The organism is Lacibacter sp., assembly GCF_035299325.1.
Lineage (GTDB): Bacteria > Bacteroidota > Bacteroidia > Chitinophagales > Chitinophagaceae > Lacibacter.
Map to the genome: position 1 here is coordinate 1 of NZ_DATGWT010000040.1, position 57,671 is coordinate 57,671.

Sequence of the window (57,671 nt, forward strand, 5' to 3'; positions counted from 1 at the left end):
CAAATGAAAACAGCCATCCGTGATTTTGGTGCAAAGATCATTGGAGCAGATGTGGCATTATTTTATTACTCCGGACATGGTATGCAGGTAGATAATTTTAATTATATCATCCCTGTCGATTTCAGGTTGCAGACAAAAGCAGATATCAAAGAAGATTGTCCGAATATTAACTGGGTATTGAACAGGATGGAAAATGCAGCAACAAAATTGAACATTGTTATTCTTGATGCCTGCCGCAACAATCCATTTGATCGTGGTTCGTTTGGTGAAGATGATGCAAATGAAGGATTAGCTTCTATTACACCTCCTGATAATACCGTTATTTCTTTTGCAACAGATCCCGGCTCCGTAGCAAGTGATGGTGTTGCCGGCACCAATGGATTGTACACCGGTTCGTTGATCAAATACATTGCATCACCCAACATGCAACTGGAGAATGTGTTTAAATTAACCGGTCGTGAAGTGAGAGAAAAATCAAGTGGTAAACAAAAACCCTGGCTGAATACAAACTTCTACGACATTTTCTATTTTAAAATGCAGTAACTTTTTCGAAAGAATGTTTTCATGAGTGAGACAATACTCGATGCAGATTACTGGAGTAACCGTTATCAACAACAGCAAACAGGTTGGGATATTGGCTATGGCTCCACTCCTCTTGTTGAATACCTGCAATCACTAAAAGATAAAAGCATTTCTATCCTCATCCCAGGGTGTGGGAATGCGTATGAGGCTCAGTGGTTATTGCAACATGGTTTTACCAATGTAACTGTGTTGGATATTTCACCTGTTCTTACTGCTGCATTAGAAGAAAGATTTAAAGGACAGCCCATCAAGATTGTCACAGGTGACTTTTTTGAACACGAAGGACAGTATGATCTTATTCTTGAGCAAACCTTCTTCTGCGCACTCGATCCTTCATTCCGCAACAGGTATGTAGAACATATGCATCAACTGTTGAAACCCGGTGGCGTACTGGTTGGTGTTTTATTCAACAAAGAATTTGAAGGTGGACCTCCTTTTGGTGGCAGCAAAGAAGAATACGAACAGCTCTTCAGCAAACGTTTACACATAAAAAAAATGGAGCTGTGTTACAACTCCATTCCGCCACGTAAAGGCTCTGAATTATTTTTTAGTGCTGATGGTAATGTTTAACCTCACCTCTTCCCATTTCACGTAAGTAAGCCACGTGCGATGCAATAGCCATACGCATCTTGGGATATTCTATGTACTCCACATTAAATTCCTGGCAGGTTTGTTTAATGATGCGGCTGATAGCCGGATAATGTACATGCGAAATTTTTGGAAACAGGTGATGCTCAACCTGGAAATTCAATCCACCCACCAGCATAGAGATCAATTTATTTCTTGTAGCAAAATTTGCGGTGGTTTTCAACTGGTGAATAGCCCACTCATCCTGCAAACGACCATCTTCTTCACTTGGCATTGGGAAATGTGTATGCTCAACAGTATGTGCCAACTGAAACACAATACTGATCACCACACCTGCAAACAAAGTAGTTACAAGGAAACCAACCAACCAGGGAACAAACCCAGCAAAATAAATTGGTATACCAACAAAAATGATCAGGTGAACTAATTTGAACGACCAGAATACAACATGATCTTTCACTTCCATTTTCTTCAATGGCATGTTACCGATCTTTTTGCTGAAATATTTTTGGTAGTCCATTACAAATATCCAAAGGATGTAAAGCAACGCATATAAGAACCAGAAATAGTAATGCTGGTATTTATGCAGTTTGTATTTTTTCTGTGTGCTGCTCATACGCAACCACGGCTGAATATCGATATCATCATCAACCCCATCAATATTGGTATAAGCATGATGAATAATGTTGTGTTTGAAATTCCACATAAAGCTGCTGCCACCTAACATATTCAATGAAAAAGCAGCCATCATATTTACAACCTTGTTCGTGCTGAAACTTCCGTGTGCTCCATCGTGCATTACATTAAAACCAATTGCTGCGATCAATCCACCTAAAACAATTGATTCAGCTACACCAAGCCACCAAACCGGTGTAAAGAAAACAAGGTGAACATAAACAGCGATCAACGCAACACCAAAACCGATTGCTTTGAAATAGAGGCTGAAATTTCCTGTTGGCTTTTTTCGTTGTTCTTCGAAGTAAGAATTTACCCTTCTCTTTAGTTCTGTGTGGAAGGATTGTGCCTTAACGGCAAATTTAGGAGTGCTCATTGTACAAAAAAATAATTGCACGAAGGTAACGATTCTCGTCCTTTTAACCTCTAAACTGTTGAAGAATGACATAGGATTAACAGTAACATCTACAAACAAGCATTAGGTGCTCACCTGAATTAATGCATCGAACGTGTTGATACCTATGCGTTTCTCTGTAATAAACCCTTCGCCGTACTCAACACCAATACGTTTACCAAACATCTTATGTCGGCTGATGATTGTTTCAAAATAAGCCGGCGTGGATATATAGGTCTGTGGTTCATCAGCACCGGGATTAGGATTGTGAAACTGTGTACCGTATGCTTTGATGCTTTCAACTTTACGATCAAATACCGAACTGATGTCGAAAATAAAATCAGGTTCTGCATAACGATCCTGGATATAATGAAACACATACTTTGGTCGCCATGCCTGTTGTGCTTCACCATTAAAACTTGTTTCTATTTTGCGAAGACCGGATAAAAAACTTGCATCAGACACCAGTTTTGATGAACGGCCATGATCAGGATGACGATCGACCAATGCATTGCAAATAACAATTTCCGGTTGATACTGACGGATCTTTTGAATGATCTGCAGTTGATGGGCTTCATCATTTTGGAAAAAACCATCACGCATGCCCAGGTTTTCTCTTACATGTACACCCATGATCTTTGCTGCAATTGCCGCTTCTTCTTTTCTTGTTTCTGCTGTACCTCTGGTACCAAGCTCACCACGTGTAAGATCGATCACGCCAACTTTTTTACCGTTGTTAATTTCTACCATCAATGTTCCTGCACAACTTAATTCAACATCATCGGGGTGAACACCAAATGCGAGTATATCTAATTTCATCTAATAAAATTTTGGACTGTGAAAGTAGGAAATATGGCGACAAGTACATGAAGATGAAATGCAGTTAACAATCTGTTATGTGGATAACATAATGTCTATCTGCCTGCTGAAGTTTTAGCAGTTGTTGTAGTATATCCCGGCGCACCATAATACATCCTGTCAATTTCCAGCACAATATCTTCGATCTGTTTATCAAATTTATCATCGGTTGGATTCCAGCCCTGTTTTAAACTGGTGCCGGCAAAGAACATCAGTGTCTGGTAAAAACCTGCTGTAAAACCGCCTTTCATTTCATGTACAATTTCGTAACAGTTATTACCTGTCTGGCGGTTGATCAGTTTCATTAACACCTTGCCCTGGTAAATAGATAGATCGGTCACCTTATCGGTAAAGCTTGAACGCAATTCTTTTTCTCTCGACTTGATGTATTTCTTCCGGTCGGATTTTACTTTAATGTTTTCAAGATGCTTATTTACATCATTCATCACCACACCTGCTGAGCGTGCATAAGGATAGGTGAGATAAACAGCATTTCTTAATCTTGTCCAGTTGGCCCAATACTTTGCGGCTTCTTTAGGATTACCACCCCATACAAACACTTCACTTATTTCCCTGCCACCAATGATCTCGCCATTGATGACCATGGCCTTTACATAAATGGTATCATTTACGCCATATTCTGTTTTAATAATTTGTTTGGGAGAAGTTGAATCGGGATGCGGTGGTAATACTTCCTGCGCAAAAAGAGAGCCGCTGCTCAGGAGGAAGCATAAAAAGAGTACAGATAGATATGATATTCGCTTGCGGCTATTCATCGACCATGTAAATTAAGGAATCTCTCCTGTTTATACAACAGACAGGAAGAATGTAACCGATGCTGCCTTGTGAAGATTTTCTTAAAAAGGCTGATGGCTTTTCGCTTCTGGCTAAAAGCGAAAACGCTCATCTGTTTGTTACCGCACTATTATTCTCCACGGGAACACAGAAATCACAAAAGAAATCCGTTTTAACCCGTCTTATCTGCGTCATCAGTGACTCTATCAAACAGATTTCAGTTCAGCCTTCCTGTTTTTCTGAATATGGTTCCAGCTTGCCAGCAAAAAGCCAAAGGTCATCAACAAAATACCAAACCACAGCACATTAATGGCCGGGAACTGGTAAGCTTTGAGCGTTACATATTGCAATACAGAGTTACTTTCTTTCACCCCAAGTTTAATACCATCAGCTTCAGCTCCACTAAATGCCAATACGAGACTTTGCGAAATAACTGTATCAGCCACAGGCATAATATTGTTGCCACGCAGGATCAATAATGGTTCAGCACTGTAACGGCTGCTGTCTTTTGCATAAACCGTGATTGATGCCGCAAAAACTGAATCAGTTGGTTCGTAAGGAATATGCTTGCGTTTAATATCACGACCAACATTATCCAATACTAAAAATCCTTGTGAATAAAAGACAGTATCGCCTGGTTTGATCTTATGTTCTTTAAACGAAGACGTGTCTTTATTTTTATCGGGGTTGGGCAATGAGGTGATATAGGTAAACACATCTTTATGTAGATAGTGTTTGCTGTCAGGATTTGCCATGATGCCTTCGTTGCCTTTAAAGTTCACGAATGCATCAGGATATAAAGTAAAGCCTTCGTCTTTATTCTTATACTTGAAATGAATTTTGAAATATTGTTTGGGATCGGATGGATGCGTTGAATCGCCGAGATAAGTCACCATGTACTTACCCATATCTGTTGCAATACCTTTTACCAGCGTTAAGTTCTCAGCAGGGTTTTCTTTACTCTCTTCGCCGAAATTCACCATAATACCACTGGTATTCCAGCTGATCACTTCTTTCTTTGATGAAGAGATAAGTATTCCCAGCAAGGTCAACCCAAATCCAACGTGTGCAATAGATGCACCGGCTTTGATCATCTTCCCTTTAATGCCGGTAAAGATGTACATACCATTGGCAATAACGCCAAACACAGCAGCGAAAATGCTGAAATGGATTACCGTGAGATAACCGATGCCGTATTTGTTATAATTAATATCACCAAAAATGCTGATGCTTAACGAAGCGATCAATGCAATTAAAGCAGGGAGCCAGATCGATTTGATAAATGCAGATCCTGCCGTTTGCTTGTATTTTAAATATTGGCCGATGGCAGTAAGGATCGCAATGACGAATGAGAACAGGATGAGCACTTTGTTATAGGAGTACTCAATATCCTGCGCAGGCGCATACTTGGTGCCGAATATCTTATTGAATACAGGTAAAGATGTTTTACCGATGATAAAGAGCGCTGAGATAAAGAACAACAACGAACCAACAAACAACCAGAACTCTCTTGAGCTGAACGCTTCCTCTTTATAAACTGTTGGAATTTGTTTGTAACGAACTGCAAACAATGACAACGATGGAATCACAAAGATCAACAGGAATATCAGCAGTTGCGTATTCATACCAAGATCAGTAAAGGCATGTACACTTGTATCGCCTAAAATTCCGCTACGGGTTAAGAAGGTGGAATAGATGATGAACAGGAACTGCAGTATAAAAAATAAGAAGGTAGCTCGTAAAGAATGACCGGTGTGTTTATAAGCGATCAACGTATGGATACCACAAATGGCGATTAACCAAGGCACCAGCGATGCATTTTCTACAGGATCCCAGGCCCAGTAGCCACCAAAGGTTAAACTTTCGTAAGCCCATGCAGCTCCCATCATAATACCCAGCCCAAGAATACCTGCACTAAAGATGGCCCATGGACGGGCGGGCAGCACCCAGCCGCCAAAATCTTTTTTCCAAAGCCCGGCAACTGCAAATGCAAACGGTACAATCGTGCTGGCAAAACCGAGGAAGAGAACCGGAGGGTGAATCGTCATCCAATAGTTCTGTAACAAAGGATTCAATCCATTTCCATCACGGATAAAGCTCAGGTAATCGCTGCGTAAATGACCTTCTGAATCAAACCCGATCGGGAATTGTTCAGGGCTTAACATGCCTTGGTCACGCATCAACACAAAGGGATTACTACCTAGTTTAAAATCGAAGAAGTAAATACCTATCACCATGGTTGCCAATGCAAACTGCATAAAGCTAATGGTAACCATTACCGGCGCTTCCCATTTCTTTTCACGCAACATGATAATGCCACCTAACACACAATGCCAGAAACTCCAGAGCAGGAAGCTACCCTCCTGTCCTTCCCAGAAACAGGCAAGAATGTATTGCATGGGTAACTGATAGTTGCTATGCTGCCATGCATATTTGTATTCGAACCGATGATTAGATATAATAAAATAGAGAACTGCAAAAATGCCGATAATGGCGATGATCTCTGCAAGAAACGACACACGGGCAATCCGTTTCCAGCTCTGTTGTTCAGATGGTATTTGTGATTGTGTTGCTTTGAAGTAAGCAACGGTTGCCAATAATGAGGCGACAAATGAAAGAATAGCTAAAAAATTTCCGATCTGTCCGGGCAATAACTGTTCACCTATAAATGGCATGGTTCGGTAATTGGTTCAAAAAAACTATTTCGCAACGTGGAGTTATCTCAATTTTATCACTTAGCAACAGTACTGATCTTCGCTTTTTCGTCTTTGTACTTGCTGGGGCATTTAATAAGAATATCATCACATAAAAAAGCGCTGTCTGTCATCTTTCCTTTCAGCACCATACGTTCGCTACGTTCCATATCTGTTGGCGGTTTGCCCTTCATGTAAACAACTTTGGTAGATCCGCCCAAAGAATCAACCACATGAAAAGCAAGATAATTCGGATTTTTAAGTGCATCGTACTCGATCTCTTTGCCATTGGCTGTGTCAAGCTTGGCAATGAGGTGTAAGAACTTACCGGGCTTGGCCTTTGCAGAATCAATGGTATCGTAAGTTGAAAGGTCGCCCATGCTGCTGATAAGTATGCCTATAGCTACAGCAATCACGATTAAAATAAGGATATGTGAGGTCTTCATTCGATGCTTTTTTATTGCAGCCGCAAAGTTAGACCAAAAACAAGTCGCTTTTTGTGATGATAAGCATAAAACACAGATAATTGGATAGATGGCATAAATCCTTGCAGCAACTGTTGAGACAGTTGAGTCAACTGCAACTATTTTTTCGATTCCATTCCACAACAATCAGTTTAATACCCTTCCTTCACAACTTTCTTTTTTGTGCAAAACTTTCCATGCAACTCTTTCCTGTTGTTATAATGTCTATTACCTTTGCGAAGTTTTTCCAAATTGTAACCACATGGCCGATCTATCGGGGTTTGACCCCAACAGCGCAGGTAATCCCAATAATAATATTTTCGGGCTCCCATTTTCAGAAGAAGATGCAGATTTGATCATACTGCCTGTTCCCTGGGAAGTAACCGTAAGTTACAAAGCAGGCACAGCCCGTGCTCCGGAACATATTTTCCGTGCAAGTTTGCAAGTTGACCTGCTCGACAATGATACCAATGATGCATGGCGACGTGGAATTTACATGCGTGATGTTGACAGGGCCATTCTCCTTAAAAGCGATTATCTCCGTAAAGAAGCGGAACTATATATCAATTATATCTCACAAGGTGAAAATGTGAACGATAACAAGTTCATGTGCAAAACACTCAAGGAAGTAAACGCCGGTAGTGTGTTTCTGAATAACTGGGTGTATGAGCAAACAAAAGCTTTGCTTGATAAAGGGAAACTGGTTGCGTTGCTTGGCGGCGACCACAGCACTCCCCTCGGTTACTATAAAGCCATTGCTGAAAAGTATGGCGATTTTGGTATTCTGCAGATCGATGCGCATTTTGACCTGCGTGAATCATATGAGGGCTTTGTTTACTCCCATGCTTCCATTATGTACAATGCATTGAAAGAAATTCCCCAGATCAAGAAATTAGTACAGGTGGGCGTTCGTGATTTCGGCGACAATGAATGGAAGATCGTTTGCGAAAGCAACGCCCGCATTGTTCCTTATTTCGACAGGGACTTAAAAGAGCGTATGTATGAAGGACAAACCTGGAAACAGGTGGTTGATGAAATTATTGAACACCTGCCAGCCAATGTATATATAAGCTTTGATGCTGATGGACTTGATCCCAAACTTTGCCCACATACCGGCACTCCGGTAATGGGTGGCCTCGAAACAGAACAGGCTTTCTATTTATTCCGCAAGATCATTACCAGTGGTCGTAAACTTATCGGTTTTGATTTGAATGAAGTGGGTGTAAGCTCAAATGAATGGGATGAGAATGTTGGAGCCCGTGTGCTGTACAAACTCAGCAATATGCTGCTGGCATGTAATCCTAATTAAGCTGATTATAACAAATCAATAAGAGGTTCATTTTTCATGAGCCTCTTTTTTATGCTAACATGTGTAAGGAGAAAATCAGAACCTTATTGGGTATCCACTTAAAAAAAGAAAGCCAACCCTGAAAAGAGTCGGCCGTTGCTAACCTATGAAAAACACCTACGTGCAATATAGAATAAAAAACAATTCACCGTGTGGTTGAAAAAGACATTTTAAATTATGTCAGAAAAAAAATGACAAAACCGTAGCGGTTAAGGAAGTCAATAACTAAAACGAAAGAATGAAAAGACCATGTGAGAGATGTATGGGCAAAAAAATAGGCCGTCCCTGAAAAGAGTCGGCCGTTGCTAACCTATGAAAAACACCTATGACACAAAAGAACAGCAAAATCTGATACCATTTTGTAGTATAAAATATGATATTGGTAATATTTTCCAGTTTTTCACATCCTCGATACAGAATTGTGCAAAACCTAAAAGCCTGTAGTATTTCTTGCTTGGTCAGAAACAACTGCGTATGGTATGAGTTGTCACAAGAAGCAAAGTAGCTGAGCTTTATCTCTCGTGTTGCTTTCGCTACTACCCAGTAAACTATAGAAGATTCAGATATGGCTATCGAAGAACCCTTCAACTTCGGTTGATGATTACTGTTTGAAGGGTAACACACCTGCGTCATAGCAGCATATTTTCATTATGCTGTATCTTTAACTTGCCATGAACACATATCGTATTCCCATTTTCTTTGAACCATTTGAAAAACAAAAAAAAGCAGCCCGTCTTTTACATTTACTGGCTGGTTTCCTGATGATTGCCAATGCATGGGGCGAATTCAAAACCCCTACTCCGGGTTTGTTTTTTGTTGTGATACAAATTGCAGCGGCGTTGCTCATTATTCTGTATGCGTTTGTTGGAAAAAAATGGATAGCTGATCAATCAAGAAGTAATGGCATTTTTCGTTTAATTGGTGCTGCCGTTCTCTTTTATGCGGCCTGGCATTTCCTGCAGTTGAACGAAGGTATGAGAGCTGTTCTGCAGTTCTTTGCCGGTGGCGGTCTGTTGTTCCTCTTCTTTACCGAGCGAAAGATCTTTTCAACCTGCCATGTAATTATTGATGAAAAAGGGGTGCACACACCTGATAATCTCAAACAACGATTGATCGAGTGGAAGAATATCGATAACATGATCGTAAAGAATGATTTTGTATCTATCAACACTGTTCAGAACCAATTTATACAATATGAAACCGGTGCCGTGCTCAGCGAACTACAAATGGACGAGATGAATGCGTTTTGCAGAGAAAGGTTTACAAAAAGCAAGAACCCTTGAAACGTAGTTGCATTTTATCTATAACCAACTTACAGGTATTTTAAAATATCTTTGCTTTGTTGAAAAAAGCGATCTGCATATTATTTCTCGGAGCTTATCTCATATCCTCAACAGAACTACGGCAGCTGTTGAAGTTTCCTTTGCTCATTCAACACTACACCGAACATAAAGAACAAAACAAGAACCTCGGCCTGCTTCAGTTCCTCGCCATGCATTATAATGATGAGGATATTATTGATCTCGATTACAGTAAGGATCAGCAATTGCCATTCAAATCACAAGGCGGATATACCGGTGCTGTATTGAGTGTATTTGAACCTACTCCTTTTTATTTATTGATACCTAAAGTTGAGATCGCTTTGCCTGTAGCACATGCTATCAGCAACGAAAGTTTTATCAGCTCAACATTTCGATCTTCTATCTGGCAACCGCCCAAAGCCTGTTAAGCAATATCAATTTTTTTTCAGTAAGCTTTTCTTTCATTGAAAGGAAGTTATTGCTGTATTACTTATGATCTAAACAAAACAGGTAATGCTGAATGCCATTATACGGTTTTCCGTAAAAAACAAACTTATTATCGGGTTACTCATCATTGGTCTTATTGGTTATGGCAGTTATGAAATTACAAGACTGCCCATTGATGCTGTTCCGGATATTACCGATAACCAGGTGCAGGTAATTACTGTTGCGCCTTCGTATGGAGCAACAGATATTGAACGGCTCATCACTTTTCCTATTGAGCAGGTAAACAATAATATTCCCGGCTTAGTGGAGATCAGGAGTTTCTCCCGTTTTGGTTTATCACTTGTAACAATTGTGTTTGATGATAAAACCGATGTGTATTGGGCACGCCAACAGGTAGCCGAACGTTTGCAAAAAGTAAAAGATATTATTCCGAAAGAGATCGGCACACCTGAACTTGCGCCGGTAACAACGGGACTTGGTGAGATCTATCAATACGTTGTTCGTCCTGAAAAAGGTTACGAGAATAAATACGATGCAACGGAATTACGCACAATCCAGGATTGGATCGTTCGTCGTCAGTTGTTAGGTGTGCAGGGTGTTGCTGAAGTAAGCAGCTTTGGCGGAAAATTAAAACAGTACAGCATTGAAATTGATCCGGCAAAACTATTCTCGTATGGTATCACTATCAGTGATGTATTTACTGCACTCGAAAAAAATAACCAGAACACCGGTGGCGCTTATATTGAAAAAGGTGCAACGGTGCTGTATATACGAAGTGAAGGTCTTGCCGGAAGCCAGGAGGATATAGGTAACATCTCCATCAAACGCACAAACAGCGGTGCCCCTTTATTTATCCGTGATGTTGCAGAAGTGAAAATTGGCCATGCCACACGTTATGGTGCCATGACCTTTAATGATGAAGGCGAAGTGGCGGGTGCAGTTGTAATGATGTTGAAAGGTGCCAACAGCAGCGAGGTGATCAGGAATGTAAAAGACCGTATTGAACAAATACAAAAAACATTGCCCGAAGGTGTTAAGATTGAAGCATTTCTCGACCGCACAAAAATGGTAGGCCATGCAATAGGTACTGTGAAAACTAATTTGCTGGAAGGTGCATTGATTGTTGTATTTGTACTTGTGTTGTTTCTTGGAAATTTCAGAGCAGGTATTTTAGTAGCATCAGTTATTCCACTAGCGATGTTGTTTGCCATTATCATGATGAATATGTTTGGCGTGAGTGGTAACCTGATGAGTTTGGGGGCGCTTGATTTTGGATTGATTGTAGATGGCGCCGTGATCATTGTTGAAGCGGTGATGCATCAACTAAGTCATAGTAAAAAGTTCAACAGCACTTATCGTTTAACTGGTGAACAAATGGATGCTGAAGTAAATCAAAGTGCCAGTAAGATGATGAATAGTGCTGTGTTTGGACAGATCATCATCCTCGTCGTTTATCTCCCCATCTTCACGTTGCAGGGTATTGAAGGAAAAATGTTCAAACCAATGGCGCAAACAGTTGCGTTTGCATTGCTGGGTGCATTTATTCTTTCGCTTACATATATTCCCATGATGAGTGCATTGTTCCTCAGTAAGAAAATTCATCACAAACAAAACCTGTCAGATAAATTTATGATCTGGCTGGAACGCATCTATCAATCTGCATTGGATAAAGTGCTCAACTTTCCAAAGACTGTTATTGCAGCAGCGCTATTATTGTTTGCATCTTCAATCCTGATACTTCGTTCACTTGGCGGTGAATTTATTCCCGCTTTAGAGGAAGGCGATTTTGCTGTTGATACACGAGTGTTGACAGGAAGTAATTTGCAAACAACGATTGACTACACACAGAAAGCAGCCCATATTCTCAAAACAAGATTTCCTGAAGTGGAGAAAATTGTTACCAAGATTGGCAGTGGCGAAGTACCTACCGATCCGATGCCCATGGAAGCAAGTGACCTGATGGTGATCTTAAAAGACAAAGAAGAATGGACATCAGCAAAAACCTTTGATGAACTGGCTGAAAAAATGGGTGAAGCATTGAAGGATGTGCCCGGCATTACAACAGGTTTTCAATATCCTGTGCAAATGCGTTTTAATGAATTGATGACCGGCGCAAGACAGGATGTAGTGTGTAAAATTTTTGGTGAAGACCTTGATTCGTTGGCGCACTATGCACAAAAACTCGGCAAGATCATTAACACTGTTGAAGGAGCAAAGAGTTTGTATGTAGAAACTGTGAATGGTTTACCGCAGATCATTATTCAATACAACCGTGCAGCTATTGCACAGTATAATTTAAGTATTGCAGATATAAATAAGGTTGTTAATACTGCACTTGCCGGACAAAGTGCAGGCATGTTATTTGAAGGTGAAAAGCGTTTTGATATTGTGGTGCGTTTAAAAGGCGGTCAGAAAAAAGACGTAAAAGATATTCAGCAATTACTCATCCCTACTCCATCCGGTTCACAGATCCCGTTGTATCAACTGGCGAATGTAGAAATTAAAGAAGGTCCAAATCAGATCCAACGTGAAGATGCCAAACGACGGATTGTTGTTGGCTTCAACGTTCGTGGTCGTGATGTGCAAAGCATTGTGAACGAGTTACAGAAAAAAACGGAGCAGCAACTAAAACTGCCTGCAGGTTATTATGTAACCTACGGTGGTGCATTTGAAAATCTGAATGAAGCAAAACAGCGGTTGATGATCGCTGTACCAGTTTCGCTGCTGCTCATTTTCGTATTACTCTATTTTGCTTTTGGTTCTGTAAAGCAAGGCTTACTCATTTACTCAGCTATTCCATTATCTGCAATCGGCGGCATTCTATTTCTTGCGATGCGTGGTATGCCGTTCAGCATAAGTGCAGGTATTGGTTTTATTGCATTGTTTGGTGTGGCTGTTTTGAATGGCATAGTGCTGATCGCAGAATTTAATCGACTGCAAAAAGAAGGGTTGCATGATGTTCGACGGATAGTTCTAATGGGCACCAAGATCCGTTTACGTCCGGTGTTGATGACTGCATCCGTTGCATCGCTTGGCTTTTTACCAATGGCATTGAGCAATGGTGCAGGTGCAGAAGTGCAACGGCCATTGGCAACTGTTGTAATTGGAGGTTTGATCATTGCCACCTTCCTCACCTTATTTGTATTACCTGTGCTTTATATCATTTTTGAAAAAGGAATCAAGATGAAAAAGAAAAAGAACGGCCTGCCGCTAAGTATTTTGTTATTGCTGTTCTGCTTACAGGGAACAGCAACTGCACAAACGCCTATCAGCCTGCAGGCAGCAATTGATACCGCAGTAAAAAATAATTTACTGTTGAAGAATGAGCAATTAGTTGCACAATACAAACAGTTACTCATACCATCCGCTTCGGTTGTACCGCAAACAACTGTTCATGCTGAAGCTGGACAATTCAACAGCATTTACACCGATACAAGATTTGGATTATCACAAAGCTTTAGTTTTCCCAAAGTGTACAGCACACAAAAAGAATTGTTAAGGGAGGAATGGAAAAACAGTTCGCTTTCGACAGCCGTAAAAGAAAAAGAGCTGAAGCAACAGGTACAATCAGTTTTTTATCAGCTTGCATGGCTGCAGGAAAAAGAAAAACTGTTGCTGTATGCTGATAGTTTGTTCAACGATTTTTACAAACGAACTGAACTGCGTTTACAAAAAGGCGAAAGTAATATCCTTGAAAAAGCAACTACAGAAACACAGCTCGGGCAAATTAATATCCAACGTAAACAACTGCAACACGATAAAGCTGTATTGCAATTACAATTTCAGATACTGCTCAATACAACTACTGCTTTTATACCTGCGGTGCAAACATTAAAGATGCCCATTCAGTTAGCAATTGCCGAATTCAGTTCGCATCCATCGATCATACTTGCACAACAGCAGGAACGTATCGCCGATGCAACTATAAAAGCAGAACAATCGAAACTGTTACCTGAACTTTCACTTGGGGTATTCAGTACAAGCATTAAAGGCATTGGTGCCGATGATAAATATTACAGTAGTGCAAAACGTTTTCAATCGGTACAATTAGGAGTTGGCATTCCTGTTTTTGCCAGAGCACAAAAAGCAAAGATCAACAGTGCGCAGTTCAGTAAGCAGATTGCTGCTAATCAAACAGCCATCAGCCTGCAAACACTTTCAAGCAATTATCAGAAAACGCTTACATTGTATAAACAGCATAACGAAACTGTCACTTATTTTGAAAACACGGGATTGAAAAATGCTTCCCTTATCATTGAAACTGCAAACAAACAATTCAGCAGCGGTTTAATCAATTACCTCGAGTGGTTTATGCTGGTGAATCAGGCCACAGCTGTAAAGAATGATTATGTTGATGCAGTGCGCCATCTCAACGAAAGCATTATTCAACTCAACTATTACAACAACCAATAAACGAACGATCATGAAACATTCAATCCTGTCTATATCACTACTGTTGTTGTTTGCCTGCAGCAATAAAAATAAAACGGAAGGAACAGAAACTGCGGCAATAGAAGAAACAAGCGTCACACTCACCGATGCGCAACTAAAAAATGCAGCGCTTGAACTGGTGCAGGTGCAACAGCGTTCTGTCTCTTCTATTTTAAAACTCAACGGGCGCATTGATGTGCCGCCACAAAATATTGTTTCCATCAGTGTGCCGTTAGGTGGTTATCTGAAATCAACAAAGTTGTTGCCGGGTATGCATTTAAAGAAAGGTGAAGTGATCGCTATTATTGAAGATCAACAATACATTCAACTGCAACAGGATTACTTGACCGCTAAAGCAAGGATCGGTTTTACGGAGGCTGAATACCTGCGTCAAAAAGAGCTGAACGAAAGCAAAGCCAGCAGCGATAAAGTATATCAACAGGCCGAAGCAGAATTCAGAAGTCAGAAAATACTTATCAGTGCATTGGGAGAAAAACTGAAACTGGCCGGCATCAACACCAATCAACTTACAGAGCAAACGATCACCCGCAGTATTCAACTGCAGTCCCCTATTGATGGATATGTATCGAAAGTAAATGTGAACATCGGCAAGTATGTTGCACCTACTGATGTTTTATTTGAATTGATCAACCCAACTGATATACATCTTGCATTGACCGTATTTGAAAAGGATGTGAATAAACTTTTTATCGGGCAGAAACTTGTATCTTATACCAATAATGATCCGGGCATCAAACATCATGGTGATATCATCTTAATTGGAAAAGACCTGGGGCCCGACCGCAGCACAGAAGTGCATTGCCATTTTGATGACTATGATAAAACACTCATCCCCGGTACTTACATGAATGCTGACATTGAAGTAAAGAATACGGCAGCATGGGTTTTACCGGAAGAAGCGGTGGTACGTTTTGAAAACAAACAATACATCTTCGTTAAAAAAACAGATAAAACATTTGAGCTTCTGGAAATACAACCGGGCGTTACAGCAAACGGTTTCACTGAAATTCTGAACACAGAAAGCTTTCAGCAAAAACAAGTAGTGGGTAAAGGAGCTTATACCTTATTGATGAGCCTGAAGAATAAAACAGAAGATTAAGTAAACGAATTATTTAACAGCAGCATGCAAATTGAAAATGATTTGCGTGCTGCTGATGATGACAGACAAACTAATGTGACATAAGTCACATTGGTTTATTTCCTTTATATATTTTGTACCTTTATAAAAATCTAAACATACCGTGTACAATAAAAAATGTGTACCTGCGTATTAAGGATTGAAACACTCCCCACCAATTTCTATTTCTGTTTAAAGTCAATGCCAATGCAGTTTGCTGCCTGGTAATTGAAATTTTATTACGGTAACTATAAACCAAATAGCACATGAAAAAAACAATGCTCTTTGGGAGTAGTATTGTTGCGTTCTTTATTCTACTCTTAAATGCATGTAAGCATCAAATTCCGGTGCCGCCCGACAATGGTAATCCCGGTGGCGTTTCTGGTATACCCGGCACCGTTGGTCGTGTTTGCAGTAACGACTCAGTTTATTTTGCCAATGATATTTATCCGCTCATCAGCTCCACTTGTGCTATGGCAGGTTGCCACGATGCCATCACGCATAAAGAAGGGATCGATCTGTCAACTTACAACAATATCAAAAATTATATTGTTGCCGGAAATGCATCAGAAAGCAAGATTTACAAAACGATCATTAAAACAGATAATGAACGCATGCCCCCTCCTCCAATGCCCGTATGGACAACTGAACAGGTAGCAAAACTCCGCACATGGATCAACCAAGGTGCAAAAAACAACGCCTGCGACAGATGTGATACAACTGATTATAAATTCAGTACGGCGATCAAACCTTTAATTCAAAACAAATGCCAGGGCTGTCATAACCCTGCATTACTGGGTGGAGGAATTGATCTGTCAACTTATACAGCAATCAAGGCCGCAGGCACAAATGGCAAACTTTATGGCTCTGTAAACTGGTCTTCAGGATATATACCAATGCCACAAGGCGGATTGAAAATGCCGGAATGTGAAATAAAACAGATCAGAAAATGGATCGATGCAGGTATGCTCAACAACTAAACGAAACAGTATGAAGAGAATCATCATTTATATTTCAATCATCCTGAGCAGCTCCTGTTATTACGATGCTGCAGATCTTTTATATCCTGTCAGTGGCGTTTGTGATACCACAGCAACATCGTACTCGCAAAAAGTTGTGCCGTTACTGCAACAACATTGTTACAGTTGTCACCTGAATGCTTCAACCGGTGGTGGTATTATCATGGGCACTTATGCCGCCGACAAAGCACTTGCAACAAATGGAAAGCTTTATGGAAGCGTCAGCCACACGGCTGGCTTTTCAGCAATGCCGAAAGGCGCAGCGAAATTGACTAACTGCCAAATTGCAATTGTTAAACAATGGATCGATGCAGGAACACCTGCTAATTAATAAAGTCACTATGAAAAGGAAAACGATTTTCAGAAACAGTTTACTTCTTATTCTTATACTAGGATCAATTGCTGCTTATTTCGCTTACAGAGAATACAACCGAAAAGCAGAAAATGTCGACAAACTTGATGCAGTATTTGAACTAACATCTGATGCACTGATTCAGGAGTTTACGGAAAATGAAAAAGCAGCAACAGAAAAATATTCCGGCAAAGTGCTGCAGGTTGATGGGCTGTTGAAAACAATTGATGTGGATGACAGAGGATATATTACAGTTATATTAGGTAACAGTGCTTCTCCCTCATCAGTACGATGCAGCATTGATACTTTATTTCCGATTGAAAAAAACAACCTGCAAATCAACATTCCCATAACAGTTAAAGGTATTTGCACAGGTTTTAATGCAGATGAACTGGGGCTTGGTGCAGATGTGTTATTGAACAGGTGCATCATCATTCAAAAATAAACTACCAAATATTAAATCAGCAGATATGAAAAAGATAAGTTGGTTACTGATTATTTTATTGTTCGCAGGAACAGTTTCTGCACAGGACAAATATTTTACAAAAACCGGTAAGATCAATTTCGATGCTACTTCTCCCGGCTCTCCAGAACAGGTTGAAGGCATTCATAAAAGCACTTTATGTGTGCTTGATACCAAAACCGGTAATCTGCAATTCTCCGTTACCATGAAAGGGTTTGAATTTGAACGGGCATTAATGCAGGAACACTTCAATGAAAACTATATTGAAAGCGATCAATTCCCCAAATCAGAATTCAAAGGACAGATCAGCAACAACAGCAGCATCAGCTATGCTACAAACGGAGAGTATCCTGTTTCTGTAAAAGGAAAATTAACCATGCATGGAATTACAAAAGATGTTGAAGCAAATGGAAAACTTGTTGTTAAAAATGGTAAGATCGCTGCAACATCTGTCTTTACTGTTCAGCTTGCAGATTATAAAATAGCCATACCGGGTTTAGTTGCTGATAAAGTTTCTAAATCTGCAAAGATCGTTGTGAATTGTTTGCTTGATCCGCTACCTGCTAAATAAACACTTCATTCCAAAATCAGCATGAAAAAGAAAATACATTTCGCAGCCGCATTACTGATTCTGCTTTTTTCTTTCAAAGTAAAAGCGCAGGAAACCGAAGATCTTTTAAGTCTTGTTGATTCAGGAAGCACAAGTAATACCTATATTAAATCTGCCTTTAAATCAACAAGAGTTATCAATGGCCACTCGATGGAATTTCTTTCTCCCGGAACCATGGACTTCCGCATACTGCATCGCTTCGGTCAGCTTGATCAGGGTTATAAAAATTTCTTTGGTTTAGACCAGGCCAGTATGCGTATGGGATTTGATTTTGGCTTATATCGAAATCTTATGATCGGTGTGGGAAGGAGTACATTCAAAAAAGAACTTGATGGTTATTTCAAATATGCACCTGTTATGCAATCAACAGGAAATAACAGTTTTCCAATGACAATTGCCATTGCAGCAGGCATAACCATGAATACCTCTCCATGGGCCGATCCTACGATCAACAATTATTTTTCTTCCCGCCTCGCCTATTATTATCAACTGATACTTGGAAGAAAATTCTCTGAACGTTTTACGCTGCAATTAACGCCAACAATGGTTCATACAAATCTTGTTGTACTGCATACACAACCGAACGATGTATTTGCACTCGGTGCAGGTGCACGGTTGAAATTGACGAAACGTATTGCACTCACAGGTGATTATTTCCATTTGTTTAATGGTATTGAGCAGGCTGTTAATTATCACCCTTTGTCAATAGGAGTTGATATTGAAACCGGCGGCCACGTGTTCCAGCTTCACTTTTCCAATGCCACCGGCATGAATGAACGGGCCTTTATCAATGAAACAACAACACGTTGGGGCAAGGGTGAGATCAGGTTCGGTTTTAATTTATCGAGAGTGTTTCAGTTGAAAAAGAAACAAAAAACAGATAGCTGAAAGAACAAGCCGTAATTTTTTAAGAAAACTAAAACAGATTATTTTTCCGGCTTTATAAAAAAATCCGCACCGTTTGTGTGGATTTTTTTATGAACGGCATCTCACATCAAAACCTACTGCTATGGCATCACCACTTTCCGTTTCAATTGTGCATCCTGCTTACAGTAATCTGAAAAAAATCAGCCCCATTCTGCATTTTCTTGCCGGCACCGTCTTTATTGCAGCGGCCATTTATGAAATAAGGATGGACAACCGAATTACCGCTTTCTGTGAAATCATCATTGGCATCGATGTAATTGCGCTGGCATTTATGCGTGGTTTTGCCGAAGAATCAACCCGGCTTAATGCCATGTTCCGTCTTATTGAAGTAGTGGTATTTGGCGGTTTAGCTATTCTGGCGGGACTCGACCAAGCCTGGATCACGGCTGTGTTAATGACGCTGGCTACCGGCATGTACTATTATGTATTTCATTGCGAACGCAAGACCATCAACAGCGAACGGGTTGCAGTGCATCATTTGGGCGTCACTATCTCCAATTTCCCGAAGGATAAAGAACTGGATTGGGAACAAATTCAGCAGCTCGAAGCCCTGCCCCACAGCATTACCATACACACAACCCGAAATAAAACCCTTCGTTTTGAGTTCCAAAAAGCAATTGCTTTCGACGAACTGGAACAAATTCACGAATTTTGCTCTCATTATTTAAAAAGCGAGTAGTAAGTGGTGAATGGCGAGTGTTGTTCCTTCTACTCGCCACTAACAATTAACTACTGGCAATGGCCCTACAACATTCTCCTTATTTACTTTACTCCGACGGGAACGGAAATATTTTTGAAGACACTTCACTTTACGCAGTGGGTCGTGAAGCGTGGGATGCTTTTCCAATCGATCTTGATAACTGGATGGAACTGCCCGATGGTGGCAATCTCTACGAATTACCCGACCGCAAAGGCATTGGCATTGATGTTAAGACAGGTGAAATGCGTTTATGTGAAAAAGGTTGGGCCGTAGCTGCATTTATTCCTCCTGCACATACCAGTTTATTCATTGCTGCTTTTGAATGTGAGCCCGGTGCTGATACGCTCCCGCTTTTCTGTTATACAGCCGTTGGCTGGCATGATGATAAATTTTATGTACCAGCAATTCGCATTGAACAGGACATTCGCCAGGAATGTGCCGGTTATAATGATGAGAAAATTGAAACAGGTGCTGAGCATCTCATCAAAACATATCCGCACAACCGTTTGGTGAAACACCTGATGGAGAATTGCTGCAATACGTATAACTGTCCGGCAGCAAGAAATTTTGCGATGAGCCGTTGGGAATGTCCAATCCCTGTTTCACCAGCTTGTAATGCCAATTGTATTGGTTGTATTTCATTTCAACCGCAGGAAGAACATATTCAAAGTCCGCAGGATCGTTTAACATTTAAACCTACTCCGGAAGAAATTGTTGAGTTCACTGTTCCGCACCTGGAAACTGCGCCCTATCCTATTGTTTCTTTTGGACAGGGATGTGAAGGCGAACCATTGTTGATGTGGGAAACCATGCGTGATGCCATTATTGAAATGCGCAAGCATACACAGAAAGGAAGCATCAATATTAATACGAATGGTTCAAAACCTGATGCAGTAAAAGTTTTGTGTGAAGCTGGTTTGAATTCTATTCGTGTAAGTACCAACAGTGCACGCAAGCATGTGTATGAAGCTTACTATCGCCCAAATAATTATCAATTTGAAGATATCGTTGAGAGCTTAAAAGTAATGAACAGCTATGGCGGCTGGACGAGCATCAACTATTTTGTATTCCCAGGTATCACAGATTGCGTGGAAGAATATGAAGCACTAAGAAAGCTCATTAAAGAAACGGGGTTGAAAATGATCCAGTGGCGCAATTTCAATATTGACCCTGATTGGTATCTCGGCAAACTTGGCATTACTGAAACAAGTGAAATCCTCGGTGTAAAACAGTTTATTGAATTAATCAAAGAAGAGTTCCCTGATTTGAAGCATGGCTATTTCAATCCGCCGATTGAACGTATCAAAGGAAATTACGAAGTTGATTTTGCACATTGGTAAACATGGTCGGCACGGTTGAAAACCGTCTGACCACTTTGATTACAAGGTTGCCAATTTTTAAAAAGTTGGCAACCTTTATTTTTCAGTTAACATTCCGTAAGTTCATGTTTTGTTCATGCAACGCCCCAACCATATCTTGCCACTCATTGTGCTGTCGCAATTTGCAGGCACATCGCTATGGTTCAGCGGCAACGCTATTCTTACAGAGATCAGCAAATCATTTCAATTACAGCAAGACGGGTTAGCGATTGTTACATCATCGGTACTTATTGGTTTTATCACCGGTACTTTTTTATATGCCATCACAGCTATTGCAGATCGGTTTAAACCAGCAGTTGTGTTTTTTATTTCATCGTTGCTGGCAGCATCTGCCAACCTGCTCATCCTGTTACCACAACAGGATTTTTTATTGCTGGTGATCTCGAGGTTCTTTGTGGGATTTTTCCTTGCCGGCATTTATCCGGTTGGTATGAAGATAGCAGCCGAGTGGTACGAAAAAGGATTGGGCAAAGCATTGGGGTATTTGGTTGGAGCATTGGTGATGGGCACTGCATTTCCACATTTATTAAAACAAGCGGGGTGGGATTACAACTGGAAACATGTGTTGATGGTTACTTCATCCGTTGCAGCAACAGGTGGACTGATTATTTTCCTGTTTGTACCACGTGGACCGTTTTATAAAAAAGGCAGCAGCTATTCGTTTGATGCTTTTAAAAACAGTTTTCGTTTTCCCAACTTCCGTGCAGCATCATTCGGCTATTTTGGTCATATGTGGGAGTTGTATGCGTTCTGGGCATTCGTTCCTGTGATCCTTGGTCTTTATGCAAAACAAAATGCCGCTGCATTGAATGTGCCGCTCTGGTCGTTCATTATTATTGCTGCGGGTGCAGTGGGTTGTGTGGCCGGTGGTTATATCACACTCAAACAAGGAAGTGCAAAAGTGGCCTATGCAGGCATGTTAGTTTCGTTTTGCTGTTGCGTGTTATCCATCTTCAGTTTTGCAATGCCACCGTTTTTATTTCTTTTCTTCTTATTGATTTGGGGATTTGCGGTGGTAGCTGATTCACCGCAATTTTCATCCATTGTTGCACAAACAGCCGTTGCTGAGAATAAAGGTTCAGCCTTAACCATCGTTACCTGTATTGGATTTTCCATTACGGTAGTAAGTGTGTATGTATTGAACCGTTTGTTCGAGCAATTCATTCAATCGCCTTATGTATTGTTGATACTTGCACCAGGCCCTTTGTTTGGATTATGGAAACTAAGACCATTGCTGAAACAGAAGACCTTCAATTAAACAATTGATTTATTTTTCATATGAAATAAGTTTTCCGGAACCAATGTTTACTCATCGGGGCCGGTATATTTGCCCGATGAAGCCAGCCAGCCAAAACCACGTTGTATTGGGTATTGTTCTTGCCGTTGTTGCCACCATTATCTGGAGTGGCAATTTTATTGTTGCACGTGCAATTATCAATGATATTCCTCCCGTTACCCTGGCTTTTTTTCGTTGGCTTACCGCCTGCATTCTTCTGTTGCCAATTGCATGGAAACATATCAAACCGTCGTGGCAGATCGTAAAACAAAACAAAGCTTATTTTTTCTGGACGGGCTTAACTGGCATCAGCCTCTTCAACACTTTTGTTTATATCGCCGGACATAGTTCAACAGCCATCAACCTGGCGTTGATCGGTACTACCTCCTCTCCCATCATGTCCATCATATTGGCGCATTACTTTTTGAAAGAACATATTCAATGGAGACGCATCGTTGGCATTGTGTTATGCGTTGCGGGTATCCTGTTCCTGCTAAGTAAAGGGAGCTTTGAGAACCTGCTGCATCTGCAATTTACCAAAGGTGATGGCTGGGTTTTACTCGGTGCATTAAGCTTTGCTATTTATAATATTCTTGCACGCAAAAAGCCGAAAGAAATCTCAGCAATAGGATTTTTGTTTTTTGTGTTTTGCATCGGAACCGCTTTATTAATTCCTGCCTTTTTTATTGAAGCTTCATATGTAAAACATGTGCAATGGACCTGGCAAACGGGGTCGGTGATTCTTTATCTCGGTTTAGGAACATCAGTAATCTCTTTCTTAATGTGGAACAGATCGATCAAGGAATTAGGTGCAGGCAGAACGGCTTTATTTGGCAACTTAATTCCCATCTTCAGCAGTATTGAAGCGGTCATTATTCTTGCTGAGAAAATAAGTTATATTCACATTATCAGTTTCCTGTTGATCGTTGCAGGACTTGCCGTCGATAATAGTGTACTGTTGAAACGAAAATAACTGGTTGATGAAAAAAATTATCATCATAGGTGCAACATCCGGTATTGGCAAAGCACTTGCAATCCGGTATCTGAAAGCCGGGCACTTAGTTGGGATTACCGGCAGACGTTCACACCTACTGGATGAAATAAAACAGCAATACCCGCAACAAACTTTCACGTCAACATTTGATGTAACAGGCAATGAAAACATAGTTCATCTTGAACAACTAATTGAGCAATTGCAAGGCATGGATCTGTTTATTTACAACAGCGGATATGGTGAAGCAAGCAAAGAATTGAATTGGGCAATGGATAAAAAAACAACCCTCATTAACGTAAATGGTTTTGCAGAAACAACTAATTATGCCTTCAACTATTTTGTAAAGCAAGGGCATGGACAAATTGCCGCCATTTCATCTATTTCAGCTTATCGTGGTAACAGCTGGGCGCCGGCCTATGGCGCCAGCAAAGCGTACATGAGTAATTACATGGAAGCGTTAAGCATTAAAGCTTATCGAATGAAATTGCCGATCTACATGACAGATATTCAACCCGGCTTTGTTCTCACTGATATGGCCAAAGGCAATAAATTATTCTGGATGGCACCGCTTGAGAAAGCAACCACTCAAATGATCGATGCCATCGAAAAGAAAAAACGACGGGTACAGATCACCAAACGCTGGAAAATTGCAGCCTGGGTGTTAAAATGGTTACCTTTTTCGTTCTATAAAAAACTTGGCTGATTCAACTGCTAACATTTTCTTAAAAGCTTCACAGCCATTATGCAATGTGGCATGGTTTTCCATCGTTAAGGATAAAAGAGCTAAATTCGATGAATCAAACTTCAACCATGCAATCAGCAGACACACAGAAAAATTATAAAGCAGCAGCCATCACCTTTGTGGTGCATGCGGTGTTGCTGGTTTTGTTTTTTGTGATCACCATTGCCATGACGGGGCCAACACCTCCGGCCGTTGAAGAAGGCATTGAGGTTAATCTTGGTAATAGTGATATTGGTTTTGGCGATGTGCAACCATTGATTCCCGATGAACCTGCTCCTGAAGCAATTCCTGAAACAACAACCACACCTCCTCAACAACAAATTGCAGCAGCAGTTGATGAAACAGAAAAAGAATTGAGTGAGCGTGATGACGAAGATGCTCCTGAAGTAAATAAACCGGCTAAAGTAACCAAGCCGGCTAAGGTTGTTCCAAAAGAAAATCCTCCTGTTGCAACAACAAAACCTGCAACAACAACAGTTGTAAATCCCAAACCGGCACCTCCTAAACCAAAAGCAGTTTATGGTGGTGGCACAGGTACTGGTGGAAATAATTCTGATACCTACAACAACAGCCGCAACCAGGGTATTGCAGGTGGCACAGGTGATCAGGGGAAAGCTGGTGGCAACCCCAACAGCGATAATTACAATGGTAATGGCGGCACAGGTTCTGGTGGCGGACCAAGAGTAACCAGTGGCAACCGTAAGATCATTAAATATTATTCGTTCGCTGGCGATCTTGAAAAAGCAACCATCTATGCAGTGATCAAAGTATCGCCTGAAGGTCGTGGTACATTTGTTCGCATCGGGCCACGTTCAACTTCGGTTAGCCAGGCATATGCAAATGCAATTATTGAGTACCTGCGTAATATTCAGTTTGATAAAAGTGGACAAGAGTCTACTGTTACTGTACAGTTCAATTTTAAAGTGAACGATTAAACTCTATGTTGAAACTTTTCAGGCTCCCTTTGCTTCTTTTCCTTTGCGGATTTATTATTACTTTATTTGGTTCATGGGCCAAAATATTACACCTCGCTTTTGCTGACGCTGCATTAACGGTTGGCATGTTAATACAAGCTTGTGGGGTTGGTTATGCCATATACGTTTTAGTGAAGTCGAAATAAATTAATTTTGTTCTTCGCTTAACTCATCTTTTAACATCAAATGATGCGTCATATTTTAGCCCGTCTTTTTGCACCAGATCCAAGTCTCTTCATCCATTCATTTTACCATTCACGCACAAAAGATAAACAGAACATCCGCCTCGTATGTTTCCTACGTATGTTTATGCCGTAACCTTCGAACTTCTCCTAACAGCAGCTGACACTGATCAAAACACCCTCAGTTATTATCTATTCCCTTTAAAAACGCAGGATCATGAAGATGATTAGGTTTTCGTTATTGTCTGATGCCATCAGCCGCATCAAAAAGATTGGTTACACAGAAGAACTTGATGGTTACGCTGCCCGTCGCTTAGGCATTTTCAACACACTTAATTTTATAGGTTTACTTACAGGGATCATTATTCCTTTAGTAGCTATTCTTAACAAAGGTTATTTGCCACTTATTGCCTGGGTTGTTGCAGCTGCGCCTGCATTTATTAGTTTGGTTGTATTGATTGCGAACTATTACCGTCGTTACAACTTTGCCATGCTCTGGTATTTTATTTTGTATCCTTCCATTACTTCATTGGTGTACATGGATAGTATTGACGTGGGCATTGAATTATTCTTTATCCTCTATGCTGTATTCGGCGTTTTCTTTTTACAAAAGCTCCGGTTGATATTATTAGCGATCAGCTTTTCACTCATCTGCTACTTTGCCGTGTTTGTAGTTGAGCAGAAATATGAATTTGTAATGCGGGACATCAACTATCCGTTCTATGTATTCAATCATGTTCTTTCCGTTGCTTTGATATTCATTGGCTTGTTCCTTATCAAAAAAGAAAACAAGGATTACCAGGCCGAGATATTGAACAGCAACGAAGAACTCTACCGGTATACATTGGAGATCGAAAAACAGAAAGAAGAACTGGCTGAGTTAAATAACCTGAAGTCGAAATTATTTTCTGTGATCTCTCATGACCTCCGCACACCACTCTATGGCTTACGTAACTTATTTAAAAGTGTGGAGCAATATGATCTGCCCGCTGAAGAAATAAAAGTATTGATCCCGGATGTGGTGAAAGATCTGCACTACACAACCGACTTAATGGAGAATCTATTGCAATGGGCCAAGAGTCAGATGAAGGGTGAAGCACTATCACCGCAGCTGATCGAGATAAACAAACTCATCCAGGATGTACAACAGGTTGTTCGTCTGCAGGCAGAAAACAAACAGGTTTACCTGAAAACAAAAGCAGAAAAACCCGTTTATATTTATGCGGATAAAGAAATGATCGAAGTAGTATTGCGTAACCTCATCAGCAATGCCATTAAATTCACACCAAAAGAAGGTGAAGTAGTGATTGATGTAAAGGAAGATGAAGAACTGATAGAAGTACTTGTGAGCGACACAGGCACAGGCATGAGCGAAGAAGCAAAGAATAAATTGTTTGGCGATGAACATTTCACTACAAAAGGAACTTCCAATGAATCAGGAACCGGCTTAGGGTTGATGATCTGTAAAGAATTTCTCAAGAAAAATGGTGGCAATATTCATGTAGAAAGCGTGTTGGGTAAAGGCAGCACATTTGCTTTTACATTACCACGTGCCTGATGTACAAACAGTGCATGCAACTTCTATCTTTGCGACATGACTTACCAGGAGACGATCGATTATCTCTTTACACGGCTTCCCATGTTCAGCCGTATTGGTGCTGCTGCAATTAAGAAAGATCTGCATAACACCATTGCCTTATGCGAAGCGTTGGATAATCCATACAATCATTTCAAAAGCATTCATATTGCCGGTACCAATGGCAAAGGTTCTGTAAGTCATATGCTGGCTGCTATTTTACAAACCGCCGGTTACAAAACAGGTTTGTACACCTCTCCTCACCTGCACGATTTTCGTGAACGCATTAAAGTGAACGGAGAAATGATCAGCGAGCAATATGTAATTGATTTTACTGAACGGGTGCAGCCACTGATCGATGAAATTGAACCTTCCTTTTTTGAGATCACTGTTGCCATGGCCTTTGAATATTTCAAACAACAGAACGTTGATACTGCTGTGATTGAAGTGGGACTCGGCGGAAGATTGGACAGTACCAACATCATCACTCCTGAATTATCTATCATCACCAACATTGGTTGGGATCATATGAATTTACTTGGCGATTCACTTGAAAAAATTGCCTATGAAAAAGCAGGGATTATTAAACAAGAAATCCCTGTTGTTATTGGAGAAACCTTGCCTGAAACAAAACAGGTGTTTGAACAAAAAGCGAATGCCATGCAGGCGCCTCTACATTTTGCTTACAATGAATTCAAGGTAAAAGGTAAAAAGACAATTAATCATCAGTTGATTGTTGATGTAGAAGAACAGACAACAAAAAGTTATTTTCAATACACTCTTGATTTGCCCGGCGGTTATCAAACAAAAAATATTCTTACCGTTCTTTCATCAGTTCGTCAACTGCAGGAACAAGGGTGGAATATTTCAGAGGAACATCTGAATACAGCATTGGCAACAAGTAAACAAATAAATGGTTTGCATGGCCGCTGGGAGGTGATTCATGAACATCCAACTGTTGTCATGGATGTAGGACACAATGAGGATGGTGTAAAGCAGATTGTTGCTCAGCTCAATGAAAGCAGTTACCACAAGCTGCATATTGTGATTGGTATGGTAAAAGATAAAGAGATCGAAAAGGTATTGGCTTTATTACCAAAAGATGCACAGTACTATTTTACCAAAGCACACATTCCAAGGGCATTGCCTGAAACTGATCTGCAAAAAAAAGCATCAGCATTTAACCTACTCGGAGAATGTTTTGACAACGTAAACAGTGCAATTAGTAACGCACTGAAAAATGCAACGAAAGATGATCTGATCTTAGTTTGTGGAAGTGTGTTCTTAGTCGGAGAAGTAGATGTGAATTTAATAAGCAATTGACAAGAGGCAATAAGTAAAGGAAATTTCTTTTCTATTCTTCTAAATCATAAATCCTGCATCAGAAATCAGACATCACTTTAGTATTTCAACTCCCCAAGCTTTTCCAAGCCATAAAGTAATGCTGTTGTATGCATGCTTTGCAACAGTTTGTTTTCTCGGATAAGTTGTTTTACTTCGTCGATGCTCAGCAGGTGCACTTCTATATCTTCGCCATCATCCAATTTTTGCTCTGTTACTTTTTCACCACCTGTCGCAAGATAAGCCCGAAGTAAATTATTGTTCGTAGAAGGGTTTGCAGAAGTTTGGCAGAGATATTCAATTTTATCAAACCGGTAACCGGTTTCTTCAAGCAATTCCCGGGCAATTGCTTCTTCATAAGAAGTATCCGATGCATCAACACAACCGCCGGGTAACTCCATAATTGTTTCACCCAAAGCATGACGGTATTGACGCACCATGATAACTTTCCCATCTTTCGTAAGTGCCAATGCAGCCACCCATTCCGGAAATTCGTACACATAGTAAGGATCAATGATCTTTCCATCAGGACGTTCACACACATCTTCCCTGAGTGTAAGCCAATCACGTTGAAATAAATATTTTGAAGAGATCGTTTTCCAGTTCATAAAATGTTTAAAGTTGAAAAGTTTAAGGTTTAACGTTTAGTAAATGCTGGAAACAACTTTAAACATTCAACTTGAAACGTTAAGCGTAAGTCACCATCCTTTCCGTTCCCTCAACGAAGTAATATGCGCCACATGATGCTTACCATGCCATGCATACATGCCCAGTAAATACCAAAGGTCAAATTGTTTTTTTGATTGGGAATGAACGTAGGTCCTCTTCCACTGCTCAGTAGTAAGGCTGGAAAACAATGCATGCAATTTCGCATGAATGGTGTGAATCATGGTGAGCGATATATTCACAGGTAATAATGTGTACTCGGCTGTTTCTGCCCAGCTAGCTTCATCATAACCCATCACTGTCGGATTATCTTCCGTTAATGTAAACTTCAACCTGCTCAATGCATTCAAATGACTGTCACTTACATGGTGCACCACTTGCTTTATCGTCCATCCTCCGTCACGATAAGGAGTATTTAACTGTGCTTCATCTAAATTTTCAATGGCCTGCTCGAGTAAGCCAGGTAAAAATTTTATATCAGCCAAACGCTCTTCTTTCAATGCTTCACTGAACGGAGCTGGCTCGTATTCGCCAATGGGATAACGTAAGTCCATAATAGTTGATGGTTAATCATTCATAGTTCATGGTGTATGCTTTACAAAAAGCTATCAACCATGAACTATGAACCTTCGTTTATTTCTTCACTGGCTTTACATCCAGTAATTCCATTTCAAATATCAACGTAGCGCCCCCGGGAATCATTCCGCTGCCACGCTCACCATATCCATACTCACTTGGAATAAACAATTGCCACTTACTGCCAACAGGCATCAACACCAATGTTTGTTTCCAGCCTTCAACTAATTGGTTTAACGGATAAACAATAGGTTGTCCACGTCCGTAAGATTCATCAAACACATTGCCATCAAGCAGTGTTCCTTTGTAATGAGCAACAATGGTATCTTCCAGCAATGGTTTAATACCGGTACCCTGCGTGATAATTTTGTATTGAACCCCACTTGGCAATTCAACAACACCGGGTTGCTTTTTGTTTTCCGCCAGGAATTTTCTTCCTTCTTCCTTTACAGCAGCATTCTTCTTCGCCATATACTCCTGTAATTTTTGTTGTATAGTCATATTTGCAGTATTAGCATCCATTAACGGGGATGGATTATTTTTCAACGCATCAGCTATGCCCTTGTTCAACGCAACATAGCTCATGTTCTCAATGCCCTGTGCCTGCATGTTACCGCCAATGTTTAAACCAATGGCATAACTTAAACTATCAAGTCCGTTACGAAGTAATGGCTTGGGTGCTGCAGGCTTAGCAGCAGGTTTGGTTGCTGGCTTTGTTGTGGTAGTTGTTTTTTTAACAGGTGGTTTTGTGCCTTGTGCAACACTTGCAACAGCAAAGGATAATGATAAAACTGTAAGAGATAGAATACGCATGTGATTAATTGATTAAAAATTTATTCGTCACGCAGGGCATGACCGGTTAATGAAATAAATACATCTTCTAAATTAGCCGCCTTCATTTGTTTTGGCCGTTCAAAGCCTGTTCCAAGCAATTGATCGATCAGTTTTGAAGGCGAATCCAACGCTACAATGTTGCCACTGTCGATAATGGCAACACGGTCGCAAAGATATTCAGCTTCGTCCATGTAATGTGTAGTAATGATCACAGTTGTTCCTCTTGCCTGGATGTTACGCACCAGATCCCAAAGATTCCGTCTCGCCTGAGGATCAAGACCGGTTGTTGGTTCATCAAGAAAAACAATCTTGGGTTCGTTAATGAGTGTGGTGGCAACAGAGAAACGCTGTTTCTGTCCACCGCTCAACTCTTTAAATTTTGCTTTGGCTTTTTCTTCAAGGTTCACTGTTTTCAACAAGGCCATTGGGTCAACAGTGCGGTTGTACAACCCGCTGAAGAGCTGAATCAATTCAACCAGTGTTAAGCCCGGATAATAACCTGAGGTTTGCAATTGCACACCAATGATCTGTTTAATATCATTCGCCTGTGTATCCAGATCAAATCCATTTACAGTTACAGTGCCGCTTGTTTTTTCACGCAGTGTTTCAATGATCTCCAGTGTGGTTGATTTACCTGCACCGTTGGGACCAAGTAAACCAAATATCTCACCCTCATACACATCAAAGCTGATACCTTTCACAGCTTTAAAGCTGCCATAGTTCTTCACCAAATTCCTGACCTCGATAATTTTTTCCTGCATCTTATTCTTTAGTAAGAGAAACTTTAGTTCGTGTGCTTTAAATTCAGTTCCATTTTTATATCGGCTGTTTCAAATGGCGAATCTTTCATTTCAACATACACAAAACCATATTTTTCATACAGCTTCAATGCATTCTTCAATTGATGATTCGAAAACAATTCGATCTTAAATGCATCCAGCTCATTTGCTTTTTGTAAACAGGTTTCCAATAACAATTTACTAATGCCTTTGCCCTGCCACTCTTCTGTAACACTCATCTTCGCCAGTTCATAAACATTATGACCTTCATGGATCAATGCAGCAGTTCCTACAATTTCATCACCAGCTTTTGCTAAATAAATAACCCCACCTTTATCCAATATCATTCCTTGCGGATCATTCAGCACAACCATATCGGCTTCTTCACGCAGGTTGTATTTATCAAGCCATTCAAGATTTAATTGTCTGAACGCCTCATGCCATTCTGCACTATAAGAAATAATTTCAACCATTACTTATAATAGCTTTCCAGTTCACTCATCATATTCTTACTGCCAATGAACATGGGCACACGTTGATGCAGTTCTGTTGGCTGTACATCAAGGATAGGAATTTTTCCATCTGTTGCTCTTCCTCCTGCAACTTCCATAATAAATGCAAAAGGATTACATTCATAAGCCAACCGCAATTTACCATTTGGCCGGTCAACTGTGCCGGGATACATAAAGATGCCGCCTTTGATCAAACTCCTGTGCACATCGGCCACCATACTGCCAATATAGCGTTGCGTGTACGGGCCTCCGTTAGATTTATCTTTTTTCTGACAGGCATTGATGTATTCCTGCACACCTTTTTCGTAACGGAAAAAGTTACCATGATTTACAGAATAAATATTTCCATCTGGCGGACATTTAATATCAGGATGGCTCAAACAAAATTCACCAATGGAAGGATCTAACGTAAAACCGTTTACACCCCTTCTTGTTGCATACACCATCATGGTACTGCTGCCGTAAACCATATAACCTGCTGCTACCTGGTTGCGTCCTTTTTGCAGAAAATCTGCTTTAGTACAAGGCTTTCCTCTTTCACTCACACGACGATACACGCTGAAGATTGTACCTATTGAAATGTTTACATCAATATTACCACTTCCATCAAGCGGATCAAACATTACCACATACTTGGCGTTGTTACTGATCTCATCATCAAACACCACAATATCATCCATCTCTTCACTGCCAATACCTGCACAACTGATTCCATGCTGCAACACTTTCATAAATTGTGTGTTGGCATAAATGTCCAGCTTCTTCACATCTTCACCCTGCACATTAATACTTCCATGATCGCCTAAAATATCTACCAATCCTGCTTTATTCACTTCCACATTCACACGTTTCGCTGCAAGACCAAGATCACGGAGCAAACTACTTAATTCACCGGTTGCCTGTGGAAAGTTGCGTAGCTGTTGAATGGTAAATTCATCCAGCGTCGATACTCTTCTGTCTATACTCATAAGGTTGTTTTAAGCGTTATCGTTGTAAGCAAATGTAAGGTTTTAAGGCAGATGATTGAACGGGCTGTTCGGCAAATGGCATCGTTCCTTGCGTCGCACACTTGTACTGCAATGCGGTGAGTCACCCGATTGTATTTTGGGGTGGCTTACCGGCAACAAAAAAAATTAATCCTGCAATCATCTTGAACGGATGGTTTTATCTTTAGTTCATGGAATGGACATGGATCATCATTGGAGTTATTCTTGCTATTGCAGCAATTGCAGGAAGTATTTTGCCACTTATACCCGGCCCGCCAATTGCTTATGTGGGCTTGCTTTTACAGCAACTTCGTGATGATAAACCTTTCTCCACCAACTTTCTCCTGTTATGGGCAGCTATTGTTGTTGTATCACTTGTTCTTGACTATGTGATTCCCATTTGGGGTACCAAAAAATTTGGTGGTACAAAGTATGGCGTTTGGGGATGTACGCTAGGTTTCTTAGCTGCTTTCTGGCTGGGACCATGGGGCATCATCATTGGTCCGTTTGTGGGTGCATTTATTGGAGAAATGATCGCTCAGCAAAATTCAAACATTGCATTTAAAGCTGCATTGGGTTCGTTTGTTGGTTTTCTTGCAGGCAGCTTTTTGAAACTCGTGATTTGCTTCTTTATGCTGTATTATATTTTGACGAGTATTTGAACCCCGTGTGTTCGTCCAAAAAAAGACTGCACAGCAGAATTGAAAATATTGTACAGTCACCTTGCAGGTGAACAGACAACAACTTTCCGCCTTCCCGGCAACTATCAACTTACTTTAAACGTAAAATACTTCTGCGAAAAATAACTAAATGCCACTACAAAAAACGTGGTGCAGATCTTCGCCAGTGTGGCATACATGTGAAAAGTCTCCACAAATATTTTCAGGAAAAAATAATTCAACAGAATTGCACCAGCTACTACGATCATATATTTTGGCAACTGCTCCCGCTTACGAACCGCACTTCCTTCAAACACCACATAACGGCTCAAGAAAAAACCAACCGGAAACGTAACAACAAAAGACATCAGGAACGCTGCAATATGCGGGCTCACCGTCATGAAAGGTGTATGCACCATTTCCTTATTGAGAATAAAATTATAGCTGATGTAAAACAACAGAATATCGAGCACTGTGTTTCCGCCGCCACATGCCGCATACCTGAACGTTTGCATGGGCATGAACTTTTTGAATGGTGGATAGAACCAATCGATCACTGCATGAATAAAAGCAACAACACTATTGATCATAAGAGGCGGCAAAGGTAAAGATTTGGTCATTAGTTTATACTTGCTTCCATTCAAGAGCTTTTGCTCATGATTAAACGCTGATTTGAGCGTAGCTTTGCAAAAAAAAGATATGCGTTTAGTTGTTGCATCTGTACTCTTTTTATTACTGAGTTGTAACGGTGGCGCCCAAACGGGCAAAGAAGTGTCGGCGGATGAGTTTGAAAAAGGTCTGCAACCAGGAGATGTACAGTTGCTGGATGTACGAACTGCAGGCGAATACCGTACAGGCCATATTAAAAAAGCATTACAGGCAAATTGGAATGATCAACAGGAATTTGCCGACCGTACCAGTGCACTGGATAAACAAAAACCCGTTTACATCTATTGCCTGAGTGGCCCACGCAGCAGTGCAGCAGCAGAATGGTTAAGAACAAACGGCTTTCAGCAGGTAGTAGAATTAAAAGCCGGTTTCAGCGGCTGGAAGAGAAATGGAAAACCGGTTGAAGGAATGGCTGATGTAAAACAAATGACGTTTGCAGAATATCAACAACAGATCGCTGGTAAAGAATATGTATTGGTTGATTTTGGTGCAGAATGGTGCCCGCCCTGTCGCAAAATGGAGCCGATTGTAAATGAATTCCTGGCGCAGCACAAAGAAATATCGTTTTTTAAAATAGATGGCGGTATTCATACCGACCTGATGAAACAACTCAATGCGGATGGTTTGCCAACCTTTATACTCTTGAAAAAAGGCGAAGAAGTTTGGCGCTACAAAGGCGTTCTTACTCCCGAAGAACTAAACAATATCTGGACAAGCAAGAAACAGTAACTTTAAGAGAGAAGTATTAAATAATGGAAGCACTTTCTGCCGATCAGAAGACATGGTATCGTAACTGGTTTAATTCACCTTACTATCATCAGTTATATTTTCAACGTGATGAGCAGGAAGCTGCTGCGTTTATCGATCGTCTTTTATCAAAACTTTACCCACCTGCCAATTCAATGATGCTGGATGTTGCTTGCGGTCGTGGAAGGCACAGTATTCATCTTGCCTCAAAAGGATATGCTGTAACCGGCATCGACATCAGCGAAGACAGCATTGCAGAAGCCAAACAATTTGAAACCGATAAGCTTGAGTTTTTTGTACATGATATGCGGTTGCCTTTTCGCATGAATTATTACGACTACGCCTTCAACTTCTTCACAAGTTTTGGATTCTTCCGTACACGTCGTGAACATGATAATGCAATCCGTACCATTGCGCAATCATTGAAACCCGGCGGCACATTTGTAATTGATTATCTTAACGCTCATTATGTAGAAAATCATTTGCAGTATAAAAGTGAATTTCAGAAAGATGGCGTAACATTCTACATTACCCGTTGGCTCGATGAAACGCATTTCTATAAAAAAATCGTAGTGGAAGATGAAGCCAACCTTGATGAACCACTTGAGTTTACAGAAAAAGTAGCCAAGTTTTCTCTTGGTGATTTCAACGATATGTTCTCATTTTATAACCTGCAGGTGCAGGAAGTATTTGGCGATTATCACTTTGAACCCTACCACGTAAACAATTCACCACGTTTGATTATTATTGCGAAGAAGCTGAAGTAATAATTACGGCTTCACACTCGCCTTCTTATTATTCAACAACATCCAGCGTGAAGATTCGTAGAGAGCAATAGTTTCTACTGCCATTTGTTTCTTCGTTTGCTCATATTTTTCTTTGGAGAGTAATGGTGCATTAAAATGCAAAGGCACCAATGTATCCTTTTGCAGATTCATATTAAGGATATAGTAAAACTCATTATTCACCATGCCGATCTTTGCTTCATCATGATGAATGATAAATGCAAAATCTTTCCCGGCAGGTTTTCGTAAAAGGTCTCGACCAATAGTAGTATTTGTGTAAGGCTGATTCAATAACCCTGCAATAGTCGGCAACACATCCACCTGGCTCACCACTTCTTTACGTTTCTCAGGTTTAATAAAACCCGGTGCATAAAATAATAACGGCACATGTTCATCCGTCAAACGTTCTTTTGTCCATGCATCAGGGTAAAGTGCCGTGGCATTGCCTTTTACACCATGATCGCCAATAAACACAAACAACGTATTGTTGAACCAAGGCTGTTGCTTCGCAGCCTCCATAAATTGTTGAATGCTGTAATCGGTATACAACAAGGCTTCCATTTCTTTCTGCGAATCAAAGCCATACTTTTTCAACTGCAGCTCATCAACCTGCTTAGCTGCAACAGCAGCTGTATCTTCTTCAGGTAAAACAAATGGACGGTGATTATCGGCTGTTTGTATAATGCTGAAAAAAGGAGTTGTTTGTTGTGATAAAACTTCGTTGGCTTCTTTAAACAGGTTTTTGTCACTGATACCCCACACATTAAACTTCGGACTTTTGTACATACCCTCTTCAAACAGATGAAGTCCGTTCACATTATTCACCAGCAAGCCTTTGAAATTATTAAACTCACTGTTGCCGCCTATAAAATAAAACTTTTCATGGTTGTTAAATGAATTGAGAATCGTATGCTGATCAATGGCTTCAATATTTCTCGTTGAGAATTTACTCAACTGTACATCGGGCACACCACTCAATAAGGCAAACACACCTCTTGCTGTTCCAAAATGTGGAGAGAAGCATCTTTCAAACAATAATCCTTCATTAGCCAGCTGTTGCAAATACGGTGTTGTATTAAGTGGGTTACCACTCAATCCTGTTTTATACATACTCAGCGATTCGCAGATCACCAGCACCACATTCATTGGCTTGGCAGGTTCTGCAAATACTTCCCTGCGTTGGAAATTGAGCATGGTTGATTCCTTTGGAAGTTGCAGCAATTCTTTCATTACATCAAACTGAACCTTTGCACTTCCATCATCAGTAAATGGTTTACGGAAACGAAGTGTGGTAAAGAAATTCTCCAGCGGATTCAATGCCAGGTAAGCTTTAAAATTATCACCCAGCTTAAATGCATCTTTCCATGTTAATGGCTTCGCCGGGTTACTGCCTGCCACACCAATGATCAGCAACAACATCATCCAGAATGTACGCATTGGTTTAAACGGATGCTTAATGGTATGAACCTTTGAATGACTTCGTTGGAAAAATCTATACAAGCCATAAATGATCAACGATAATAACAGGAATATCCAAAACAACGGGTACGATTGCCAGAGCATACTCATTGATATGGCAAAATCTTCAATAAAGTTGAGCGCACTTGCATTGAGCCTTGTTTCCACGTAATCAAAATGCCCGAAATCTGCACCAAAGAAAAACAAGAGGAAACTGCTTACGACAACGAGGTATATGATCCAGAAACGCTTTGTTCTTGAAGACTGAAATGGTGAAAAGCGGTTGAAGCTTCCGGCAATGAGTAACGGTGCAAGCAAAATACACACCCAGCGCAGATCAAAACGCATCCCCATTAAAAAAGACGGAACTGCATCAGAAAAAGAAACGCCATCGGGTCTGAATGAAAAAAAAGTAAGCACACGCATGATGCTGAACAGCAACATGAAGAAGACAAACAAGCGAAGCACCCAACGTGAAGTTGGTGGTAATTGAAAGCGATGACCCATAGTTTCCTTAAGCGATGCGCAAAAGTAGAAAGAATTCTTTTGTTGAAAGGTTTATTCCATAAACGGTTTGTTATATTTGGCTTCACCATGCTGAAGTCAGTTTTACAAATGGACCGTTCTCTCTTTTACTACATCAATAACAGATGGAGTAACGACGTATTTGATGCAGTAATGCCCTTTATCCGAAATCAGTATCTCTGGGTGCCGCTTTATTTATTTCTACTGGTATTCGTGTTAACAAATTTCAGAACCAAGGCCTTGTGGTGGATACTGTTTTTCCTTGCCACATTTGCACTTACTGATCTGATCAGCACTCAGGTTGTAAAAGCACTTGTTGAACGGCCCCGCCCTTGCGCTGATCCAGTAGCTTCAGAACTTGTGCGCATGCTCATCCCCTGCAGCTACAGTTACAGTTTTGTATCGTCACATGCCAGCAATCATTTTGGAATGGCGATGTTTATGTTCATGAGTATGAAACAGTTCAGTAAACGGTGGATATGGCTGGTGTTTGCATGGGCGTTGCTTGTAAGTTATGCACAGGTATATGTTGGCGCTCATTTCCCGTTCGATGTGCTGGGAGGCGCTTTGCTTGGCGTCTTTATTGGTCACAGAACGGCCATTATTTTCAACAAACAATTTGGCGGGCTTCAAGTTAACTGATTGTTGCTTATTTTCAACAAAAAGAGCACTTACTCAAAGGATTGTATCTTTGCGCTTTGACTACAATGGAAATATTTATACTACTCGTTCTTATTTTTCTCAATAGCTTATTCGTAATTGCCGAAATCACATTGGTTTCTGCCCGCCGTTCCCGCCTTGAAATGTATGCCGCCAAAGGCAGCAGCAGTGCCCGGACAGCATTAGAACTATCTGAAAACCCGGAAGTTTTTCTATCAGCAGCACAGATCGGCATTACCCTTATTGCAATCCTTACGGGTGTATATTCCGGTGAAAAATTCGGTAAAGATCTTGCACCGGTTTTTGAAAATATTCCTTTGGTTGCAGAATATGCAGAAGGAATTGCCACAGGGATTGTAGTGGTTATTGTTACCATCCTTTCCATCGTACTCGGTGAACTTATTCCCAAAAGAATCGGGCTGATGAATGCAGAAAAAATTGCTATGGCTGTTGCCAAGCCTATGAAGTTTTTTGCAAAAGCAGTTCACCCCTTGGTCTGGTTTTTAAACAAAAGCACCAACCTTATCTTCCGTTTATTCAATGTAAAAACGGTTTCAGATAACCATGTAACGGAAGAAGAGATCAAAGCCATCATCAGTGAAGGAACTGAACAGGGAACGATTGAAGAAGCTGAACAGGAAATTATTGAGCGTGTATTTCATTTAGGCGACCGCAATATCACTTCTTTAATGACACATCGCAACGATATTCTGTGGTTCGATCTCAACGATAACGAATCGTCGATTAAAGAAAAGATCATCAATCAACCTCACTCCATCTATCCTATTTGCGATGGCGATCTTGATAACATCAAAGGTTTTGTCTCCATTAAAGACATGTATGTGTCTGATGATTTTACGTTATTTAAAGATTTGATGAAACCTGCGTTGTTTGTTCCCGAAAATAATTCAGCCTACCAGGTATTGGAAAGATTTAAACAGGGAAAGATCCACAGCGCTTTTATTGTGGATGAATACGGAAGTGTGCAAGGCATGATCACACTCAATGATATCCTCGAAGCAATTGTAGGTGATATACCGGAGCCGCACCAAGATGACTATGAAATTATAAAGCGGGATGATGGCAGCTATCTTGTTGATGCGCAAATACAGTTCTACAAATTCCTTTCACGTTTTGAGAAAACAGAATGGATGAACGAAGGTGAGCAGGAATTTGATACGCTGGCCGGTTTCATTTTGCATGAATTGGAACGCATTCCACATGCAGGTGAAAAATTCGAATGGAAAGGTTTTACGTTTGAGATCATCGACATGGACGGTCACCGCATAGATAAAGTATTACTTCACGTGCCGGATGGTGTTGGAGAAGAATAATCGCTGACTAAGTGATAGAGTAATGGCAATGATTCTTATTTTCAATTAATCTCTCTCTATTCTAATCTTCCCTCTCAATTACATAAACAAGCGAACTGCATTGTTCTTTATGCAGTAATGCTTTAAAGTTGGAAACAAGCCCGTTCCAGATTCCCTTTAAGAAAAAACCTTTCTTATATTTTTCACTGAGCAGTGAAATGTAAAAGCTATCGAGCCACATACGTCTTGTACCGATCACCCGCATACCATGACGTTTCATGAGCATACGCATTGAATTGGGAGAGAAATGATAAAGATGGCGTGGCACATCATAGCTTGCCCAGAATTCTTTGTAAATCGCAGCATCCTTGCTTGTATAATTTGGCACAGCAATAATGAGTTTACCTGTTGGCGCCAACAAATCTTTCATGCGTTCAACATATTCATCTAACTGATGCACATGTTCCAGCACATGCCACATGGTGATAACGCTATAGGTTTGTTCCGGTAAACGAAACAATTCATCTGAAGGATATATATCACAATTGTATTTCTTAATGGCTTGTTTCCTTGCTTCCGGATCAGGTTCAAGACCAACCACGTTCCAGCCGGCTTTTTCCATGGTATGCGCAAAAGTTCCGGTACCGCTGCCAATATCAAGCAACATTCCCACTTGTCGTTTGGAGGCTTTTTTAACGAGCTTCTCTTTCGACATCATGGTAAAAAAGCGGGCAATATGATAAAGGAGATTGATCACCCCTTTTTTTGTATTGCTATGCGAGATATAAGCTGAAGATTGATAATATGGGCCGATCTTCTCTTCTGAAGGAGCGTTTAACGTATATCGTAACCCACACATGCCACACTCGGCAATAGTGAATGTCTCACCACTTACGGTATGATCTTTTGCTGTTAAAACTGGTTTGATGGATTCATTTTTACAGACCGGGCAGTTGGCATAACTCATCAGCTGAAGATTCATGATTGGTGCAGTTCGTTTCTGGGTCATGGATTATTGAATTTTATGCAATGGCGGCGCCTCGTTCAGCTTCAGCTTCTGGTTATTTCCCTGTGTGCTCCATTGCGGTGAATAATTAGCGAATAGCAAAATACTTATTAAAGCCGACAAGAACAATGCCAGCGCAATCATCCACCAAAGATTGAGGGGTTTCCTCTTATTACCCGTCAGTAATTCCGTCATCTCCGCACTTGTTTTTTCCTGCTCACCTACCAGTATAGAATGCGAAGTATTCTTACGTATGATCTTTTCTGCAGTTACGGGATTTCCCTTAACCGTCTCAAAAAGCGAAGAAAAATGAAGCAGTTTCTGTTCATCTTTTGTAAAAACGCCAAGGCCTTTCAAGGTCATTTCCCCTTTTTCAGATAATGTACGTTGAAATTCAGCAGAAAGGTTTTGTTGTAAAGTTTTTACTTCTTCCCTGCCCACATTCAGCTCTTGTTGAAGCCAATGCTCAAATTGCTCATCGGCTCCGGTACCCGAAGACGAGTAATGCAGTATAAATTCAGGGGCATACAACAGCCGGTTTGGGAAATCAAGTCGTGCAGGCAGGTGCTCAACCGAGAAGGTCCCGATTCCCTGTAAAGAAACCTTTTTTTGAAAAGAAAGATAGCGTAATACCAGATCAACCATACCCTTACTGTTGCTTTTGGTCAAAAGTAAGTCTTATTCCCGCAAGTAGATTAAATCCAACCACCTGGTAATTATTCCATCGTTGGTAGGTATTGTTGAAGATATTATTGAATTGCCCCCACACACTGATCAGCGGATGCACTTTAAATTCCATCCCGGCATTCAGATCAAATACGCCACGGAGGCGTTCGCTGCTTCCACCCATATCTTTCCGGTACACCGCTCCCTGCCATGAAAGCAGATCTGTCTTCACCATGATCTTTTTACTCGGCTGCCAGCGAAGTGCCGCACTTAATTCAATGGGCACAAAATGCCAGGGTCTTTTCTCGTCCTGCTGGTTGAGGAAATTATAAATATCCATTTTAGCGCTGGCATTAAACTGATCCTGCAAAACAAAACCGACCTCACCCTGCGTATGCAATGCCTGCAGTTTTCCTTCACGCAATACTTCAAATAATCCCGGCCGAACATGATTACTAAACAATGGAATACTCAGGTATTCCAAAAAACCTGTTTGCACACGGTAATTAAATGAATTAGCAAGTGTTCCTTTGAAACCACCATACAGTTCTGTGATGCGGGTATTGAATTGAGATAATGGTTGATTGATCCATGGATTTTTGGATGCCAACGTCTGGTAAGTATTCTTCTGCACATAACCAGTCCAACCGCCCGTAAGGATGATTTTCTTTTCCTGGAGATGAATGTCAACAAGTACATCGGGCAATACATTCAGTTTACCCTGATCCCATGTTGGGCGTATACCTCCTTTAATAAACAACCTTGATGTTTTGAGCATGGCTGCTGCATTCAGGAAAAACACATTATTTGTGTAAGTTTCCTCGCCTGTTGGTGTAAACGTTGTAAGATCAAAATTTCCACGCACCAGCAAACCAAAGCTGTTGCCAAATCTTACTTCTACAGGAAGATCAAGTACGCCGTTTGTTTCGGTTGAACGTGTATCGCTGAAAACATTAATGTTAAGATCAGGATTATAACTGATGCCGAATCGGTTTACAAATGCATTGCGTACACCTGCACGGATGTTGATGGTTTGATAAGGCTTCTTCAATGAATCTTCTTTCGAATTGGCAAATACGGGATCGGGGCCATACAAAAAGAAGGTTTGATTTTGATACCCTGCCTTGCCATACACTTCCACATTCTTAACAACTGTATTGATGTTGGCTGCAAAAGATGTATTGCTGAAACGTTGTACACGAAGCTTACCTCTTTGCGAAAGATGATTGGCAAATAAGGTAAAGTTTGTTTTCTTTCCATCGCCCAATGTAAATCCTGCATCTACTAACGGAGTGTTGTAGTTGCCGTAGCCCACTTTAATATAGTTACTGTTATGCGCCTGACCAGCAGAATCAATTTGCAACGCCATTGGTTTTAACCCCACCGGTTGCAGGTTAAAGTATAAATTCTGAACAGGAATATTGTATGCAAGGTTAGGTGCTCCAGTTTCAGGAGCAGGTGGCGTGGCATTAAAATTCAGTTTCACTGCATTTTTCAACACAGGTTTAAATGCCGATACAATTTCAACAGATTGTTTCTTTGTTGTATCCTGAGCAACAGCATACATACCGATGCTGCTAAATATCAATGTGAATATCGTGATTCTGCGCATGTTCTTATTTGTTCGTTGTTCAATCGTACCTCGTACATCTAACTTCGTACTCAGCATTATCCTTCAATCTTCGAATTCCTTTTTTCTTCTTCAGTAACCTGTTGCAGTTTTGTCTGTGCTTCCTGTTTTAATTGCAGGTTAGTGGCATTATCTACAACACTCTGGTAAGTTGCTTTTGCATTGAAGTAATCTTTTTGTTTCAGATAAATATCACCCAGCAATATGTATGATTTGGTTACCCAGAAATCATACGAACCACTTTTATTGATCATTTCAAACGCTGCTTTTTCAGCATTGGTGAGGCTGTTCAAATCGAATTGACATTTAGCAATTTCATATCTCGCTTCTGCCGCCCACTCTCCTTTGTTAAGATTCACCACAGCACGGTACGATTGAATAGCGAGATCATATGTATTATTCAACTGATGATTACGCCCCGTAACAAGATTCGACAATGCTTTATCATCATTCCCTGCACCTTTAGCGATCAGCAGATCTTTCGCCACATCAGCAGCTTGTTTGTATTCTTTCAGTTGATAATGGCAACGCAATAATCCACGTAATGCTTCAAGCCTGCTTTCATCTGTCGTAGCAACGGTACGCAGTATTTCATAGTAAGGTTGTGCCTTCGCATAATCCTGCAATTCGAAATAATAAGAACGAGCTGCAATCAACGCACTCTTCTCTGCAAACTGGCTGTTACCCTGCTTGGCCACATATTCATAGCCGGGTAATGCGCTCTTCCAGTCTTTACGCAGGATAAAACATTCACTACGGTTGTAATGAGCGTTCAATGCATTAGCACCATTTGGGAAACGTGCGAGATAACTGTTGATCTGTTCAACAGCACCTGTACAATCGTTGTTTTCCAATTTCACTTCAACTGCAGCATAAGCCAATGAATCAGCTTCACTTGCAGAAACATTTCTTCCTGTTGAACGAATGAAGGCTTCGTATTCCTGTGGTCGTCCAGTCTCCACATAAATAGCACGGATGTTTTCCAGTGCAAAAGCGGCTTCTTCGCTGTTTGGATATTGCTGTAAAAGTTTTTTGTAGTTGTCTAGTGCTTCCTGGTTTTTGTTGAGGTTACTGTAACACACTGCCAATTGTAATAATGCCGTTTGCTTGTAGCCTGTATTCTGTGGGGCATTGATCACATTGTTGAGGAAAGGAATAGCAGCCTGGAATTTTTCATCGGCCATGTAGGTCTTTGCAATTTCCATGTTTGCATCAGGCACCAGGTTGCTGCGTGGATATAAGCGTTGCAGGGTGCTCATCTGATCGATCTTTCCTTTGCTGTTGTTAATACCTGCAAGCATGGCTTTTTGATACAGGGCATAATCTGCATTGGGCCATGAATAATCAATTGCTTTTTGATACATACTTAATGCAGTGGTGTAACTCTTCTGCATAAAATAACAATCAGCCAAACGGATATGCGCATCCTGATCAATTGGTGCGGAGTTAAGTGCTACACGACCAACTGCTTTTTGAAAAAATCCCTGTGCAACTAAAAAGTTTTCTTTGCGCAGGTAGCAATAACCCATATTGTAATTTGCTTCTTTCACGGTTGCTTCACCCATACCCGGTGTTCCGCTTTGCAGGAATTTATCATAATACCGAATGGCATCATCCAAACGATCATTACGGTAAGCTATCTCTCCTTTCCAGTAATTAGTTAATGGAAGTACAGGCGCATTGTATTTGTCTTTTAAAATTTTATCGAGCAGTTCATCTGCTTTGTTCAACTGACCATCATTGATCAATTCAGCAGCACGACCGTACAACATACGTGGATATAATTTCCTCGTTGATTCCGAAGGGTCAACCAACGATTCCATTAATGAGATTGCATCTTTATAGTTACTAGTGCCTGTAAGCAATCCAACCAACAGTTCTTTTGCTTCATTACTATAAGTGCTGCGGGGATATTCATTCAGGAAGCGCTTGAATTCGCTGATGGCCACACCCTGGTATCCCAACTCGTACGAAAGCTTAGCATAATTGAATAAGGACACTTCACGCTGTTGCTGATTACTATTGTTTGCAGCACAGAATGCAAATGCATTCCTTGCATTTTCTTTTTGATTAGTTTTTAAGTATGCATCGCCCAGCATATACATCGCACTTTGGCTAAGCGAATCTTCACTGCCACTTAACTGCTTAAAACCATCAATCGCTTTTGTAAGTTGATTATTCTGATAATAGCTGTAGCTGAGTTCGTACAGATCCTGTCGTGTTACTTTATCCGCTTTGTTTACATATTCTTCCAATAACGGAAGTGCACGTTTGTAATCTTTCTTTTCAAAATAAGCATGACCAAGCAGCTGTTTCATCTCAAGGTCATACAATATATTCGGACGCTTCACTGCTTCTTCTGCAATTTTGATCGCCTTATCTTTTTCTCCACGGAAATAATAAATAGAAGCAATATAGAACGGAACGATCTTGCCATACTCAGGATGGTCTTTCACTTTTTCGAAACTTCCCAGCGCTTCGTTGTATTGTTTATCATTGTAAGCAAGAAAACCATAAAAATAATTTGCGTCGAGGTAATGCTTATCAGTTGGCATTTGACGAATTGTATTGAACAAAGGCTTGGCCTGTCCGTAACGTTTCAAATGAAAATAGCTATACCCCATTCTGAATTTCGATTCAGATATCTGTTCATTATTCAAACTGGCAATCTCTGCTTTTTCATAAAATTCCAATGCATCTGTAAACAATTGCTTGCGGAAGTAGTAATTCGCCAAATGAAAACTCAGTTGCTGTGTGCGTGGCATATTATGCACCACGGTAATAAATTCACGGCTGGGCTGCACAGCACGTTCATCGTTTTGTTGTAAGCCACAAGCCAAAAGATAGTAATCAATTTCCTGCACCTGTATGCCGGCATTGAGGATGGTGGAGCTTTGTACTTCCTGTTTCAATTCCCGCAACAGTGGCATAGCAAGGCTGTACTGATCTGTGAGGAGGTATTCCTGTGCCTGTTTGAACTTTGCGTTGGGATCGTTATTAATTGCTGTTACCTGCGCATTCACTTGCACAGAAAAGCACAAGAGCAGGAACGAAAGAATGTAAGTAATGCGGTTGTTCATTGCCGGGTAAACGTTCATCGTTGGTAAATATTTTAACCTGTCTCTTAAAGTCCGTCAGTCGGGCTAAAGGTAAATTGTCCTTTTCCTTTCAAACACCATTCCAGATTTTTGTGGATAAAAGTTGATGTTCCGTTAATTTCGCAACCTGGAATCAATATTCTTGAAACGAACTGCAATGATATGTCCATTTTTCATTGCGGCTAAAACTACAACGGACACATGAAGAAACTCTTATCTATTAAGTATTCAGCAACAGCTTTTAACATTTCCTTCTTAGTATTACGCCTTGTTTTAGGTTTAAGCATGTGTATTAACCATGGATATGGCAAGCTTGTAAACTTCAGCGACAAGAAAGATCAGTTTGTCGATTTCCTTGGCATTGGCAGTACAACCACGTTGGCATTGGTGGTGTTTGCAGAATTTTTCTGTTCCATTTTTATTGCCATTGGATTGTTTACACGCTTTACCGTTATACCACTTATAATAGCAATGGGCTATGCCTTTTTTGTTGCTGGCAGCGGCGATCTGTTTGACAAGGGAGAACTTTCCGCACTTTTTCTGAGTGGATATTTTGCCTTATTGTTATGCGGACCTGGCCGGGTAAGTGTTGATGGTGTCATCAATAAATAATAGCAATGATTCCTTGCTGATAATTAAAGCAACATGTTCAATAGTGAAACCAATATACGGGTTCGATATTCAGAAACAGACCAAATGAATGTGGTGTATCATGGTAACTATGCCCAGTATTTTGAAGTGGCAAGAGCTGAAGCAATCCGTGAAATGGGTATTACGTACAAGGAAATAGAAGAGATGGGAATTGTGATGCCTATTGTTGAACTGCATACCAAGTTTTTGCGACCTGCAAAGTATGATGATCTGCTGACGATCAAAACGCAGTTGCGTGAATTGCCCACCGGTCACAGGATTGAGTTTCATCATGAGGTGTATAATGAAGAAGGTAAACTATTAACCATTGGCCGTGTTGTATTGTATTTTTTGGATGCAAAAACAATGGCCAGAAGTCTGATGCCTGCAGCACTAGCAAATCATCTCCTGCCATATTTCAACTAACTTAGCTTCTCAAATTTTCTCCATGCAGCAACACGCAATCTTTGCCTCCATCATTACCATTGGAGATGAACTACTGATCGGCCAAACCATTGATACCAACAGTGCATGGATGGCACAGGAGTTAAATAAAATTGGCGTATGGGTGAAACGTCGTGTAGCTGTTGGCGATACCAGGGAAGATATCTGGCAGGCATTGGATGAAGAAAGCGAATCAGTACAAATTATTTTGATTACGGGAGGACTTGGTCCAACGGCTGATGATATCACCAAGCCATTACTCTGCGATTATTTTGGCGGCAAGATGGTGGTGGATGAAATGGTGCTGGAGCATGTAACTAATATTTTCCGGCGGCTTAATCGTCCCATCATTGACAGAAATATGAAGCAGGCCGAAGTACCAGATGTTTGTACTGTGCTTATGAACAAACGTGGCACAGCGCCGGGCATGTTATTCCGAAAAGGCAACTGTATTTATATTTCAATGCCGGGTGTGCCGCATGAAATGAAAGGCATTATGACGGATGAAGTTCTGCCTCTTTTGAAACGGGAATACAAAATGCCGTTTATCCTTCACCGTACATTACTTACTGCCGGTGTGGGCGAATCATTTATTGCAGAAAAGATCAGTGCATGGGAAGAAAGGCTTCCTGCAGATATTAAACTTGCTTACTTGCCCAATTATGGAATGGTTCGTTTGCGCTTAACCGCCACCGGTACAAATAAAGACCAGCTGGATGAACAACTTGACCGCCTCTTTGCTGAACTGCAGGATCAGGTAAAGGAATGGTTGATCGTTGCTGAAGATCTGCCGCTTGAGCAAGCATTAGGACAATTGTTGCTGAGCAAGAAAAAAACAATGGCAACAGCCGAAAGTTGCAGCGGTGGTTATATTGCTCATCTTATTACGGCCATTCCAGGTTCATCAGAATACTTTAAAGGAACGGTGGTTGCCTATGCATATGATGTAAAAGAAGATGTGCTGGGCGTTCAGCATTCAACCCTTGAAACAAAAGGAGCTGTGAGTGAAGAAACGGTTACCGAAATGCTGACCGGCCTTTTGCAAAAAACAACTGCTGATTATGGTATTGCCACAAGCGGTATTATGGGGCCAGGCGGTGGCACTACAGACAAACCCGTTGGTACTGTATGGGTTGCTGTTGGTTCAAGACAGAAGATGATCGCAAAAAGATTACACTTTCGGTTTGATCGGTTAAAAAATATAGAATTAACGGCAACAAATGCTTTGCTGATGCTCTTCCAGTTTATTGAGGGAGAGACGGATAAATAAGTCTCCAATCCTTACCTTTGACGCCTATTAACGATTGTTTGTCCAGGTTACCGGAGCTGATTTCAGTTTGCTGAAGTAAGCAGAGTTGTACATGAGTGCGACGCAACCGGTGAAGAGCAGAATATCTGTTGCTGGTCAACAAAAAATAAAAACATCAAATTATTATGGCTTTAGTTGATTTAGTAATGCCTAAGCTCGGTGAAAGTATTATGGAAGCAACCATTTTGCGTTGGCATAAAAAACCGGGCGACAATATTAAAATGGATGAGACCGTACTTGACATTGCAACTGATAAAGTTGACAGTGAAGTACCCAGTACTGCCGAAGGTGTATTAAGTGAAGTGTTATTCAGCGAAAATGATGTAGTGCCGATTGGCGCTGTGATTGCACGTATTGCAACCAGCGCTGCTGATACTATTGTTGCAGCACCTGTTGCAACTGCTCCGGTTGTTGAATCGGTTGCGGAATTTGTGGAAGAAGCAATTCCTTACCAACCTGCCGGTGCTAAAGTAAGTGCACCGACTAATGGTATTCGTTTTTACTCTCCTCTTGTGTTGAATATTGCTGCGCAGGAAGGAATTGGCATGGCTGAACTGGAAAAAATCCCGGGCACAGGTAACGATAATCGTGTTACTAAGAAAGATATTCTTCAGTATGTAAGTACAAGAAAAGGCGGAGGTACAAGTTACACTCCCCAAGCTGCACCAAAAGAAGATGTATTGGTAGTGCCAATGAACAGAGTTGAACAACCTGCACAACAACAACCCGCCCCTTCTCCATCAATGGCGCCAACTGTTTACAGCGGCAATGTTGAGATCATTGAAATGGATCGTATGCGTAAGTTAATTGCTGATCACATGGTGAAAAGCAAACAAACCAGCCCGCATGTAACCAGCTTTACTGAGACTGATGTAACCAACCTGGTACAGTGGCGTGATAAGATGAAGAAAGAATTTGAAAAACGTGAAGGAACTAAGATCACGTTTACTCCTTTGTTCATTGAAGCAATTGTAAAGTGTATTAAAAAATATCCGCTCATCAACAGTTCAGTTGATGGCGACCGGATTATTGTAAAGAAGGACATCAACATTGGTATGGCTACTGCTTTACCAAGCGGCAACTTAATTGTACCGGTGATCAAGAATGCGGATCAGTTGAATCTTGTTGGTTTGACAAAGCAGGTAAACAATCTCGCAGATTCTGCCCGTAACGGTAAACTGAAAGCTGATGACACAACAGGTGGCACATTCACGTTAACCAATGTTGGAACTTTCGGCAGCTTAATGGGTACTCCTATCATTAACCAACCACAGGTTGCAGTGTTAGCCGTTGGCGCTATCAAGAAAAGACCGGTGGTGATTGAAACACCACATGGTGATAGTATTGCTATCCGCCACATGATGTATTTAAGTATGAGTTACGATCATCGTATTATTGATGGCAGCTTAGGTGCAACCTTCTTAACTGCAGTAGCTAACGAACTCCAGAATTTTAATCCAGATAGAGATTTGTAAACAGATCAATGTATAAAGCAAAATCCCGGTTCAGTTGAACCGGGATTTTTTGTGTTTAATATTTTTTGCGTTCAAAGCTGTACTTCTTCCCTTTTCGTTTTATAACAAACAAGTTGTCGTATTCTGTTTCTGCAAGATCAGTTAAGAGTGATTGCCCAATCATTTTATTTACGAGGTCATCCACTGTATTTGAATGGCCAACGAGTAATACATCTCCTTTCTGAATTGCTTTTACACGGTCAATAAATTTATCAACTGTATCTCTTGGTGAATATAATTGAATTGATACACCCTTTGCTTCACTCAATGGTTTAGCTGTTGACTGCGTGCGTATATAAGGTGTTGAAAAAATGGCTGCAAATGATTTGTCCTGCAACAACGTTTTCAGGTTTTGTGCCCGTTGTTCACCTTCTGCACTCAATGGCACATCGCTGCTCATATTTGCATTAGCAGTTGCTTTTTCAGCATGACGCACAATATAATAGGTGTTGCGACTGCAGGATGATAAGAGAAGTAACAGGAAACTAATCGTTAAAATTGATGATAAAGTCTTCTTGAAGGAAACTGGCATGAAACAAGGTTTTAAATTATAAAATGAGTTTTGTAAATTTAAGAAACAAAAACCCAGTAAAACTATTCGTGTATGAAGACTTTATCCGAAACCTGGTTTGCCGATGGCTTCATTGATTTTGAACTGAAGAAATATACCCTGCTCGCCTACTTGCAGGAAGTAAACAAGTATTTCAACGAAGCCAAACTTTATCCGCAACTCGCCGATGTGATCTTTCACTACAACAACCTTGTCGCATTCAGGGAGAATAAAAAATACCTGCAGGAACAGTTCCCCAAAAAACTGACAGGCATACAAATTGAAAAACTGCAGTTGCTGTATGAACAAATGATTGAAGACGATGAACTGATGCAGGAACTGGAAACCATCATGCATTATTCTATTGCTACAATGAAGACAACCATTTCCAACGGCACGGAAATCTATGAAATGGTGGAACAAAGTATTTCTATTTCTCCTATCGGTATCATTCCACTTGATACAAGAGAAGGTTATTTGTTTTTACGCAACACCAATGCAAAGCAGACAAAAGTGTATCAATACCGTCTCAGTTTTTTTGAACGTCATGATGAACAATACCGTACGCTCAAAACAAACTTCGTTGATTCGTGGATCAGTAATATTGTAAACACCTACGAGAATATAAAAGGTGAACTCATCCGTAATAAAACGGAATTGCCTAACCCGGCTGTGTATAGTATTGAAACAAATCTCTCTTACCCCGTGGAAGAAACATTTCTTCCAATTGCTAAGCGGAGTTTTGTGAAATTCCTGACTGCTGCATAAAATAATACAGTACTAGTAATGAAGTTATGACAGGCACAATGAAAAGATAAACATACGGTGTCATAATAAATCCATAGAAAAAGGAAAAGTAGATTTTTAAACTTGCCGACGCAATCAGCGGCATATAAAACTTCTGTTTCCTGCCGGCTATAAAATACCATCCGCACAGCAAAGCTGTAACCAGAATGATTGAGACCAGGTGAATATTTTTGTACAATCCAATTTTTTGTTCCACAGATCCTTCTGAATGATCATAAAAATAAGCTGCCAGTCCGGTACCCCTGAATAATTGAAAAGGTTTTTCAGTAGCTGCCTGCCATGACTGCCCCCTCCATTCGCCTGCAGCTGCTGAAGCATAAGCCTTTATTCCCCTTAAGAAAATGCTAAAATCAACTGAAAGAAAGGGAATAATATATATCAGCAGAATACCAGCTAAAACAACGGTTACCCATTTCATGGTTTGCCTCATACCTGAATCTTTAATTGAAAGCAGAAAAAAGAAAGGTACCCACACTGCAAGAGAATATCTTGAAAGCAAACAAATAAGCAGAGATAAAGCAATAAGCCATGTGTTTTTGCTTTCAAGAGAAAAAAGGAAGAAACAATAATAGGTTACAATCATTAGCTCAACTGTTCTTACAAATGTCAGGTCGCCGTAAAAAAGAAAAAGCCAAAACACGGCCTGGAACAGAAGCAATAAAATTAACTGACCGTAAGTGGTTCTGTTACCCACAATAAACTTTCGATATAAATAGTAACACAATAGAAGCCAACTTGCAAAAACCAGGTAACGGTAATCGATCATCATAAATTCAGTCAGATGAAAGGGCATCCACGTAAATGGCAGATAGGTAGGTTGTAAATCATATCCCCATTCTGAAATAATCATATACGGGAAAATGCCTGCCTGCTGACGCTTTACGAGCAATTCGATAGTAGGAATAATATCAGATTCCTGAACCCGTACGGGGTAAAGGTGAATATAGCGTACCCAAAAAAGAAAATTTAACCCTATTAAAAAGAGCCAGAAATATTTTGACAGATTCGTTTTTATCAGTTTATCATTTACACTTTTTCCATCGCCTGGAAATATAAAAGGAAAAAAACCAATTAACAGAGATAAAAGAAATAATACGATCCCATTGGCTGATGGTGAAAGCCACGTATTTCTTAGAATTGTTGTAAACGATATTTCTAAAATGATTAAACCGGCAAGTAAAACAATTGAATTAGTTTTTTTGAGTTTAACTCTCTTCATTATAGTTCCTGTATTATTTTACGCAGTCAAGATAAAAGAAAAGCCGGGACAATTGCCCGGCTTTTCTAAACATTTTAAGTTTATTCTATCTTAAATCCCCAATCAATTCCTTTTTCTGCTGCAGGCACACCTTCTTTCATCCACTTAGGCATTGGTGCTCCTTTCAGGTAATGATCAAAGAACTGGCTCAGACGAACAGAAAGATCTTTCCTGTTTCTGCGTTCAACAAGGTTATGATCTTCATCGTTGTATTGCAGGAACCAAGCTTTCTTATCTAATCGACGTAATGCTGTAAAGAACTCAATACTCTGGTACCAAGGCACAGCACCATCTTTATCGTTATGCATCAACAACAATGGTGTTGTTACTTTGTCTGCTTTAAATAAAGGTGAGTTTTTCGTGTAAAGATCAGGGCGTTGCCATGGCGTTGCACCCAAACGTGTTTGAGAACGCTCGTATTGGAACTGCCTGCTGATACCTGCACCCCAGCGGATACCACCGTAAGCACTGAACATATTGGCTACAGGCGCACCTGCTCCTGCTGCTGCAAACATTTTTGTGCGTGTTACAAGATATGCAACCTGGTAGCCTCCCCAGCTTTGTCCCTGTATCGCCATTTTTGTACTATCAACAAATTTCATTTTGCTGAGATACTTTCCGGCACTCACAACAGAGTTGTAAGCACTTTCTCCCGGCTCTCCATCTTTGTAATAAATGTTTGGATCAAATACGAGATAACCATTGCTTGTGAAATAAGCAATGTTTATTGTTGATGCACTTGGAGCCGGTGTACGGTAAGCATAACGAGTATCAGAATTACGCTCATAGAAATAAAAGATCACCGGATATTTTTTGTTGGGATCGAAATTTTCAGGTTTGAATAATAACCCTTCTGATTCTTTACCATCAAACATTTTCCATTTATGTAATTCAACGGTGTACCAATTGTAATCTTTCTGCTGCTCATTAACAGAACTTAACTGCTTGGATGCTTTGTGATCCTGCGCCGCACTTAATGTTGTTGAAAAAAGGCTTGCACTCATTTGCGGCGTCATGGCTGTATAAACCAACACGTCACTATTCTTTCCTTTCAATACGTTGCCACTGTTGATCACTGCAGGATTTGTTACCGCTATTGACTCGTTGAGCACAAAATTGCTACCGAGCTTATGGGTCGTTAAGCCGTATCCTTTCTCTTTATTATCAAATACGCCAAGCAGTAATGTTTGACCATCTTTTACAAATCGCTCTTCACGATCAAGTTCGCTGTAACGGAATGTCAATTGTTTTTTACGACCAATACCATTGGTGATAGAAACAGGTTTTTCTTTTCCTGTCGGGTCAATTTTCCAGATATCAAACTTATCATATACATACAATGCTGCATCATTTTCATGCCAGCCCATCACACCATGTGGCGGAGGATCGTCCGGATGGTCATCATCTTCATCAAATAAAGGCACTTTAATATCTTTTGTCGCAACAATAGTTTTACCGGTTGCTACTTCATAAGACATGTACTGATGAGTTTTCCAATCGAACCACATCACAAATTTCCCTTTGGGTGAAATACCACCGCTACGGATCTTTTTACCAATCAGTTTTCGTTCACCATTTTTCACATTGACCAGATACAGATCGTTATAGTTGTGCTGCTCCCATTGATTTTGCTTGCGGTAAGGTTTGCTGTCGTAACCAATTGCCACATCTGCATCATCTTCATCTGTTGTAACAACACGTTCCAATGTTTCATTCGCCAATGGAGTAACGGCCGAAGCATCACCATGCAATACAGTTAAGTAACTGCGGCGTAGCTCGTTGTTAACCTGCAATAATTGTTGTGGCTGAAGTTCAGGATCATTATAATGCCAAATGTCCAGTCGTGCAGTTTCAAACTCAACAAGGTTGGTATCTTTTGGTTGGCGAATGGGTGCCAATCCAAAGAACAAGCGATCACCTTTCTTGCTGAATTTGTTTACGTAATCAGGACTAACAGTCATGCCTGTTTTTACAGAAGCTGTTGAGCGATCAACACGCAAACGGGCGCTGTCCATGCCGGGTTTGAAATACCAGAGTTTATAAAACTTACGTAATGCTTTGCTTACACTGTCACGCTCTGCAACAAATGCGAGCTGTGAGCCGGCCACATCCAGTGCGTAATTCTTTGCATCATTAAACCCTTGCAATACCGTATCTACTTTTCCGGTAGCAGTATTCATCCAAAGAATAGCGGCCTTACTTAACGTATCACCATTCTTTTTACTTGTTTCGATGATCAATGTATTTCCGTTCTCACTGAAATAATATTCGTTAACAAGTTTAAACTTTTTCTCTTCGCCTGTTTGTGTATTTCGCACAATCAGTTCAGTACCTTCCTCAACAGGATCGGCAGCAGGTCTTGCTGCCGGCCTTGGTCCGCCTTTTGCAGGTTGCAAAACAGCTAAGCCTTTGGTTTTTGCTTCATTTGCTTTGTTCTTTATACTATCAGCTACACGCATCAATGAATCAGCCATTGAAACCATTTTATTGATTTGTGTGAGTGAGTCTGGTTTTGCCGCAGGCTTTGGCGGTTCAGGTAAAGCTTTATCCATATGATAAGCCACCCAGCCATTTCCCTTCTCAGGGGTTTTAAATGTTTTTACACGGGCTACTTTCCACACACTGTCCTTTCCCAATTCAACAATCGCTAAACTATCCTTTGGCATTTCATCCGGACGCTTCTTTTTAATTCTTGCATCACGTGTGTCTTTATAAAGCGGTCGGATCTTGAAGATCACAAAACGACTGTCGTTGGTAATAATGGAACTGTAACCACGGGCAACAGTCTTTTTATAATTACCATCGGTTGATTGAATCACCATATCACCATCGCCTTCCTGAGGATTAACCATGTACACGACCCATTTACCATCATCGCTGATCTGGGCGCTTTGTACACTTTGCCAGCGGTCGTACACCGAATGGTCGAGAGGCCTTTTGGATTGGGCAATGCTTAACAGCGGAACTGAAAGCAGAAAACAGAAAACGAAATTTCTCATGTGCAGTAGTTTTTAAAGTTCGTCAAGTTAAATTAAACATTTTAGCTGTATCCTTGTTTTACATCAACGGAATATAACACTTATGAACAGATACATTTTAGGCTTACTCCTTATCACACTCTCAGCTTACCCTGCTTTTGCACAGAATAAAGGCATTATTGCCGGCACAGTTGTCAACAAAGCAACCCAGCTTCCGGTTGATGCGGTTTCGGTAAAAGTAGAAAATACGGAATGGGGCTCAGTAACCGATTCGCTGGGACGTTTCCGCATCAGCAATATCGATCCTAAATCATACAATGTTGTTTTCACAAAGGTTGGTTACAAACCTTACACGATCTATAATATCGTTCTTACCTCAGGAAATGAAACCAGTGTTACGGTTGAATTGGAAGAAGAAATTAAATCGATCGGCGAGATAACGGTTACCGGCAGACGTACGGCAAAAGTTGCCACGCTTGAAACACCTTTGAGTGTACAACGATTAACTACTGAAGAGATCAAAGCAAATCCCGGCGGTAATTTCGATATCAGTCGTGTGATCAATACACTGCCCGGTGTTGGCGGAACGGCTGGTAGTGTTGGTGGTTTCCGTAACGATATTATTATTCGTGGTGGCGGACCTGGTGAGAATGTATTTTATTTAGATGGAATTGAAATTCCCGTGATCAATCACTTTGCAACACAAGGGGCAGGTGGCGGACCAACAGGCATTTTAAACGTAAGCTTTATTGAAGATGTAAAACTCAGTTCTTCAGCGTTTGATGCCCGTTTTGACAATGCACTCAGCAGTGTATTTGAATTCAAACAAAAAAGAGGAAACACAAATCGTGTACAAGGTAATGTCCGTTTGAGTGCAACAGAACTTGCCGCCACATTAGAAGGCCCCTTAAGCAAGAACAAGAAAACGACCTTCCTTGCAAGTGCCCGGCGTAGTTATCTGCAGTTTTTATTTCAGGCATTGGACCTTCCTATTCGCCCAAACTACTGGGATTTTCAATACAAAGTGACGCATCAGTTTGATAAGAAAACAACATTAACCGTTTTAGGCGTTGGTGCAATTGATGAATTCAGTTTTGCAGCACCATCAGAAGCAACGCCGGAGAAATTATACATCCTCAACAGTAACCCAAATATCAATCAATGGAATTATACCGTAGGAGCAGCGTTGAAACGAAATATTAAAAATGGTTTCTGGAATTTGGCCATCAGCCGTAATGCTTTTAACAATAATATTACAAGATTTGAAGATAACCTCAACCCCACTCCTGCACAACAATCATTAGATGTTACATCTAATGAAACAGAAAATAAATTACGTTTTGATGTTAACCAAACCTTGAATGGATGGAAGTTGAGTTATGGTGCTGTTGTACAAAATCCGCAATTCAGTAACGAAGGGTTTGCACGCATTCGTGCAGAAGTTAGAGATACTTTAGGCAATCTTGTTCAGCCAGAAGTGAAAGCTAATTTCAATACATCGAAAAGTTTTTTAAAGCTGGGCGGTTTTGTACAGGCGGGCAAACGTTTCTTTGATGATCGCTTAGGCATAAACGTTGGCGTGCGCATGGATGGAAATACATTTACCGATGAAGGGATGAATCTGTTGCAAACATTCAGTCCACGTGTGGGATTGAGTTATGTATTAAGCGATCGGTGGACTGTGAATGCAAGTGTTGGCCGTTACTATCGACTGGCTCCTTATACCATTCTGGGTTTTCAAAATAACAACAGCGACTATGTAAATCGTGATGCAAATTATCTGCGCAGCGATCATTATGTGGTGGGATTTGAATATTTACCGAAGAACACAACACGTTTTACCATTGAAGGTTTCTACAAGCAATATGGCAATATGCCGGTGAGTGTGCGTGATGGAATTAACCTTGCAAACAAGGGTGGCGATTTTAATATTTTAGGTAATGAAGATATTGTGAGCACAGGTAAGGGACGAACTTATGGTGTTGAGTTTTTTGCGCAACAGAAATTAACGAAGCGTTTTTATGGAGTATTCAGTTATACTTTATTCATCAGTCAGTTTAGCGGTGTAGATGGAAAATATGTTTCGAGTGCTTGGGATAACCGTCATCTGTTGAGTGTAACATGGGGTTATAAATTTCCACGCAACTGGGAACTTGGTTTGAAATTCCGTTACCAGGGCGGCGCTCCGTTTACACCGTTTGATGAAACGGCAAGTCGCCAAAATTATCTCAGCACAGGTGAAGGTATCTTGGATTATGCACGGTTGAATCAAAACCGTTTGACTGCTTTTAACTCCAGTGATGTGCGTATTGATAAGAAGTGGAATTTTAAACGTTTGACGCTGGATGTATTTCTCGATGTGA

At 40.6% G+C, this 57,671-nt stretch carries 51 protein-coding genes (1 of these 51 running past the window's edge); 31 read left to right on the forward strand and 20 right to left on the reverse strand.

Annotation, left to right across the window (positions count from 1 at the left end; all coding sequences use genetic code 11):
* A partial coding sequence (locus tag VK159_RS20645) for a caspase family protein (protein ID WP_324232067.1) occupies positions 1-543 on the forward strand: 543 nt, incomplete at its 5' end.
* Between the two features lie 21 nt (positions 544-564).
* Entirely contained in the window at positions 565-1,152 is a 588-nt protein-coding gene (locus VK159_RS20650) for a methyltransferase domain-containing protein (RefSeq protein WP_324232068.1), read from the forward strand.
* On the opposite strand, the gene VK159_RS20655 is transcribed toward VK159_RS20650, so the two are convergent.
* From VK159_RS20655 to VK159_RS20675, 5 genes are all read right to left on the reverse strand, one after another.
* On the reverse strand, positions 1,130-2,221 hold the full coding sequence (locus tag VK159_RS20655; RefSeq protein WP_324232069.1) for an acyl-CoA desaturase: 1,092 nt from the start codon (positions 2,219-2,221) through the stop codon (positions 1,130-1,132). The genes VK159_RS20650 and VK159_RS20655 overlap by 23 nt on opposite strands.
* 102 nt (positions 2,222-2,323) lie before the next feature.
* Positions 2,324-3,058 carry a bacillithiol biosynthesis deacetylase BshB1 gene (gene bshB1, locus VK159_RS20660; RefSeq protein ID WP_324232070.1) on the reverse strand — a complete coding sequence of 245 codons (735 nt, stop codon included), beginning with the start codon at positions 3,056-3,058 and terminating at the stop codon, positions 2,324-2,326.
* Between the two features lie 95 nt (positions 3,059-3,153).
* The gene (locus VK159_RS20665; RefSeq protein ID WP_324232071.1) at positions 3,154-3,873 is read right to left on the reverse strand and encodes a DUF4294 domain-containing protein; all 720 of its coding nucleotides are present in this window, start codon (positions 3,871-3,873) and stop codon (positions 3,154-3,156) included.
* 225 nt (positions 3,874-4,098) lie between these two features.
* A complete protein-coding gene (gene ccsA, locus VK159_RS20670) occupies positions 4,099-6,567 on the reverse strand; it encodes a cytochrome c biogenesis protein CcsA (protein WP_324232072.1) in 2,469 nt (822 codons plus the stop codon).
* Between the two features lie 56 nt (positions 6,568-6,623).
* Entirely contained in the window at positions 6,624-7,031 is a 408-nt protein-coding gene (locus tag VK159_RS20675; protein WP_324232073.1) for a cytochrome c maturation protein CcmE, read from the reverse strand.
* A gap of 280 nt (positions 7,032-7,311) precedes the next feature.
* Between VK159_RS20675 and VK159_RS20680 the strand changes: the two genes are divergently transcribed.
* From VK159_RS20680 to VK159_RS20765, 18 genes are all read left to right on the forward strand, one after another.
* Positions 7,312-8,358 carry an agmatinase family protein gene (locus tag VK159_RS20680; RefSeq protein WP_324232074.1) on the forward strand — a complete coding sequence of 349 codons (1,047 nt, stop codon included), beginning with the start codon at positions 7,312-7,314 and terminating at the stop codon, positions 8,356-8,358.
* 710 nt (positions 8,359-9,068) lie between these two features.
* Complete coding sequence (locus tag VK159_RS20685; protein WP_324232075.1) at positions 9,069-9,680, forward strand: hypothetical protein; 612 nt, start codon at positions 9,069-9,071, stop codon at positions 9,678-9,680.
* Between the two features lie 59 nt (positions 9,681-9,739).
* A complete protein-coding gene (locus VK159_RS20690) occupies positions 9,740-10,126 on the forward strand; it encodes a hypothetical protein (protein WP_324232076.1) in 387 nt (128 codons plus the stop codon).
* An 85-nt stretch (positions 10,127-10,211) separates the two neighbouring features.
* Complete coding sequence (locus tag VK159_RS20695) at positions 10,212-14,558, forward strand: CusA/CzcA family heavy metal efflux RND transporter (protein ID WP_324232077.1); 4,347 nt, start codon at positions 10,212-10,214, stop codon at positions 14,556-14,558.
* Between the two features lie 10 nt (positions 14,559-14,568).
* A complete protein-coding gene (locus VK159_RS20700) occupies positions 14,569-15,696 on the forward strand; it encodes an efflux RND transporter periplasmic adaptor subunit (protein WP_324232078.1) in 1,128 nt (375 codons plus the stop codon).
* A 284-nt stretch (positions 15,697-15,980) separates the two neighbouring features.
* Positions 15,981-16,694, forward strand: a complete 714-nt coding sequence (locus VK159_RS20705; protein WP_324232079.1) for a c-type cytochrome domain-containing protein — start codon at positions 15,981-15,983, stop codon at positions 16,692-16,694.
* 10 nt (positions 16,695-16,704) lie between these two features.
* Entirely contained in the window at positions 16,705-17,064 is a 360-nt protein-coding gene (locus VK159_RS20710; protein ID WP_324232080.1) for a hypothetical protein, read from the forward strand.
* Between the two features lie 10 nt (positions 17,065-17,074).
* The gene (locus VK159_RS20715) at positions 17,075-17,530 is read left to right on the forward strand and encodes an OB-fold protein (protein ID WP_324232081.1); all 456 of its coding nucleotides are present in this window, start codon (positions 17,075-17,077) and stop codon (positions 17,528-17,530) included.
* Positions 17,531-17,555: 25 nt separating this feature from the next.
* Entirely contained in the window at positions 17,556-18,119 is a 564-nt protein-coding gene (locus tag VK159_RS20720) for a YceI family protein (RefSeq protein WP_324232082.1), read from the forward strand.
* Between the two features lie 21 nt (positions 18,120-18,140).
* Positions 18,141-19,046, forward strand: a complete 906-nt coding sequence (locus VK159_RS20725; protein WP_324232083.1) for a DUF5777 family beta-barrel protein — start codon at positions 18,141-18,143, stop codon at positions 19,044-19,046.
* A 121-nt stretch (positions 19,047-19,167) separates the two neighbouring features.
* Positions 19,168-19,764 (forward strand): hypothetical protein, encoded by a 597-nt coding sequence (locus VK159_RS20730; protein WP_324232084.1) that lies wholly within the window; start codon positions 19,168-19,170, stop codon positions 19,762-19,764.
* Positions 19,765-19,823: 59 nt separating this feature from the next.
* Complete coding sequence (locus VK159_RS20735; protein ID WP_324232085.1) at positions 19,824-21,125, forward strand: radical SAM protein; 1,302 nt, start codon at positions 19,824-19,826, stop codon at positions 21,123-21,125.
* 115 nt (positions 21,126-21,240) lie between these two features.
* Positions 21,241-22,422 (forward strand): MFS transporter, encoded by a 1,182-nt coding sequence (locus tag VK159_RS20740; protein ID WP_324232086.1) that lies wholly within the window; start codon positions 21,241-21,243, stop codon positions 22,420-22,422.
* 76 nt (positions 22,423-22,498) lie between these two features.
* Positions 22,499-23,413 (forward strand): DMT family transporter, encoded by a 915-nt coding sequence (locus VK159_RS20745; protein WP_324232087.1) that lies wholly within the window; start codon positions 22,499-22,501, stop codon positions 23,411-23,413.
* Between the two features lie 7 nt (positions 23,414-23,420).
* Entirely contained in the window at positions 23,421-24,137 is a 717-nt protein-coding gene (locus VK159_RS20750; RefSeq protein ID WP_324232088.1) for an SDR family NAD(P)-dependent oxidoreductase, read from the forward strand.
* A 107-nt stretch (positions 24,138-24,244) separates the two neighbouring features.
* Positions 24,245-25,111, forward strand: coding sequence for a hypothetical protein (locus VK159_RS20755; protein ID WP_324232089.1), 867 nt, complete (start codon positions 24,245-24,247; stop codon positions 25,109-25,111).
* 438 nt (positions 25,112-25,549) lie between these two features.
* Positions 25,550-26,890 (forward strand): HAMP domain-containing sensor histidine kinase, encoded by a 1,341-nt coding sequence (locus VK159_RS20760; RefSeq protein ID WP_324232090.1) that lies wholly within the window; start codon positions 25,550-25,552, stop codon positions 26,888-26,890.
* Positions 26,891-26,926: 36 nt separating this feature from the next.
* Entirely contained in the window at positions 26,927-28,231 is a 1,305-nt protein-coding gene (locus VK159_RS20765; protein WP_324232091.1) for a folylpolyglutamate synthase/dihydrofolate synthase family protein, read from the forward strand.
* 77 nt (positions 28,232-28,308) lie between these two features.
* Here the strand turns inward: VK159_RS20765 and VK159_RS20770 are convergent, their stop codons facing one another.
* The 6 genes from VK159_RS20770 to fbp all read right to left on the reverse strand — a co-directional run bounded on the left by VK159_RS20770 (position 28,309) and on the right by fbp (position 32,584).
* Positions 28,309-28,857 (reverse strand): NUDIX hydrolase, encoded by a 549-nt coding sequence (locus tag VK159_RS20770; RefSeq protein ID WP_324232092.1) that lies wholly within the window; start codon positions 28,855-28,857, stop codon positions 28,309-28,311.
* Between the two features lie 90 nt (positions 28,858-28,947).
* Entirely contained in the window at positions 28,948-29,469 is a 522-nt protein-coding gene (locus VK159_RS20775; RefSeq protein WP_324232093.1) for a YfiT family bacillithiol transferase, read from the reverse strand.
* Between the two features lie 79 nt (positions 29,470-29,548).
* On the reverse strand, positions 29,549-30,304 hold the full coding sequence (locus VK159_RS20780) for an FKBP-type peptidyl-prolyl cis-trans isomerase (RefSeq protein WP_324232094.1): 756 nt from the start codon (positions 30,302-30,304) through the stop codon (positions 29,549-29,551).
* 20 nt (positions 30,305-30,324) lie between these two features.
* Positions 30,325-31,086, reverse strand: coding sequence for an ABC transporter ATP-binding protein (locus VK159_RS20785; RefSeq protein ID WP_324232095.1), 762 nt, complete (start codon positions 31,084-31,086; stop codon positions 30,325-30,327).
* 23 nt (positions 31,087-31,109) lie between these two features.
* A complete protein-coding gene (locus VK159_RS20790) occupies positions 31,110-31,577 on the reverse strand; it encodes a GNAT family N-acetyltransferase (protein WP_324232096.1) in 468 nt (155 codons plus the stop codon).
* A complete protein-coding gene (fbp, locus tag VK159_RS20795) occupies positions 31,577-32,584 on the reverse strand; it encodes a class 1 fructose-bisphosphatase (protein WP_324232097.1) in 1,008 nt (335 codons plus the stop codon). Before fbp ends, VK159_RS20790 begins: the two co-directional genes overlap by 1 nt.
* Before the next feature lie 209 nt (positions 32,585-32,793).
* On the opposite strand from fbp, the gene VK159_RS20800 reads away from it, so the two are divergent.
* Positions 32,794-33,264, forward strand: coding sequence for a DUF456 domain-containing protein (locus VK159_RS20800; protein WP_324232098.1), 471 nt, complete (start codon positions 32,794-32,796; stop codon positions 33,262-33,264).
* Between the two features lie 104 nt (positions 33,265-33,368).
* Here VK159_RS20800 and VK159_RS20805 read toward each other — a convergent pair whose 3' ends face one another.
* Complete coding sequence (locus VK159_RS20805) at positions 33,369-33,881, reverse strand: GtrA family protein (protein ID WP_324232099.1); 513 nt, start codon at positions 33,879-33,881, stop codon at positions 33,369-33,371.
* A gap of 79 nt (positions 33,882-33,960) precedes the next feature.
* Between VK159_RS20805 and VK159_RS20810 the strand changes: the two genes are divergently transcribed.
* Together VK159_RS20810 and VK159_RS20815 are read left to right on the forward strand one after the other, a co-directional pair.
* The gene (locus VK159_RS20810; protein WP_324232100.1) at positions 33,961-34,659 is read left to right on the forward strand and encodes a rhodanese-like domain-containing protein; all 699 of its coding nucleotides are present in this window, start codon (positions 33,961-33,963) and stop codon (positions 34,657-34,659) included.
* Between the two features lie 23 nt (positions 34,660-34,682).
* On the forward strand, positions 34,683-35,444 hold the full coding sequence (locus VK159_RS20815; RefSeq protein ID WP_324232101.1) for a class I SAM-dependent methyltransferase: 762 nt from the start codon (positions 34,683-34,685) through the stop codon (positions 35,442-35,444).
* Positions 35,445-35,447: 3 nt separating this feature from the next.
* On the opposite strand, the gene VK159_RS20820 is transcribed toward VK159_RS20815, so the two are convergent.
* The gene (locus VK159_RS20820; protein WP_324232102.1) at positions 35,448-37,427 is read right to left on the reverse strand and encodes an LTA synthase family protein; all 1,980 of its coding nucleotides are present in this window, start codon (positions 37,425-37,427) and stop codon (positions 35,448-35,450) included.
* Between the two features lie 108 nt (positions 37,428-37,535).
* Between VK159_RS20820 and VK159_RS20825 the strand changes: the two genes are divergently transcribed.
* A complete protein-coding gene (locus VK159_RS20825; protein ID WP_324232103.1) occupies positions 37,536-38,087 on the forward strand; it encodes a phosphatase PAP2 family protein in 552 nt (183 codons plus the stop codon).
* A 65-nt stretch (positions 38,088-38,152) separates the two neighbouring features.
* Positions 38,153-39,439, forward strand: coding sequence for a hemolysin family protein (locus VK159_RS20830; RefSeq protein WP_324232104.1), 1,287 nt, complete (start codon positions 38,153-38,155; stop codon positions 39,437-39,439).
* Between the two features lie 61 nt (positions 39,440-39,500).
* Here the strand turns inward: VK159_RS20830 and VK159_RS20835 are convergent, their stop codons facing one another.
* Genes VK159_RS20835 through VK159_RS20850 form a run of 4 tightly spaced genes read right to left on the reverse strand, consistent with a single transcriptional unit; the run spans position 39,501 to position 45,818 of the window.
* Positions 39,501-40,427, reverse strand: a complete 927-nt coding sequence (locus VK159_RS20835) for a class I SAM-dependent methyltransferase (protein ID WP_324232105.1) — start codon at positions 40,425-40,427, stop codon at positions 39,501-39,503.
* Between the two features lie 3 nt (positions 40,428-40,430).
* A complete protein-coding gene (locus VK159_RS20840; RefSeq protein ID WP_324232106.1) occupies positions 40,431-41,069 on the reverse strand; it encodes a hypothetical protein in 639 nt (212 codons plus the stop codon).
* A gap of 4 nt (positions 41,070-41,073) precedes the next feature.
* The gene (locus VK159_RS20845; protein WP_324232107.1) at positions 41,074-42,702 is read right to left on the reverse strand and encodes a hypothetical protein; all 1,629 of its coding nucleotides are present in this window, start codon (positions 42,700-42,702) and stop codon (positions 41,074-41,076) included.
* 56 nt (positions 42,703-42,758) lie between these two features.
* Entirely contained in the window at positions 42,759-45,818 is a 3,060-nt protein-coding gene (locus VK159_RS20850) for a tetratricopeptide repeat protein (RefSeq protein WP_324232108.1), read from the reverse strand.
* 201 nt (positions 45,819-46,019) lie between these two features.
* Between VK159_RS20850 and VK159_RS20855 the strand changes: the two genes are divergently transcribed.
* From VK159_RS20855 to VK159_RS20870, 4 genes are all read left to right on the forward strand, one after another.
* On the forward strand, positions 46,020-46,430 hold the full coding sequence (locus tag VK159_RS20855) for a DoxX family protein (RefSeq protein ID WP_324232109.1): 411 nt from the start codon (positions 46,020-46,022) through the stop codon (positions 46,428-46,430).
* A gap of 33 nt (positions 46,431-46,463) precedes the next feature.
* Complete coding sequence (locus VK159_RS20860) at positions 46,464-46,874, forward strand: thioesterase family protein (protein WP_324232110.1); 411 nt, start codon at positions 46,464-46,466, stop codon at positions 46,872-46,874.
* Between the two features lie 22 nt (positions 46,875-46,896).
* On the forward strand, positions 46,897-48,162 hold the full coding sequence (locus VK159_RS20865; protein WP_324232111.1) for a CinA family nicotinamide mononucleotide deamidase-related protein: 1,266 nt from the start codon (positions 46,897-46,899) through the stop codon (positions 48,160-48,162).
* 164 nt (positions 48,163-48,326) lie between these two features.
* Positions 48,327-49,676, forward strand: coding sequence for a dihydrolipoamide acetyltransferase family protein (locus tag VK159_RS20870; protein ID WP_324232112.1), 1,350 nt, complete (start codon positions 48,327-48,329; stop codon positions 49,674-49,676).
* Between the two features lie 55 nt (positions 49,677-49,731).
* On the opposite strand, the gene VK159_RS20875 is transcribed toward VK159_RS20870, so the two are convergent.
* Entirely contained in the window at positions 49,732-50,247 is a 516-nt protein-coding gene (locus tag VK159_RS20875) for a phosphoglycerate mutase family protein (protein WP_324232113.1), read from the reverse strand.
* A 72-nt stretch (positions 50,248-50,319) separates the two neighbouring features.
* Here VK159_RS20875 and VK159_RS20880 point away from each other — a divergent pair, with 72 nt between their 5' ends.
* Positions 50,320-51,033 (forward strand): hypothetical protein, encoded by a 714-nt coding sequence (locus tag VK159_RS20880; RefSeq protein ID WP_324232114.1) that lies wholly within the window; start codon positions 50,320-50,322, stop codon positions 51,031-51,033.
* Here the strand turns inward: VK159_RS20880 and VK159_RS20885 are convergent.
* Both VK159_RS20885 and VK159_RS20890 read right to left on the reverse strand, forming a co-directional pair.
* Entirely contained in the window at positions 50,996-52,291 is a 1,296-nt protein-coding gene (locus tag VK159_RS20885; RefSeq protein ID WP_324232115.1) for a hypothetical protein, read from the reverse strand. The two genes, VK159_RS20880 and VK159_RS20885, sit on opposite strands and share 38 nt — an antisense overlap.
* 80 nt (positions 52,292-52,371) lie before the next feature.
* Positions 52,372-55,329 carry an alpha/beta hydrolase family protein gene (locus tag VK159_RS20890; protein ID WP_324232116.1) on the reverse strand — a complete coding sequence of 986 codons (2,958 nt, stop codon included), beginning with the start codon at positions 55,327-55,329 and terminating at the stop codon, positions 52,372-52,374.
* 82 nt (positions 55,330-55,411) lie between these two features.
* On the opposite strand from VK159_RS20890, the gene VK159_RS20895 reads away from it, so the two are divergent.
* Positions 55,412-57,671: the 5' portion of a TonB-dependent receptor gene (locus VK159_RS20895; RefSeq protein ID WP_324232117.1), read on the forward strand. Its footprint extends 188 nt past the window's final position; the window shows 2,260 of its 2,448 coding nt (coding positions 1-2,260); its start codon is at positions 55,412-55,414; its stop codon lies off the right edge, out of view.

What these genes read in the sequence shown, in the direction of transcription:
- VK159_RS20685 (WP_324232075.1), top strand. Translation starts at nt 9,069, where the DNA reads ATGAACACATATCGTATTCCCATTTTCTTTGAACCATTTGAAAAACAA.
- VK159_RS20755 (WP_324232089.1), top strand. Translation starts at nt 24,245, where the DNA reads ATGCAATCAGCAGACACACAGAAAAATTATAAAGCAGCAGCCATCACC.
- VK159_RS20880 (WP_324232114.1), top strand. Translation starts at nt 50,320, where the DNA reads ATGAAGACTTTATCCGAAACCTGGTTTGCCGATGGCTTCATTGATTTT.
- VK159_RS20750 (WP_324232088.1), top strand. Translation starts at nt 23,421, where the DNA reads ATGAAAAAAATTATCATCATAGGTGCAACATCCGGTATTGGCAAAGCA.
- ccsA (WP_324232072.1), bottom strand. Translation starts at nt 6,567, where the DNA reads ATGCCATTTATAGGTGAACAGTTATTGCCCGGACAGATCGGAAATTTT.
- VK159_RS20680 (WP_324232074.1), top strand. Translation starts at nt 7,312, where the DNA reads ATGGCCGATCTATCGGGGTTTGACCCCAACAGCGCAGGTAATCCCAAT.
- VK159_RS20665 (WP_324232071.1), bottom strand. Translation starts at nt 3,873, where the DNA reads ATGAATAGCCGCAAGCGAATATCATATCTATCTGTACTCTTTTTATGC.
- VK159_RS20790 (WP_324232096.1), bottom strand. Translation starts at nt 31,577, where the DNA reads ATGGTTGAAATTATTTCTTATAGTGCAGAATGGCATGAGGCGTTCAGA.
- VK159_RS20760 (WP_324232090.1), top strand. Translation starts at nt 25,550, where the DNA reads ATGAAGATGATTAGGTTTTCGTTATTGTCTGATGCCATCAGCCGCATC.
- VK159_RS20785 (WP_324232095.1), bottom strand. Translation starts at nt 31,086, where the DNA reads ATGCAGGAAAAAATTATCGAGGTCAGGAATTTGGTGAAGAACTATGGC.
- VK159_RS20730 (WP_324232084.1), top strand. Translation starts at nt 19,168, where the DNA reads ATGGCATCACCACTTTCCGTTTCAATTGTGCATCCTGCTTACAGTAAT.
- fbp (WP_324232097.1), bottom strand. Translation starts at nt 32,584, where the DNA reads ATGAGTATAGACAGAAGAGTATCGACGCTGGATGAATTTACCATTCAA.
- bshB1 (WP_324232070.1), bottom strand. Translation starts at nt 3,058, where the DNA reads ATGAAATTAGATATACTCGCATTTGGTGTTCACCCCGATGATGTTGAA.
- VK159_RS20655 (WP_324232069.1), bottom strand. Translation starts at nt 2,221, where the DNA reads ATGAGCACTCCTAAATTTGCCGTTAAGGCACAATCCTTCCACACAGAA.
- VK159_RS20815 (WP_324232101.1), top strand. Translation starts at nt 34,683, where the DNA reads ATGGAAGCACTTTCTGCCGATCAGAAGACATGGTATCGTAACTGGTTT.
- VK159_RS20810 (WP_324232100.1), top strand. Translation starts at nt 33,961, where the DNA reads ATGCGTTTAGTTGTTGCATCTGTACTCTTTTTATTACTGAGTTGTAAC.
- VK159_RS20775 (WP_324232093.1), bottom strand. Translation starts at nt 29,469, where the DNA reads ATGGACTTACGTTATCCCATTGGCGAATACGAGCCAGCTCCGTTCAGT.
- VK159_RS20710 (WP_324232080.1), top strand. Translation starts at nt 16,705, where the DNA reads ATGAAGAGAATCATCATTTATATTTCAATCATCCTGAGCAGCTCCTGT.
- VK159_RS20890 (WP_324232116.1), bottom strand. Translation starts at nt 55,329, where the DNA reads ATGAGAAATTTCGTTTTCTGTTTTCTGCTTTCAGTTCCGCTGTTAAGC.
- VK159_RS20865 (WP_324232111.1), top strand. Translation starts at nt 46,897, where the DNA reads ATGCAGCAACACGCAATCTTTGCCTCCATCATTACCATTGGAGATGAA.
- VK159_RS20720 (WP_324232082.1), top strand. Translation starts at nt 17,556, where the DNA reads ATGAAAAAGATAAGTTGGTTACTGATTATTTTATTGTTCGCAGGAACA.
- VK159_RS20765 (WP_324232091.1), top strand. Translation starts at nt 26,927, where the DNA reads ATGACTTACCAGGAGACGATCGATTATCTCTTTACACGGCTTCCCATG.
- VK159_RS20780 (WP_324232094.1), bottom strand. Translation starts at nt 30,304, where the DNA reads ATGCGTATTCTATCTCTTACAGTTTTATCATTATCCTTTGCTGTTGCA.
- VK159_RS20840 (WP_324232106.1), bottom strand. Translation starts at nt 41,069, where the DNA reads ATGGTTGATCTGGTATTACGCTATCTTTCTTTTCAAAAAAAGGTTTCT.
- VK159_RS20800 (WP_324232098.1), top strand. Translation starts at nt 32,794, where the DNA reads ATGGAATGGACATGGATCATCATTGGAGTTATTCTTGCTATTGCAGCA.
- VK159_RS20705 (WP_324232079.1), top strand. Translation starts at nt 15,981, where the DNA reads ATGAAAAAAACAATGCTCTTTGGGAGTAGTATTGTTGCGTTCTTTATT.
- VK159_RS20820 (WP_324232102.1), bottom strand. Translation starts at nt 37,427, where the DNA reads ATGGGTCATCGCTTTCAATTACCACCAACTTCACGTTGGGTGCTTCGC.
- VK159_RS20870 (WP_324232112.1), top strand. Translation starts at nt 48,327, where the DNA reads ATGGCTTTAGTTGATTTAGTAATGCCTAAGCTCGGTGAAAGTATTATG.
- VK159_RS20850 (WP_324232108.1), bottom strand. Translation starts at nt 45,818, where the DNA reads ATGAACGTTTACCCGGCAATGAACAACCGCATTACTTACATTCTTTCG.
- VK159_RS20715 (WP_324232081.1), top strand. Translation starts at nt 17,075, where the DNA reads ATGAAAAGGAAAACGATTTTCAGAAACAGTTTACTTCTTATTCTTATA.
- VK159_RS20860 (WP_324232110.1), top strand. Translation starts at nt 46,464, where the DNA reads ATGTTCAATAGTGAAACCAATATACGGGTTCGATATTCAGAAACAGAC.
- VK159_RS20885 (WP_324232115.1), bottom strand. Translation starts at nt 52,291, where the DNA reads ATGAAGAGAGTTAAACTCAAAAAAACTAATTCAATTGTTTTACTTGCC.
- VK159_RS20675 (WP_324232073.1), bottom strand. Translation starts at nt 7,031, where the DNA reads ATGAAGACCTCACATATCCTTATTTTAATCGTGATTGCTGTAGCTATA.
- VK159_RS20830 (WP_324232104.1), top strand. Translation starts at nt 38,153, where the DNA reads ATGGAAATATTTATACTACTCGTTCTTATTTTTCTCAATAGCTTATTC.
- VK159_RS20735 (WP_324232085.1), top strand. Translation starts at nt 19,824, where the DNA reads ATGGCCCTACAACATTCTCCTTATTTACTTTACTCCGACGGGAACGGA.
- VK159_RS20700 (WP_324232078.1), top strand. Translation starts at nt 14,569, where the DNA reads ATGAAACATTCAATCCTGTCTATATCACTACTGTTGTTGTTTGCCTGC.
- VK159_RS20855 (WP_324232109.1), top strand. Translation starts at nt 46,020, where the DNA reads ATGAAGAAACTCTTATCTATTAAGTATTCAGCAACAGCTTTTAACATT.
- VK159_RS20845 (WP_324232107.1), bottom strand. Translation starts at nt 42,702, where the DNA reads ATGCGCAGAATCACGATATTCACATTGATATTTAGCAGCATCGGTATG.
- VK159_RS20695 (WP_324232077.1), top strand. Translation starts at nt 10,212, where the DNA reads ATGCTGAATGCCATTATACGGTTTTCCGTAAAAAACAAACTTATTATC.
- VK159_RS20745 (WP_324232087.1), top strand. Translation starts at nt 22,499, where the DNA reads ATGAAGCCAGCCAGCCAAAACCACGTTGTATTGGGTATTGTTCTTGCC.
- VK159_RS20740 (WP_324232086.1), top strand. Translation starts at nt 21,241, where the DNA reads ATGCAACGCCCCAACCATATCTTGCCACTCATTGTGCTGTCGCAATTT.
- VK159_RS20725 (WP_324232083.1), top strand. Translation starts at nt 18,141, where the DNA reads ATGAAAAAGAAAATACATTTCGCAGCCGCATTACTGATTCTGCTTTTT.
- VK159_RS20875 (WP_324232113.1), bottom strand. Translation starts at nt 50,247, where the DNA reads ATGCCAGTTTCCTTCAAGAAGACTTTATCATCAATTTTAACGATTAGT.
- VK159_RS20805 (WP_324232099.1), bottom strand. Translation starts at nt 33,881, where the DNA reads ATGACCAAATCTTTACCTTTGCCGCCTCTTATGATCAATAGTGTTGTT.
- VK159_RS20825 (WP_324232103.1), top strand. Translation starts at nt 37,536, where the DNA reads ATGGACCGTTCTCTCTTTTACTACATCAATAACAGATGGAGTAACGAC.
- VK159_RS20770 (WP_324232092.1), bottom strand. Translation starts at nt 28,857, where the DNA reads ATGAACTGGAAAACGATCTCTTCAAAATATTTATTTCAACGTGATTGG.
- VK159_RS20650 (WP_324232068.1), top strand. Translation starts at nt 565, where the DNA reads ATGAGTGAGACAATACTCGATGCAGATTACTGGAGTAACCGTTATCAA.
- VK159_RS20835 (WP_324232105.1), bottom strand. Translation starts at nt 40,427, where the DNA reads ATGACCCAGAAACGAACTGCACCAATCATGAATCTTCAGCTGATGAGT.